Raw genomic sequence first — 54,292 nt, forward strand, 5'->3', positions numbered from 1 at the left:
TATGTGGTTGCCCAGGCGCGCAAGGTGCACCCCGAGGTGGCCACGGGCCAGTTTGCCGCCGATATGCAGGTGCATCTCATCAATGACGGCCCGGTGACCATCCCGCTGCGGATACCTCCTAGAGCGGATTGGCAGTCAAAAAAGATAGCATTCAGCGCTTGATGGATAAGCGCTATGGCCTTGTTTCCTTCTTGTTTTCGAGGGAAACCAAGGGCGACACCGGCAGCACCCGGAACCCTGCCGACGCCAGCGCCAGCCAGGTGGCAATGGCCAGCATGACGGCCGTGTAGGCATCCCACCCCTGGCGCTGCGCCCAGGTGGCGACGATGCCTGTGAACCACTGCATCAGCGCCACCCCCAGGAACATCGCCATGGTCTAGGCCGACAGTGCCCGGCCTGTGAGCGTGGGCGGATAGGAGGCCCGCACATCGGCGTACTGCAGCACGCCGTAGCCCGACAGCAGGCCCATCAGCAAAATCAGCACCACGCTGGCCCAAGCGTTCCCGTGCAGGAACGCCAGCACGATGAACAGGCTCGCCATGAGCAGCGAGGCATTGCCGATCCAGCGCCTGCGGCGGGCGATGCCCGGGTCCAGCCGACCGCCCAGACCCGGTGCGAAGAGGGCAATCAGCGAGAGCCCCAGCGCAACGTTGCCACTGTCTACCAGCGAGAGGTGGTAGCGGTCCATCAGCAGCGGTGCCAGCCACAGGCCGCGCAATGACAGAAACGCGGCGTAGCCCGACATGCCCAGCAGCAGGATGCCCCAGGTGTGCGGCACCGTGAGCAACTGGCCAAAGCCCAGCAGCGCCTGGCCCCAGGTTTCGCGCTGCGCCGGGGGCGGCACCAGCGGGGTGGGCTCGTGCACGCGCAGCCAGATCAGCAGCCACGACAGCGCGCTGAGCACCGCCAACACGGCATAACCCGTGCGCCAGCCGCCGCCGTGTTGCACCAGCCAGGCCAGCGGCGTGCCGGTGAACAGCAGGCCCAGGCCACCCACACCCATCGCCACGCCCGACAGGTAGGCAAACCGCTCTGCCGGAAAATGCCGCGCAATGAACAGCGTGCAGGCCAGAAACGCGGGCGAGCAGCCCACGCCGATCAGCAATTGCCCTGCCATCAGCCAGGGGTAGGCCGGCGCGGTGGCCGAGAGCGCCGACCCCGCAACCGCCAGCGGAAACGCCGTGAGTACCGTGCGCCGCAGGCCGTACAGGTCCAGCCCCACGCCCATCAGCAACTGGGCCACGCCGAAGGAAAGGCCAAACAGCCCCGCAAACGCGCCCAGCGACCCTGGCGAGAGCCCGAAGTCCGCCGTCAGTCCCTGGGCCACCATGGCCGTGGTGGTGCGAAAGGCCTGGCTCAGTGCAAACCCGCTGAGCAGCGCAAGCAGCATGGCCCACAGCGCACGCGGTGATGGCCGGCCGCTGCCCGCGGGCAAGGATGGAGGCGCCGACGAGGACGGCAGGGGATTGCCGCTCACTGCCGCCAGAAGAACAGAGCGGCCATGACCAGCCCGGTAGCCACAATGCCCCAGCGCAGCACGTTGGCAGGCAGCTTGCGCGCTACGCGTGCACCGCCGTACCCGCCAGCGGTGGCGGCCACCATCATCATCAGCGCCTGCGGCCACAGCACCACGCCACCCGCCGCATAGATGAGCACGGCAATGGCTGTGAGCAGAGCCGACACCCAGTTCTTGAGGCCGTTCATGGCGTTCAGGTTCGTCTGCCCCAGCAGGCCGAACAGCGCCAGCAGAAGGATGCCCAGCCCGCCGTTGAAGTAGCCGCCATAGGCGGCCACCGCCAGCACGCCCATCGTGGCCTTGGCGGTGGAGGGTTTGCCGCCCGCCAGCATCCGGCGCAGCTGAGGCCCGAATGCAAACAGCGCCGTGGCCGCCAGCAGCAGCCAGGGCACCACGCGGCGGAAGGTGGCGTCGGGCGTGACCAGCAGCAGCGCCGCACCCGCCGCGCCGCCGATGAGCGACAACACCACTAGCAGCCGCATGGAGAGCCCCGGCGGTGGGGCGGTGTCCTCCCGAAACCCCCACGCCCCAGCCATGTAGCCGGGCAGCAGCGCGACCGTGCCTGTGGCATTGGCCACCACGGGCGGCACGCCGGTGAAGACCAGGGCGGGAAGGGTCAGGAAGCTGCCGCCTCCGGCGACGGCGTTGAGGGCGCCGGCGACGAAGGCGGCGGTGAGCAGCAAAGGGGTGTCGAGCATGCACCGATGGTAGGGGGTGGCGCTGCCGCCATTGGCGACGGCGCGGATGCAACACTTTTGCTTGCGACCACGTCGATGGGTGCCGGTTGCCATTGCGGCCAAGGCCGCACAACGACCGGCGCTTTCAGCGCCTCAGTACAGATAGGCTGCGTTGGGCACGGCGGGTGTTACGCCATCCGTAGCGCTGCTGGTGCCCACGGCCAGGGTGCTGGCATCACCGGAAAGCGCTACGCCAGCGCCGAAGCTCGCGAGTGCTTGCGGTTGGGGGGGCTTGAGATAGGCGCGGTGGCCCCAAGTCGTGCCGTCGCGGCGGTAGACATTGACGGCTCCGGCTGAATATAAGGCCTGGTTGTTGGGGTTGCCATTGATGCCAGAGGCGTTGCTGGCATCGTTGAGGTCGCCCACGGCGAGCGTGCGGCCGTCCGCAGAAAGCGACAACATGACACTGTTTGTAAAGAACCCGCCGGCAGCCTTGACCGGCAGTGCGGGCTGCTGCGTCCAGGCGTCCCCCGCCGTGCGTGTGAATGTTCGCAGCTGAACGTCAGTACCTCCAGAGCGGTCCAAGACGGCCAGTGTGCTTCCGTCCCTGGACATTGCAAAGGGATTGTGCGAAGCCGGTAGCACACCGGCGGCTGGAACGCGCCACACCTGCGTGGGTGCACTCCAGGCACCGCCGAGATGGGTCAGGACCGAGACGTCCTTGTCGGTGTTCGCCGCAAGCACGGTTCCGTCGCTGGACAGGGCTACAACCGCCCCGAAGCGGGCCATGGTCGGGTCGGCGCTGCTGCCTGGCAGGTGCGCCTGCTCGGCCCAGCCGCCGTTGTTGCGGGCAAAGGTGTGAACGGCTCCCACGCCGCCCCCAAAAATGGTTTCGCCGGTGAAGGAGAGCCCACCCAACACGGCGGCAGACCCCGGGGTGAAGTTAGCGCCTTCTTCGGGCGCTCCTACCGCCAGCAGGTTCCCGTCGGCTGACAGAGCCACGCTGAAGCCAAAGTGTTGGGGGGTGCAGGGAAATATAGCCGTGCCCATGATGTCCAGGCGGCTACAGGTTTCGACTTTCGCAGGCGTGTTGCGGGACTTGATGTAGGCCTGCTGGCTCCAGGTGCTGCCGTTGTCCATGAAGATATACGCAGCCCCCGCGCCATACGCGTCGCGGTTGGCCGCATCGCCGTTGATGCCGCGTGCATTGCTTCTTTCTTCCGGCGCACCCACGGCCAGCGTGCGACCGTTGGCCGACAGCGCCAGGCTGGCGCCAAAGGCCATCTTTGCGGCGGGACTGCTGCCTTCCAGTCGCGCCCGCAGGCCCCAGGCAGGGGTTGGCATGCCAATACCTGGCATGCTGCGGCTGAAGATGTACACCGCGCCCGCCCCTGCCAGGTCACCTGAACTGCCCTCGCGGGGCGAACCGACGGCCAGCGTTGCACCGTCGGCCGACAGGGCAATTGCGTTCGTGTAGGCACCAAATCGCTTGGTCGGATCGCCGCCAGCAAGGTCGAAGCGTCCTATGGCCTGGGTGAGGTCGGGTGTTACCGCGGCAGTGAACGGGCCGCAGCCGCTCGCGTCGCAGGCGCGCAGCCGGTAACTCGCGTTCACCCGCTCGTGCAGCAGCCCCCCAATCTGTAGAGGGAAGCTGGTGGCGTTGTTGGCGTTGGCGCTGCCGAACAGCGATTCGGATTGGGGGCCTCCCGCGCCATCAGGGTCCTCGAACAGTTCGTAGCGCATCGCGCCCGGGGTGACGGCCCAACCGAAGTTGTAGGTCTTGGGGCCGTAGCTCGCCACGCTGAAGCCGGAAGGGGCCGAGAGTCCGGCGGACTCCGATTCGCCACTGCCACCCCCGCACGCCGCCAGAACGAGTGGCGCCGCCAGCAGCAATGCGCGATGCAGGGATGGGAGGCCCGAATTTGCCATGGGGGCAGGGTGTCGCTGGAAATTGGCCACAGAGAAGACTCCTGAAAGAAAGGGGAAGACAGGCCGGGCGCGCGGCGGTAGTTCCGGCAGGTCTGCGAGACGCGCACTGGAGGAGTCAATCGTCGCTTATCAAGACAACGCCGGGCCCCGGCAGATTCGAGCACTTTGTACCAAATGGTAAAAATTGCGCCGCTGCCCTCGGCAGTAGGGATGGCGTTCAGGAGGTCGCGTACGGGTCGGCAAAGCCCAGCTCCTGCAGGATGTCGGTTTCGTACGACTCCATCTCCAGGGCATCCGCCTCGCTCGTCTCGTGGTCCCACCCCTGCGCATGCAGCGTGCCGTGCACCAGCATGTGGGCGTAGTGCTCTTCCAGGCTTTTGTTCTGCTCTTTGGCCTCGCGCTCGATCACGGGGGCGCACAGCACCAGGTCGGCAGTCACCACGGGTTCCTGCGTGTAGTCGAAGGTGAGCACGTTGGTGGCGTAGTCCTTCTTGCGGTACGCGTGGTTGAGCTGGCGGCCCTCGTCCTCACCCACGATGCGCACGGTGATCTCGGCGTTGATGGCCAGCGCGTGGCGGATCCAGCGCGTGACCTTGTGGCGCGGCAGCACGGCGCGGTGCGCCGCCGCGCCGTCAAATGCGCCGAATTGCAGCGACAGGGAGAGGTGATTCAAGGGCATTGGGGCCTCAGGCGCTTGATTGGAAAGCGCGGATAGCTATAGAAACAGGAGCAATGCTCAGCGGCGCGCAGCGGGCGCCGCACGGCGTGGCGCGTCGTATGCATCCACGATGCGCGCAACCAGCGGGTGGCGCACCACGTCGGCGGAGGTGAAGCGGGTGACGGAAATGCCCTTCACCCGCTTGAGCACGCGCTCGGCGTCGATCAGGCCGCTCATCGCGCCCTTGGGCAGGTCGATCTGGCTCACATCTCCCGTGACTACCGCCTTGGCTCCAAAGCCGATGCGGGTGAGGAACATCTTCATCTGCTCGGGCGTGGTGTTCTGTGCCTCGTCCAGGATCACGAAGGCATTGTTCAGCGTGCGGCCCCGCATGAAGGCCAGCGGCGCGATTTCGAGTGCGTTGCGCTCGAAGGCCTTCTGCACCTTGTCGTAGCCCATCAGTTCGTACAGCGCGTCGTACAGCGGGCGCAGGTAGGGGTCCACCTTCTGCGCCAGGTCGCCGGGCAGGAAGCCCAGGCGTTCGCCGGCCTCAACCGCCGGGCGGGTGAGCACGATGCGCTGCACGGCGCTGCGCTCCAGCGCATCCACGGCGCAGGCCACGGCCAGGTAGGTCTTGCCGGTGCCCGCGGGGCCGATGCCGAAGGTGATGTCGTGGCTGGCGATGTTTTCAAGGTACAGGTTCTGCGTGGGCGTGCGGCCGCGCAGGTCGGCCCGGCGGGTGTTGAGCACGATGGCGCCCTCGGGCGCCTCCACCAGAGCGGTATCACCCGCCAGCATGAGCTGCAGGTAGTCCTCGGTGATGGGGCGTTCCGCCATTTCGTACAGGGCCTGCAGCAGTTCCATGGCCTGCGTCGCCCTGGCCTTGGGGCCATCGACCTTGAACTGCTCATGGCGGTGCGCAATGCTCACCTGCAGGGCCACTTCGATGGTGCGCAGGTGCGCGTCGGCCGGCCCGCACAGGTGCGTGAGCCGGGTGTTGTTGTGGGGGGTGAAGGTGTGGCGCAGGATCACGCGGATAATTCCAGTCAGGCAACGGAAAAACAGCAAGAACGACGGCGCAGGGTGTCATGCCAGCGGCGTCAAAGGACATCAATGATAGGCAAATTGACCGGCACCCTGCTGGAGAAGAATCCCCCCGAGGTGCTGCTGGACTGCCACGGCGTGGGCTATGAGGTGAATGTGCCCATGAGCACGTTCTACAACCTGCCCGCCGTGGGCGAGCGGGTGAGCCTGCTCACCCAGTTCATTGTGCGCGAGGACGCGCAGCTGCTGTATGGCTTCGCCACGGCGCCGGAGCGCCAGGCATTTCGCGAGTTGATCAAGATTTCGGGCGTGGGGCCGCGCACCGCGCTGTCCATCCTGTCCGGCATGGGTGTGGCCGACCTGGCGCAGGCCATCACGCTGCAGGAAGCGGGCCGCCTGGTCAAGGTGCCGGGCATCGGCAAGAAGACGGCCGAGCGGCTGCTGCTGGAGCTCAAGGGCAAGCTGGGGGCCGACATGGGGGCCGTGCACGGTGGCGCCACCAGCGACGCGCAGGCGGATATCCTCCAGGCATTGCTGGCGTTAGGGTACAACGACAAGGAAGCCGCGGCGGCGCTCAAGGCGCTGCCGGCGGACGTAGGGGTAAGTGACGGGATCAAGCTGGCGCTGAAGGCGCTGGCCAAGTAACGGGTTCAACCGGAGGGATAACCGAGATGACGTATCGCGCTTCGTTCAAATTTGCCGGACTGCTGGTCGCGCTGGCCATGGCGGCTTGTGGCGGCGGCGGCGGGGGGGATTCACCTGCAGCGCCCCCGGTGCCGACCACCCCGGCCGGCCCGGAACAGCCTACCACCCCCACCGTTCCCGTCACGCCAACGCCGGTGAGCACCGACCGTATCGAGCCGCTCGACACGGGGCTTCCCAAATCCGCCAGCAGCGCCGGAGCCAAGGTCGCAGTGCGTAGCGGCACCGCCGTGCAGGCGACGTCCATCCGCCTCGGCCCGCTGGAAGGCGACACCCAGGCCCTCGTGAAGAAGGCTATGCAACCCGCGGGGCTCACCAAGGGTGATCCCCAGCAGATTGGTGTGGCCCGCCCGGTGGCAGCCACCGCCAAGGCGCGCGACCTGATGGGCCAGCTCAATTGGCAGCCGGTAGGTGCGGGCCTGCAGCGGGCCGCCATCAGTTTCACAGCAGAGGGCGCCCTCGGCGTCCGGCTGGGGCTGGTGGTGCGCCAACTGCCCGCTGGTACGGTGCTGCGTTTTTACGCCCAGGCCGGCGGTGATTCGGTGCAGGTTTCGGGCGCCGAAGTGCTGCGCAGCATCCAGCGCAACCTGGATGCCGGCGACACCGGCGATGCGGCACGCACCTATTGGAGTCCGGATTTTGGCGGGGCCGAGACCACGCTGGAGCTGGAGGTTCCCGTGGCCGCGCGGCTGGAGCAGGAACTGGACATCGCGGTGCCCATGCTCTCGCACTTCTTCGTGTCGCCCGACCAGGCCACGGCCGCAAGCTTTGCCAAGGTGGGTGAATCCGGCACCTGCAACATCGACGTATCTTGCAAGCCCGAACTCAGCGCCGAAAGCCGATCGGTGGCGCGCATGGTGTTTGTCGTCGAGGGCGGCAGTTTCCTGTGCACGGGCACCTTGCTCAACGACGCCCCGTCGAGCAAGAAGCCGCACTTCCTGTCGGCGCACCACTGCATTTCCACCCAGACGGTCGCATCGTCCCTCACCACCGACTGGTTCTACCGCTCGTCGGCCTGCAACAACGCTACCGCAAATCCCGGTACGCAAAAGGTCAGGGGCGGCGCAGAGCTGCTGTTTGCCGACTCGCAGACTGACACGTCCTTCATGCGCCTGAACAGCGCGCCGCCGCAGGGCGTTGTGTATGCGGGTTCGTACGTCGGATCCGTGAACACCTCCGCCGCCGTGGTGGGCATCCACCATCCCCGTGGCGACCTGCAAAAGACGAGCGCTGGCTCGGTGGCCCAGTTCAGCTATTGCAGCGGCGAACGGTGCTTCCCCGAAACGCAGCAGGACGGAAAGTTCTACGCGGTGGGATGGACGGAGGGCACGACAGAGGGCGGCAGCAGCGGCTCCGGCCTGTTCTTCACCATCGGCTCCAGGCGGTACCTGGTCGGCCAGCTCTACGGCGGATCGTCCAGTTGCGCGGCGCCCACGGGCCTTGACCACTACGGGCGCTTCGACCTGCCTTTCAAGCTGGCTCTCAAGACCTGGTTGATGCCCGGTTCCTGATGCCGGAGACGGCGAGAGCGCACACAAAAAGATGACCATCCAGACCGACGATTTCGCCCCTGCGCCCTCCAAACGCGTGATCTCCGCCGCGCCCGCATCGCCTCAGGAAGAAGCCATTGAACGCGCCCTGCGCCCCAAGCTCCTGCAGGAGTATGTGGGCCAGGCCAAGGCGCGCGAGCAGCTCGAGATCTTCATCGGCGCGGCGAAGAAGCGCGGCGAGGCGCTCGACCATGTCCTGCTGTTTGGCCCGCCGGGTCTGGGCAAGACCACCCTCAGCCACATCATCGCGGCCGAACTGGGCGTGAACCTGCGCCAGACCAGCGGCCCGGTGCTCGAAAAGCCCAAGGACTTGGCGGCGCTGCTCACCAACCTGGAGAAGAACGACGTTCTCTTCATCGACGAGATCCACCGCCTCTCGCCCGTGGTCGAGGAAATCCTCTACCCCGCGCTGGAGGACTACCAGATCGACATCATGATCGGCGAAGGGCCCGCGGCGCGCAGCATCAAGCTCGACCTGCAGCCCTTCACCCTGGTGGGCGCCACCACGCGCGCGGGCATGTTGACCAACCCGCTGCGCGACCGCTTCGGCATCGTGGCGCGGCTGGAGTTCTACACGTCCGAAGAGCTGGCGCGCATCGTCAAGCGCAGCGCTGGCTTGCTCAACGCGCCCATGGACGACGAAGGTGGTTTCGAGATCGCCCGCCGCTCGCGCGGCACGCCGCGCATCGCCAACCGGCTGCTGCGCCGCGTGCGCGACTATGCCGAGGTCAAGGGTGACGGCCGCATCACCAAAGGCATTGCCGACAAGGCGCTGGCCATGCTGGACGTGGACCCGCAGGGCTTTGACGTGATGGACCGCAAGCTGCTCGAAGCCGTGATCCACCGCTTTGACGGCGGTCCCGTGGGCCTGGACAACATCGCCGCCAGCATCGGCGAAGAGGCCGGCACCATCGAGGACGTGATCGAGCCCTATCTCATCCAGCAAGGTTTTTTGCAGCGTACGCCGCGCGGGCGCATCGCCACGCTGGCGGCATTCCGGCACCTGGGGGTGGCGCCGCCCAGCGCCGGGGCGCCGGGGTTGTTTGGCGCCTGAGAAGCCTCCTACCGACCTTCACGTCCGCCGCCGCCCAGGCCGCGCAGCACCGCCATGTCAACACCGCGCAAGCATCCCAAGAAGAGCGACCGACGCCGCCAGCTGCGCGCCGAGGTCCGGACGCGCGCTGCGCGGGGCTGGGCGGGGTCGGACGGACCCGTGACCGTGCCCGAGCAACAGTTCCTGCGGTCCTGCGCCGTGGCCTTGCTGGCGGGCACGGTCGCATTGCATGCGCTGGGCGCGCTCATCTATGGCCAGCTGTCCATCTTTGTGCTGGAAGGCTTTGCCGACCTGCGCGGCCGCGTCGCCGTGTGCGCGGCGGTGGCCGAGGCCGCACTGGTGGCAGGCCTGGCACTGCACCTGATCGACGGCCACAGGCGGGGCAGGACGACCGCCGCGTGGTCGCACCGCCTGCTGGTGTGGCGTGCCAGCGCCTACATCCTGTTCGCCGTGCTGGTGCCGGTGACCTTTGTGCTGTGGATGGTGGACAGGCCGCGCTTCTCCATGGACCTGCCTGCGCAGCGCTGGCCGGGGCTGGCCGCGCAATCGGAATGGCTGTTGGCGCCCTTGCCCTGGGCCTGGCATTGGCTGCTGCCGGTGGCCAGCGACCGCCTGCAGGCCTGGCTGGTGGCCGGTGCGGTGCTGGCCGGTTGCCTGGGTGTATGGTGCACGGCAGGCTCCACCAAGCGGTGGCGCACCGGGTACGCCTTCTATGGCCTGGCGCTGGTGCTGACCGGGTTCTGGGCCCTGGGAGGCGCCGTGTACCACTACACCGCCGGGCGGGGCTTGATTGCCGTGCAGGAAGCGGCCATGGCCGCCCTGCTGCAGGCGCGGCCTGGCTGGTACAACGCCGACACCCTGCTGTGGTTGCTGAGCGCCGGCTCGTTCACCCTCGCCGGTGTGCTGTTCATTGCGGGTGCGGCGTACATTCCGGCCGCAGCGCTGGCCCGCACGTGGTCGCATTAGCCACGACAGGAACAGAAGCAACAACGACCGGCGGGCTGTCAGGCGCCGTGGCCTCGAGCGCAGGCACCAGCAACGCCTTCAGCACCCCCGCCACGATGCACGCCTGCGCCACGTAGTAGGTGCCCAGCACCCACACCTGCGACCACGGCAGGGGCTGCACGAAGCGGTGGGTGGCCAGCAGGGAATCGCTGAGCATGAAGAACACCGCCCCCACCGCCACCAGCACCGACGCTCCATCGCGCAGCACGCTGGCCCGCCCGATGGCCTGCGCGGCCATCAGTGCAATCACCAGCACATAGGCTGCCACCGGCCCCCGCAGCGCGGCGGGCAACCCGCCCATCCACAGAAAGGCATACATCGCCACGCCGACACCGAGCGTGCCCGCCAGCGCGCCGCGGTGCGGAAACCACCGCTGGCCGTTCTTGAACAGCGCCACATAGAACAGATGGGCCACCAGGAAGCTCACCAGTCCGGGGATGAAAAAGCCCTCGAACATCAGAAACACATCGCCCGCCAGCGACCCCGCCAGCGCGGCACCCAGCAGTGCCAGGGTTTTTGATGCAAATCTGCCCCTGTCGCTTGACTGGTAAGCGCTGGCAGCTACCAAGACAATAGCAATCACCATGGTCAGCGGCTTGAACACCCAGTGCCACTGCACGAACCCCAGCGCGCTGGTGGCCGTGGCCAGCGCGCCGCTTTGCAGCACCAGGGCCATCAGCATGCCGATGCGCCCCTGCATCACCGCGCCCAGCGCCCACTGCGCGACCAACAGCGTGGCGAACCAGACGGCGTTCCTGGCCAGCGGCGCGCTGTCGGCCTGCCACAGAAAGGCCGCCACCCCCGTGAGCAGCAGCGCGAACTGCACCAGCGCGAACCACTGCACCGCGCGTGCCATCGGCGGGTGGTACAGCTGCATCTGCGCCATGCTGAATGCGGGCTTCGGAAAACGCTCTGCCACATCGGCGGGCCGCCAGCCCGGGGGCTTGAGCCACACCCGGAGCTTGTCGGCCCAGCTGCGCGCATGCCAGCTGTCATGCGCCAGGCCCGCGTACACCTGGGCATTGGCCCACAGCGGGTCCCAGCTCTTGAGCAGGCCGCGCGTGCCGTACACACAGGGCTCCTGCGCGTCTTCGTCTTTGAAGGTGCCGAACAGGCGGTCCCACACGATGAGGATGCCGCCGTAGTTCTTGTCGAGATAGGCGTCGTTCACCGCATGGTGCACGCGGTGGTTGCTGGGGCTGCAGAACCAGCGGTCGAACCAGCCCAGGCGCCCCACCTGCTCGGTGTGCACCCAGAACTGGTAGAGCAGGTCGATGAGCGCCACCACCGCAAACACCAGCGGCGGCACGCCCGCCAGCGCCATGGGCACATAGAAGATCCAGCCCAGCGCTGCGCCAGAGCTGGTCTGGCGCAGCGCGGTGGACAGGTTGTAGTCCTGGCTCTGGTGGTGCACGGCATGCGCCGCCCACAGCACCGCCGACTCGTGCCCCATGCGGTGCAGCCAGTAGTAGCACAGGTCGTAGAACACCAGCGCCAGCAGCCAGCCGGGCAGGCTGGTCCAGAACGCGTCGTTGCGCCACAGGGCCACGTGCTCGAACAGGGCGGTGTAGATGCCAATGCGCAGCAGCCGCGTGAACACGGCGCTCGTCTGGCTGAGCATCCCCAGGCTGATGCTGCTGACCGCGTCGGCCAGCCGGTAGGTATTGCGCCGGCGCCGGTAGCCCACCACCAGCTCGATGGCGATCAGCAGGAAGAAGACGGGGGTGGCGAGAACGATGATCTGGCTGGGGCTCACTGGATTCCCTCGGTGCTGCGCATTGCGGTGCGAGCTGGCTGGCGCGGCCCGGTGCGGCGCTCATGCCGCAGCATTCTTGCCCCAATCAGGTCAACGCGCCTCTGGCATCAACCCTGATGATGCGCTCGACCACGCCCGCGGCCAGGCCGCCGCGCACCCCGATCATGAAGTCGTGCAGGTTCACCGTGGGGTCGCAGTGCCCCGGGATGAGCCACAGCATGCGGCCCAGCGCGGGCAGGCGGGCCTTGGGGCCATCGGCGTGGAGCACGCCGTGTTCGTCGCCTCCATTGGAAAAGCGCAGCGCGCGGTCCGGGGGCAGCAGGGCCACGGTGGGCAGGCCGGAGTCGATGGCGTGGCTCTTGTGGCCCGCGTCGCACACCGCATGGGTGTCGCGCACCGATACCACCTGGGTCTTGATGAAAAGCGCGTGCTCGAACGGGGGCTGCGCGGGTTCGCGTTCGTTGCGCGCGTAGTCGGCGTCCATGAACAGGAAGGATCCCGCCTGAAGCTCGCCGAACACCCCGCTGGCCGCCTCGTGCACCAGCGTGCCGGTGCCCGAGCCCGTGACCAGCGGCACGGGCACGCCGGCGGCCTCGATCAGCTGGCGCGTGTGTTCCGCGGCGCGCACCACGGCGGCGATGGCCTCCCTGCGGCCCACCGTGCTGGCCAGGTGCTGGGCACGTCCGTGGTAGGCCTGCAGCCCCGCAAAACGCAGGCGGGGGCTGCGCGCCACGGCCAGTGCCAGCGGCACGGCGGCCTCGCCCGGCGGCACGCCGCAGCGGCCCTGGCCGACGTCGATCTCGACCAGCACGTCGATGCCCGCGTCGCTGCCGGATTGCGCCATCGCCTCGTTCAGGCGTTCGATGCCCTCCAGGTGATCCACCGCCAGGCCCAGGCGGCCCCCCCGTGCCGCCAGCAGGGCCGCCAGCCGTGCCACGCGGTGCAGCTTGGGCATGGCGATGACCTGGTTGGTGATGGTGATGTCGTCCACGCCGCCCGCCGCCAGGGCCTCGGCCTCGGCGACCTTCTGCACGCACGCCCCCTGGGCGCCCGCGCGCTGCAGCTGCAGCGCGAGTTCGGCGCTCTTGTGCAGCTTGGCATGGGGGCGCCAGCGCACCTGGTGCTTGCGCGCGAAGTCGGCCATCCGCTGGATGTTGCGGTCCATGGCGTCCAGGTCGATGACGAGGGAGGGGGTGTCGATCAGGTCCACCCGCAGGCCGACGGTGGCCTGGAGGGCGTCAGGAATGGGTTTCATCGCGCGCTGCGTTGTCCAGGTGCTGGGTGTCGGCCCAACCCACGAGGGTCAGGCCATCCGGGGTCCACAGCAGCCGGTTGATGGCCGCGTTGGAGAGTTGCCAGGTGCGCGGCGCCTGGATGTCCTGGCGGGTGGCCAGGCGGTACAGCACGTCCAGCACACCGCCGTGCGCCACCATCACCACCTGCTCGCCCACATGCTGCTGGGCCAGGGCCGTCACGGTGCGCTCGATGCGCTCGCGCAGCGCCACCAGCGATTCGCCGCCCTCGGGCGTGTAGTGCGGATCGCGCTTGCGCCAGCGCAGGGCATCTTCGGGCAGCTCGGCCTCGATCTGCGCGAAGGTGCGCCCCTGGAAATGCCCGAAACTGCGCTCGCGCAGGCCGGGCTCCGCCGTGAGGGGCGCACCGGTGGCGCGGGCCACGGCCTGGGCCGTGGCGTGGGCGCGCTGCAGGTCGCTGGTATAGATGGCGGCGATCGGCTCGCCCGCCAGGGCGCGGGCGACCTGGTCGGCCTGCCACAGGCCGGTGTCGTTGAGGGGGATGTCCAGGTGGCCCTGGATGCGGGTGTCCACATTCCAGGCGGTTTCGCCGTGGCGGATGGCGACGATGCGGGTGGCGTGCATGCAGGTGGCGGTGTGTGTGGGCGGGCGGGCGGAAAAGAAACAGTGTTTGGTGAGCGTTCTTCAGGGCGCGGGCGGCGCCAGCGGCAGCCGCACCTGGCGTACCCCGCCGGGCGGCTTGGGGAATCCGCTGAGCGCGGCATCGAACAGCACGCCATAGACGGCCGGGTCGCTCACCCACACGTCCTCGTGCACGGCGGAGGTCTCGTACACCACGGCCTGCGTGGCCGCGTCGCGCAGCACGATGCTGACCGCGCGGCGGTGCAGGGGCGTGGGTTCGCTGAACCGCCAGGCGCCCTGCATGCCCCAGCCCCGGCCGTACCAGCCGCCAAAACCCCAGGGATAGGGGCCGTAGGGGCCGTACGGACGGAAGGGGTCGTGGCGCGGCACGGCGTCGGCGTGGGCGCCGATCTGCACGAGCAGCCGGGGGGCGGTCTCGTCGCGCTGCAGGCCCGCGCGCGCCAGCGCCTGGTCAGCCAGGGTGGCGATCGGGTCGAACGACGGCGTCTGTTGCGATGGCAGGCGCTCGATGCGGTAGGTGGCGGGCGTGGGCAGGGCCGCCAGGGTGGAAAAGCTCTGCACCTGGCCCTCGACGATCCGGGGGGCGCTGCTGCAGCCCATCAGGACGGCCGCGGCCGCATGCAGGAACAGGGTGGAAATCCATCGGCGCGTCATGGTGAAGCCTCCTGGGCGGAAGGAAAAGGGATTCCCGTCAGAGTGCTGCGGCACCCGGGAGGTTCACGACAGCTGGACCACCTGCACACCCGGCAGCGAGGGCGACGGCGCCGAGAACTCCTCCTTGTCGAAGGCCTTGTCGCCGTCCTCGTTCGCCACGCCCGTGGCCTTGGCATTCTTGAAGTCGTACAGGCCGCCGTCGAGCAGGTGCGAGGGCACCACGTTCTGCAGGGCGTTGAACATGTTCTCCACGCGGCCGGGGAATTTTTTCTCCCACTCGCGCAGCATCTCGCCCACCTGCTTGCGCTGCAGGTTCTCCTGGCTGCCGCACAGGTTGCAGGGGATGATGGGGAAGTCGCGGTGCGCGGCCCAGCGGGCGGTGTCCTTCTCGGCCACGTAGGCCAGCGGGCGGATCACCACGTGCCTGCCATCGTCGCTCACCAGCTTGGGGGGCATGCTCTTCATCTTGCCGCCAAAGAACATGTTGAGCAGCAGGGTCTGCAGGATGTCGTCGCGGTGGTGGCCCAGCGCGATCTTGGTGCAGCCCAGCTCGTCGGCTACGCGGTACAGGATGCCCCGGCGCAGGCGGCTGCACAGGCTGCAGGTGGTCTTGCCCTCGGGGATCAGGCGCTTGACGATGCTGTACGTGTCCTCGTTCTCGATGTGAAACGGCACGCCGGTGCTCCGGAGGTACTCGGGCAGCACGTGCTCGGGAAAGCCGGGCTGCTTCTGGTCGAGGTTGACGGCCACCAGGTCGAAGTGGATGGGCGCCCGCGCCTTGAGCTTGAGCAGGATGTCGAGCAGGGCATAGCTGTCCTTGCCGCCGGACATGCAGACCATCACCTTGTCGCCTTCCTCGATCATGTTGAAGTCGACGATGGCCTTGCCGACCTCGCGGCACAGGCGCTTCTCGAGCTTGTGGGTTTCGCGCTCGATCTTCAGTCGTGCCGGAGCGCCGGCCTCTGGCACCGCGGGCGCGGCGGCCTCGGGCACGTCCGCCATGGCCCAGGTGGAATCCGGCCGGGTCTGGGCACCGGGGTGAGTTGCTGTCGTCATCGTCATCGTTGCTGCGCTCATGGGGTCACCTCACCACTGTCCTGTCTCTACGCGAATCGCCACTTCGCAGTCATCAAAAATCTCCAGCTTGGCGATCTTCACGCGCACGCCCAGCACGCCGGGCAGCTGCATGAGGCGGTGGGCCAGCTTGCCGATCAGGCTCTCGAGCAGGTTCACATGTTCGGCCCGGCATTCGTCGATGATGATCTGGCGCACCTTGCGGTAGTCCAGTACATGCAGGATGTCGTCGTCGCGCGGCGTGAGCGGCTGCACGCCCAGGCTCAGCTCGGCATCCACCTGGATGGGCTGCGGCGTCGTCTTCTCATGCGACAGGATGCCCAGGTTGGCGTCAAAGCGCAGTCCGGTGAGCGTGAGGATCTGGGTGCCTGCGGCGTTGTTCATGGATGGATGCTTTCTGCGTGAGCATGTGCTCACATCATGGAGAAGTCGCGCTCGAACTTCATCAGGTGCTGGCCGCCGTCGACCAGCAGCGTGGTGCCGGTGATCGAGCGGTTCTCCAGCGCGAATTTCACGGTCGCGGCCACGTCCTCGGCCGTGGACGATCGGCCCAGCGGGCTCAGCGCATGCAGCTGCTGGAACTTTTCCTGCGCCAGCATGTGGCTCGTGATCGTGAGGCCGGGCGCCACGCCGACCACGCGCACCCGCGGTGCCAGGGCCAGCGCCAGCATGGTGCCGGCGGCTTCGAGCGCCGCCTTGGACAGCGTGTAGCTCACGAAGTCGGGGTTCTGGTTCCAGAGCTTCTGGTCCAGCAGGTTGACCACGGCGCCCTGCGCGTCGGCCTCGCCCTTGGCAACGCGGTCGGCCACGTGCTGGTGCAGCGCCTGGGCCAGCAGCACGGGGGCGGCGGTGTTGCTGCGCAGGTGCTTTTCGAGCGCGGCAAAGCCAAAGGTGGCGGCGTTGTCATGCTCGAACAGCGAGGCGCTGTTGACCACCGCATCCACGCCGCCAAAGTGCGCCACCACGCGGGGCAGCAGGCCACGCACGGCGGCCTCGTCCTCGAAATCAGCATCAAAATGGGCGCTGGCGCTTGTCAGCTGTGCGCAAGCAGCTATGGTATCGATAGCATCCTGCTCGGATGAACGGTAGTGCACCGCCACCTGCCAGCCCCCCGCCGCCAGGGCCAGCGCAATGCTGCGGCCCAGGCGCTTGGCGGCGCCTGTGACCAGAACGGTGCGTGCGGGGGCGGGGTGAGACATGTGGGGTGGGAGACAATGCGGGCCGTGACCCAAAGACCCGACAGTTTAACGACCGCCCTGCACCAGCACATTGCCCAGGCCATTGCCGCCGAGGGTGGATGGCTGGGTTTTGACCGCTTCATGGCGCTGGCCCTGTACACCCCGGGCCTGGGCTATTACGCCAACGATTCCACCAAGTTCGGCGCCATGCCCGAGTCCGGCAGCGACTTCGTCACCGCACCTGAGATGACCCCGCTGTTCGGCCAGGCGCTGGCCGTGCAGGTGGGCGAGGCCCTGGCGCAGACTGGTACCTCCGAGGTGTGGGAGTTTGGCGCGGGCTCAGGCGCGCTGGCGCTGCAACTGCTGGATGCCCTGGGCGACCAGGTGCGGCGCTACACCATCGTCGATCTGTCGGGCAGCCTGCGGGCCCGCCAGCAGGCCAAGCTGGTGGCGCATGCCGACAAGCTGCGCTGGGTGGATGCACTGCCCGACCAATTCAGCGGCGTGGTGGTGGGCAACGAAGTGCTCGATGCCATGCCCGTGCAACTGCTCGCCCGCCACGGTGGCCAGCAGAATGGGGCGTGGCACGAGCGCGGCGTGGTGGTGCAGGCTGACGGCAGCTTTGCCTGGGCCGACGTCCCCACCGGCCTGCGCCCGCCCGTCGACATCGACGGCCCGCAGGATTACCTGACCGAGATCCACGCCCAGGGCGAGGGCTTCATCCGCACGCTGGCCGACCGGCTCACGCGCGGCGCGGCTTTCCTGCTGGACTACGGTTTTGGCGAGAGCGAGTACTACCACCCCCAGCGCCACATGGGCACCGTGATGTGCCACCAGGGCCACCAGGCCGATGGCGACCCGCTGGTGGAAGTGGGGCGCAAGGACATCACCGCCCATGTCAACTTCACCGCCATGGCCCTGGCCGCGCAGGAGGCCGGGTTGAACGTGCTGGGCTACACCACGCAGGCGCACTTCCTCATCAACTGCGGGTTGCTGCAAAAAATGGAGCAACTACCGCAAGCACAGCGGGCGATAGCGGCCAAATTGATCATGGAACATGAAATGGGCGAGCTGTTCAAGGTGCTGGCCCTCGGCGCGGGCGAGGCGTGGGAGCCCGTGGGGTTCGTGCACGGGGACCGGTCGCACCGGCTGTAGTCAGGCCGCGGCGGGCCCGCCGGGCAACACCTTGCCTGCCGCGTTTCCCACCACCACGCCATCACTGCGGTCCTTCAGGCCCACGCCCGTCAGGGCCAGGCGCCGGGCCTCCTGGCACAGCCACCACAGGCGGGCTGCGGCAGCCGACGGCGCCAGCCCTTCGGCCCGCACGTTGGAGATGCAATTGCGCTCGGCATCGCTGCGGCCCACCTGCGGGTGCCAGGTGAGGTAGATGCCCAGGCTGTCGGGCGAGCTCAGGCCCGGGCGTTCGCCGATCAGCACCGCCACCAGGCGTGCGCCCAGCAGCGCGCCCACCTCGTCCCCCAGCGCCACGCGGGCCTGGGTGGCGACGATCACCGGACCGATCTGCCAGCCCTGCGGCGCGGTGCGCACGATGGTTTCCACAAGGGGCACGGCGTTGCGTTCGACGGCCAGGGACGAGAGCCCGTCGGCCACGACCACAAGCAGGTCGCAGTGTGTGTGGCCATGCCCCAGACCGCGCAGCCGCTCCGCATCCGCATCGCCAAGCCGCCGGCCGAGGTCGGGCCGCAGCAGGTAGGTGGCGCGGTCGGGCGCGCCGCTGGCCACCTGCAGCGTGCTGCAGCCCAGGGCTGTGAGTTGCGCCGCCAACGCATCCGCGTCGAGTTGCAGGTGCACGGCATCGCGCGCCTGGGCGTGGGCCAGGCCAAAGCTGAGCAGCTCGCGCGTGGGGACGGCCGTGCCCGCGCGGCCCAGCGCCAGCCGCGCGGCGGTGTGGGCGCGCAGGTCATCCCAGGGGTCGGGCAGAGGGCCGGTGATAGGGGCCGGCTCGCTCATCTCCGCATCCCGATCTGCCGCAGCTGCGCAATGGCGGCCTGCTGCTGTGCGGCAGGCAGCAGCCGGCCCGCGCCATCGGCCAGGTGCATGTGCTGCAGCCAGGCCTCGAACTCGGGCGCGCGTTGCAGGCCCAGCACCTCGCGCAGGTACAGCGCGTCGTGGAACGAGGTGCTCTGGTAGTTGAGCATGATGTCGTCCGCCCCCGGCACGCCCATGATGAAGGCCACGCCCGCCACGCCCAGCAGCGTCATCAGCGTGTCCATGTCGTCCGAATCGACCTCGGCATGGTTGGTGTAGCAGACGTCGCAGCCCAGCGGCAGGCCCAGCAGCTTGCCGCAGAAATGGTCTTCGAGGCCGGCGCGGATGATCTGCTTGCCGTCGTACAGGTACTCCGGGCCGATGAAGCCGACCACCGTGTTGGTGAGCAGCGGCGAGAACGCGCGCGCCACGCCGTAGGCCCGGGCCTCGCAGGTCTGCTGGTCCACGCCGTGGTGGGCGTTGGCCGACAGCGCGCTGCCCTGGCCGGTCTCGAAATACATCACGTTGTCGCCCAGCGTGCCGCGCTTCAGGGACAGGGCGGCCTCGCGCGCCTCGTGCAACAAGGCCAGGTTCACGCCGAAGCCGGCGTTGGCTTTTTCGGTGCCGGCGATGGACTGGAACACCAGGTCCACCGGCGCGCCCTGCTCGATCATCTGCACCGTGTTCGTCACGTGCGTGAGCACACACGACTGCGTGGGGATCTGCAGCTTGGTGATGACTTCGTCCAGCATGTGCACCAGCCCCGTGAGGGCTGCAATGCTGTCCGTGGCCGGGTTGATGCCGATCACCGCGTCGCCCGCGCCGTACAGCAGGCCATCGACCATCGACGCCGCGATGCCGCGCAGGTCGTCCGTGGGGTGGTTGGGCTGCAGGCGCACGGCCAGGTGGCCGGGCAGACCGAGGGTGTTGCGAAAGCGCGTGACCACGCGGCACTTGCGCGCCACGGCGATCAGGTCCTGGTTGCGCATGAGCTTGCTCACGGCGGCCGCCATCTCGGGCGTCAGGCCCGGTGCCACGGCGGTCAGGGTGGCCGTGTCAGCTGCCAATAGCCAGTCGCGCAACCCGCCCACAGTGAGGTGGGCGATGGGCGCAAAAGCCGCCGCGTCGTGCGTGTCGATGATGAGGCGCGTGACCTCATCGACCTCGTAAGGCACCAGCGCCTCGTTCAGGAAGCGCGCCAGCGGCACGTCGGCCAGGCACATGCGCGCCGCCATGCGCTCCACCGCCGAGCCGGCCGCGATGCCAGCCAGTGTGTCGCCCGAGCGTGCGGGCGTGGCCTTGGCCATCACCTCGCGCAGGTCGCTGAACGACCAGTGCTGGCCGCTGACGGTGTGGTGGTAGGTCGCAGGCATCGGCAAGGATGGAAGTGGGCCCGGTGGCGATGATGGCATGTGCGTGCCGCAGAGCGCCATAGCGGGTGGGAGCCACAGGGCACGTTAGCTGTTTTGGTTGTTAACAACTGAGAAAACCTTCGTTCCCTGAATAAGCAACGCGGCCTAGAGTGCAGACCTCGGGGCACGCCTGTCCCCATTCCCCACGAGGCTCCCATGTCGGCTGTTCCGTCATTCCCGTCCCTTTCCGCCACCGATGGCGACGCGCCGCCGCAAGGTCTGGTGATCCGCCCCGTGGCGAGCGCAGCCGGCCCACTGGGCGCTGAGGTGCTGGGCCTGGACCTGTCGCGCCCGCTGGGCCGCGAGGACTTCGCGCGCATCCACCGCGCGCACCTGGACCACCATGTGCTGGTGTTCCGCGACCAGCGCATCACGCCGCAGCAGCACATCGACTTCAGCCGCCTGTTCGGGCCGCTGCAGATCCACGTGCTCAAGAACTTCCAGCTCGCGGGCCACCCCGAGATCCTGATCGTCTCCAACATCAAGGACGCTGCGGGCCAGCCCATCGGCCTGGGCGACGCGGGCCACTACTGGCATTCGGACCTGTCGTACAAGGACAAGCCCAGCCTGGGCTCGCTGCTGCACGCGCAGGAGCTGCCGGGCGAAGGCGGCGACACCCTGTTCGCCGACCAGCATGCCGCCTACGATGCGCTGCCCGAAGCGTTGAAGGCGCGCATCGCGCAGCTCCAGGCCGAGCACAGCTACCTGGCCAAGTACGAAGAACTGCGCGCCAGGAGCCCCTGGCGCCCGAAGCTCACCCAGGCGCAGATCGCCGAGGTGGCGCCCTCCATCCACCCCGTGGTGCGCACCCACCCCGAGACGGGCCGCAAGGCCCTGTTCGTGAGCGAGCACTTCACCACCCGCATCGTCGGCCTGCCCGAGGCCGAAAGCCAGGCCCTGCTGGCCGAGCTGTTCGCCGCCAGCGTGCGCCCCGAGTTCACCTACCGCCACCTGTGGCAGCCGCACGACCTGGTGTTCTGGGACAACCGGTCCGTCACGCACCTCGCTGCGGGCACGCCCGACAGCGAACGCCGCAAGCTGTACAGAACCACGATCGAGGGCGACCGGCCTTTCTGAGTTTGCTCTGTTTTTGATAGCTTTCATCGCTTGTTGGATAAGCGCTGGGGCCATATTTTGTTTGATTTTTGATTTGAAGGGCTTCCATGACCACCTCCACCCACCACCGTTTTGACCGCCGAAGCCTCGGCCGCAGGACCGCCGCGTGGCTCGCTGCCACGGGCCTGCTGCTGGCCGGCGGGTTGAGCGCCACTGCCCATGCCGCTGAAGGCCAGCTGCGCATCGCCCAGCAGTTCGGCATCGTCTACCTGCTGCTCAACGTGGCGCAGGAGAACAAGCTTATCGAGAAGCACGGCAAGGCCGCGGGCGTGGACATCAAGGTCGAGTTCCTGCAGCTGTCGGGCGGTTCGGCCGTCAACGATGCGCTGCTGTCGGGCAACATCGACATCGCCGGTGCCGGCGTGGGCCCGCTGTTCACGCTGTGGGACCGCACCAAGGGCCGCCAGAACGTCAAGGGCGTGGCCTCGCTGGGCAACTTTCCCTACTACCTGGTGAGCAACAACCCGGCCGTGAAGACTATTGCCGACTTCACCGACAAGGACCGCATCGCGCTGCCGGCCGTCGGTGTCTCGGTGCAGTCGCGCGTGCTGCAGATGGCCTCGGCCAAGCTCTGGGGCGACAAGGAGTTCAACCGCCTGGACAAGAACCAGGTGGCGCTGCCGCACCCTGACGCGGCGGCCGCCATCATCAAGGGCGGCACCGAGATCACCGGCCACTTCGGCAACCCGCCCTTCCAGGAGCAGGAGCTGGCCGGCAACCCGAAGGCGAAGATCGTCCTCAACTCGTACGACGTGCTGGGCGGCCCGGCATCGGCCACCGTGCTCTACGCCACCGAGAAATTCCGCGCCGAGAGCCCCAAGACTTACAAGGCCTTCGTCGATGCGCTCGACGAGGCCGCGAAGTTCGTCGCCGCCAACCCCGAGAAGGCGGCCGACATCTACCTCAAGGTGACTGGTGGCAACACCGACCGCGCGCTGCTGCTCAAGATCATCCAGAACCCCGAGGTGCAGTTCAAGGTGCGCCCCGACAACACGCTGGGCATGGGCCAGTTCCTGCACCGCGTGGGCGCCATCAAGAACCAGCCGACCGCGCTCAAGGACTATTTCTTCGAAGACGCGCACACGGCGTCGGGCAACTGAGAGAGTCTCGGGCATGAGCGAGCACACCCTCCGCATGGGCCCCTTCTCGCCGCCGCTGCAAAGCGAACGCAATGCGCTGGAGGACGAGGCGCAGGCACTGGCACTGGGCTGGGCCATGGGCGAGGGCCGTGCCTCCGCCGCGCCCACCCGCCCCAACGCCGCCTTGCTGCAGGTGCAGGGCGTGAGCATCGACTACCGCACGCGCGAGCGCGTGGTGCGTGCCACGCACCGCGTGGGCTTCGACGTGTTTGCGGGCGACCGCTTCGTGCTGCTCGGTGCCTCGGGCTGCGGCAAGTCCACCTTGCTCAAGTCCATCGCCGGCTTCATCGCGCCCAGCGAGGGGCAGATCCTGCTCGGCGGCCGCGCGGTCGCGCGGCCCGGGCCCGACCGGGTGGTGGTGTTCCAGGAGTTCGACCAGCTGCCGCCGTGGAAGACGGTGCGCGACAACGTGATGTTCCCGCTGCTGGCCTCGCGCAGCGTGGGCCGCAAGGAGGCGGCCGAGCGCGCGGCGCTGTACATCGACAAGGTGGGCCTGTCGAAATTCGCCGACGTGCACCCGCACCAGCTCTCGGGCGGCATGAAGCAGCGCGTGGCCATTGCGCGCGCGCTGGCCATGCAGCCCCAGGTGCTGCTGATGGACGAGCCTTTTGCCGCGCTCGACGCCCTCACGCGCCGGCGCATGCAGGAGGAATTGCTCTCGCTGTGGGACGAGTTCCGCTTCACGCTGATCTTCGTCACGCACTCCATCGAAGAGGCACTGGTGGTGGGCAACCGCATCGCCATCCTCTCGCCGCACCCGGGGCGGCTGCGCGCCGAGGTCAACAGCCACCAGTTTGGGCTGCACAGCCTGGGCGGCACCGAGTTCCAGGCCACGGCCCAGCGCATCCACCGCCTGCTGTTCGACGAACCCGCCGCCGGTGCCGTGCCGGGGTCGGTACAGGCCGATGCCGAAGCTCTGGCACCTGGCCGCCGTGGTGGCGTGCCGCTCATTCCCCCACAGCGGCCTGCGGGTTCGCTGCCCTTCCAGATTTCCGTATGAGTGCCTCCCTGCTGACCCCTCCCGTGCGCCCCGAGTTCGAGCGCAGCCTGGAGCCGCTGGGCGGTATCGCGCCCGTGTTGCCCCTGCCGCCGACGGCGCGCATCTGGCAGCAGGCCTTTGTGCGCAAGCTCGTGATCCTGGCGGTGCTGGCCGTGCTGTGGGAGGTGGTGGCGCGCTGGCAGGACAACGACCTGCTGCTGCCCACCTTCCTGCAGACCGCCAAGGCGCTGGTCGAAGGACTGGCGTCGGGCGAGCTGATCGGCAAGACGGCGATCTCGCTGTCGGTGCTGCTCAAGGGCTACCTCGCGGGCATCCTCGGGGCCTTCGTGCTCACCACGCTGGCCGTGTCCACCCAGTTCGGGCGCGACCTGCTGTCCACGCTGACCTCCATGTTCAACCCCTTGCCGGCCATCGCGCTGCTGCCGCTGGCGCTGCTGTGGTTCGGCCTGGGGCAGGGCAGCCTGGTCTTCGTGCTCATCCACTCGGTGCTGTGGCCGCTGGCGCTCAACACCTACGCGGGCTTCCAGTCCGTACCCGAGACCTTGCGCATGGCCGGCCGCAACTACGGCCTCACCGGCATCCGCTATGTGCTGCAGATCTTGGTGCCGGCCGCGCTGCCGTCCATCCTGTCGGGCCTGAAGATCGGCTGGGCTTTTGCCTGGCGCACGCTGATCGCGGCCGAGCTGGTGTTCGGCGCGTCGTCGGGCAAAGGCGGGCTGGGCTGGTACATCTTCCAGAACCGCAACGAGCTCTACACCGACAAGGTGTTCGGGGGCCTGGTGCTGGTGATCCTGATCGGCCTGGCGGTGGAGAGCCTGGGTTTCCACACGCTGGAACGGTTGACGGTGCGGCGCTGGGGCGTGCAGCGCTGAAGGGGTCGGCGCCAGCCCGGCGCTCGTGGCGCGGGATGCCGTGAGGGCACGCCGCATGCCTGCGCCGTGGGGGGGCGACCGGGCCTGCAGCCCTACACTGTGGGCATGATCCGCTGGCTTCTCGTCATCTTCCTGGCTCTGATGTTGCTGAGCTGGCTGTCGCCCCTGCTCAGGCGCATGGGGTTTGGCCGCCTGCCCGGCGACCTGCGCTTTCGCTGGCTGGGCCGGGACTGGGACGTGCCCTTGGCGTCGACGCTGCTCCTGAGCTTTGTGGTGAGCTTGCTCACGAAGTTGCTCTGACCCCCTGCGGCACGCGCACCGGGGCAGAATGTGCCGCCGCGCGTGGCGGCTTCAGTCGCCTGCCGCCTGGAGCGCCTGCAGGAACGACCTGCGCCACCAGTGCACGTCATGTTCGCGGATGCGGGCCATGAGCTTTTGGTGGCGTGCCTGGCGCTCGGCCAGCGGCATCTGCAGCGCCTGCTGGATGGTGTCGGCCATGCCCTGGGTGTCGTAGGGGTTCACCAGCAGCGCTTCCTTGAGCTGCTCGGCCGCTCCCGCGAAGCGGGACAGCACCAGCACCCCCGGGTCGTCCGGGTCTTGCGCCACCACGTATTCCTTGGCCACCAGGTTCATGCCGTCGCGCAGCGGCGTGACCAGGCCCACGGCGGCGGCGCGGCACAGGCCCGGTACCCGCTTGCGCGCCACCATGCGGTGGATGTAGCGCACCGGCATCCAGTCCAGCTCGCCATAGTCGCCGTTCACCGCGCCGCACAGCCCCTCCAGCTCCTGGCGCAGGTCGGCATAGGCATGCACGTCGTCGCGCGAGGGCGAGGCGATCATGATCATGGTGGCGCTGTTGCGGTTCTCGGGGTAGCGGTCGAGCAGCTCTCGGTAGGCGCGCACGCGGTGCGGTATGCCCTTGGAGTAGTCCAGCCGGTCGATGCCCAGCAGCAGGCGCCGGCGCGAGTACTCGTCGCGCATGTTCTCGTAGGTTTCCACCGCGTCGGGGGCCTGCGTGAGGCGCGTGAACTCGTCCACGTCGATGCCGATGGGAAAGGCCTTGACGTGCACCGTGGCGCCAAAGGCGCGCAGGCGCTGGGCATCCACCTCCTCGGCACTGCCTTCGTTGCGCACGTAGCGCGTGAAGTGCGACACGTCGGCTTCGCTCTGCAGGCCCACGAGGTCGTAGGCGAACAGCGAGCGCATCAGCCATTCGTGCTGCGGGATGGCCGCCATGATGAGCGGCGGCGGCATGGGGATGTGCAGGAAGAAGCCGATGCGCTGCCTGCAGCCCATGGCACGCAGCTCGGCGGCCAGCGGAATCAGGTGGTAGTCGTGCACCCAGATGATGTCGTCGTCGCGCAGCAGGGGCAGCAGCTTGCGCGCGAACATCTGGTTCACGCGCCGGTACCCCGCGATGTAGCGGGTGTTGAAGTCCGCCAGGTCCAGCCGGTAGTGGAACACCGGCCAGAGCACGCTGTTGCTGTAGCCGTGGTAGTACGTGTCATGGTCTTCGCGGCACAGGTCCACGGTGGCGAGCGTCACGGGGCCCGCCTGGCGGGTCTGGAGCTCGCCTTCGCCGGGCGTGCCCGCCTCCGCGATGTTGCCGCTCCAGCCAAACCACAGGCCGCCCGTGCGGTTGAGGGTGTCGCCCAGTGCCACGGCCAGACCTCCGGCTGCGGGTTTGCGGGGGTCTGCGATGCGGTTGGATACGACGACGAGGCGGCTCATCCCCCGATCATCGGCGGGGTTGGGGGGCGCCGCCTGTCGGACACGGCCTCAAATCACGCTGTCCCAGGGCGCGGACAGGCGCACGGCAGCGTTGATCACGCCCACCATCGAATAGGTCTGCGGGAAGTTGCCCCACATCTCGCGCGTTTCGGGGTGCGTGTCTTCGGACAGCAGGCCCAGCGGGTTGCGCGCGGCCAGCATGGTCTCGAAGATGGCGCGGGCCTCGGCCTTGCGGCCGATGCGCGCCAGCGCGTCGATGCGCCAGAAGGTGCAGATGTTGAAGGCGGTCTCGGGCTTGCCGAAATCGTCGGCCGCCTCGTAGCGGCGCATGTAGGGGCCGTCGCACAGGCTCTTTTCCATGGCCTCCACGGTGCTCACGAAGCGCGGGTCCCTGGGGTCGATGAGGCCGACCTCGGCCATCAGCAACACGCTGGCATCGAGTTCATGGCCGCCAAAACTCTCGGCGAACGCCTGGCGCGCTTCACACCAGGATTTGTCGAGGATCTCGGCGCGCATGCGGTCCGCATGCTGCTGCCAGTGGCTGGCGCGGTCGGCCAGTTGCAGGGTGGCGGCGATCTTGGCCAGCCGGTCGCAGGCCGCCCAGCTCATCAGCGCGGACGAGGTGTGCACCCGGGCGCGCGTGCGCAGCTCCCACATGCCCGCATCGGGCTGGCCATAGACGCGCACCGCGTTCTCGCCCACCTGTTCCAGCCGCGTGAACTCGGCCAGGCCCGCGCGGTGCAGCAGGCGGTGGTCGTGGAAGGCCTGGGCCGCGCCCAGCACGATGTTGCCGTACACGTCATGCTGGAAATGCTCGGCCGCCTGGTTGCCCACGCGCACGGGGCCCATGCCCCGGTAGCCCGCCAGCTGGGGCACGAGGCTTTCGGGCAGATCGTGCTCCAGGCCGATGCCGTACAGCGGCTGGATGTGGCCGTCGCCGCCTTCCACCACCACGTTGCTGAGCCAGCGCAGGTAGTCCTCCATGGTGCCGACCTCGGAGATGCTGTTGAGCGCGCGCACCACGAAGAACGCGTCGCGCAGCCAGCAGAAGCGGTAGTCCCAGTTGCGCCCGCTGTGGGCGGATTCGGGGATGCTGGTGGTCATGGCGGCCACGATGGCGCCGGTGTCCTCGTACAGCGAGAGCTTGAGCGTGATGGCCGCGCGGATCACCGCGTCCTGCCACTCCAGCGGCACGGCCAGGGCGCGGGTCCAGTTGCGCCAGTACGAGGTGGTTTCCTGCTCGAACAGGCGGGCGGTGTCGGCGATGCCCTCCACCAGCGTCTCGTCGGCTCCCAGCAGGAAGTTGTGCTCGCGCGTGAGCACGAAGGCCTGGCCCGACAGCACGTGCGAGACCGGCGCATCGGTGGACAGGCGCAGCGTCATGCCCTCGCCCACATAGCGGATGTGGTTGCTGCCGCGCGTGATCCGGGGTTCCGTCTGCCCCCAGTCGTAGCGCACCTTGAGCGCCACGCGGATGCGCGGCGCGCCCTGGATGGGGCGCACCCGGCGTACCAGCGTCATGGGCCGGAAGTAGCGCGAGCGGCTGTAGAAGCGCGGGGCGAAGTCGGTGATCTCGATGCCGTGGCCGGCCTTGTCGAACAGCTGCGTGCGCAAGATCGCGGTGTTGGGCTCGTACCACTGGTGGGCCGAGGCCAAGTCTTCCAGTTCGATGGCGAAGTGGCTGCCCTCATCGCCGGGCTGCAGCAGGGCGTTGAAGACCGGGTCGCCGTCGAACCGGGGCAGGCAGCACCACACCATGCGGGCGTGGTCGTCGATCAGCGCGCTGATGGCGCAGTTGCCAATCATGCCCAGGTTCAAGGAACCGGGCTGGGGTTCGGTGGCTGGCGTGTTCATCGTTCGCGCTCCCAGGTGGTGCGTGCAGAAGACAGCCAGCCGCGCAGCGCGGCGGATGTCATGCAGCGGTGTTGTGCCATGGTCGGCCCCTCGCCGACCTTGATGCCCCATCCCCCCAGCGCCTGCACGGCGGCAAAGCCGGCCTCGTCGGTGACGTCGTCGCCCACGAAGACCGGCGTGCGGCCCGCGAACGGCGGCTGGGTCATGAAGTCGACGATGGCCTGGCCCTTGTGGACTCCACGGGGCTTGACTTCAAAGACACATTTGCCGCGCAGCAGTTCCACGCCGTCCAGGTGCTGCATCGCGCGCACCAGGGTGTCGTGGCACAACGCTTCCAGCGGGGGGGCCAGGCGGTAGTGCAGGGCCACGCTGGCGCGCTTTGCCTCCACCAGCAGGCCGGGGTGCCGCGCCGCGAGGTTCCGCGCGGCCTGCAGGACGGGCGCCAGGTCCGGCGGCTCGATGGCGGGGTGGGAGGTGTCGCCCAGGCGGTATTGCGCCCCGTGTTCGCTGGCCAGCGGCAGGCGCAGCGGCGCGAGGAATCCATCGATGTCGGACTCGGGCCGCCCGGTCACGATGGCCAGCGCCCCCCCCAGATGGGCATGCAGGGACGCCAGTGTGGGAACCAGGCCGGAGGCTACGCGCACCGCCTCGGGGCGCGGTGCCAACTCGGTCAGCGTGCCGTCGAAATCGAGAAAAAGCGCATGGGCAGTTGTCAGTAACGGGAGCAGCTGCATGGGGCAGGACCTTAGCAGATGGCGCTAAACCGCCTCCCGTGGAAGGGGGCTTTGGCCGTGGTAATCGTGCGTAACTTCCTGCCACTGGCCGTGCGCGGGTTTGCGCCGGGCGAAGAGTTGCCGGCCGCGGCTTGAAATGCCACGCCTTGGCCGCACTGTGCAGAAGGAAGCGATCCCCTTACCCCTCCACCCACCACGTCCACCGCATGACCGACGCCCTGCACATCGTCTGCCCGCACTGCCACACCACCAACCGCGTGCAAGGTGCCGACCTGGCCAGCGCGCCCGACTGCGGCAAATGCCACCAGCCCCTGTTCGCGGGCGCGCCGCTTGCGCTCGACGCCGACACTTTTGATCGCCATGTGGGCCGAAGCCACATCCCGGTGCTGGTCGATTTCTGGGCGCCGTGGTGCGGGCCATGCCGGCAAATGGCCCCGGCGTTCGCGCAGGCCGCCCGCGAGCTGGAGCCGCGCGTGCGCCTGGCAAAGCTCGACACCGAAGAGCACCAGGCGATCGCGGCGCGCTATGCGATCCGCAGCATTCCGACCATGATCCTCTTCCAGCAGGGGCGCGAGGTGGCGCGCATCTCGGGGGCGCTCGGCGCGGCGGACATCGTGCGCTGGGTGCGGACGGCGGCGGGCTAAAAAAAGCCCACGCGTCAGCGAATTCCGAGCGCCCGGTCGAGCGACACCTTGCCCGCGCCGCGCCCCGCCAGGTACAGCAGCAACCCCGCCCATGACAGGTGCGTGGGCCAGGCATCGGGGTAGACAAACACCTGGATGACCAGCGTCATGCCGAGCAAGGCCAGTGCGGACAGGCGCGTGCACAGGCCCAGCACCAGAAGGACAGGGAACACATGTTCGGCCACGGTGGCCATCTGCGCAGCCAGCTCCGGCGCGATCAGGGGCAGCCGGTACTCCTCGCGGAAGAGCGCATGGGCGCTGTCGGAGAGGGTGAACCAGCCCTCGACCTTGGTGCGCGCCGATCGCCAGAAGATGCCCGCCACCGCCACCCGGTTGACCAGGGCCAGCAGGCCGTGCGGGGTGAGGCGGGCGGCGGCATCGGCCAGCCGTGCCAGCAGCACGCGGGGGCCCTTGGCGGGGGCGGTGGGGAAGTGGGTGGTTGTTGCCATGGGGGCTCCTCAGCCTGTGTGTGAAGGGGGCTGGACCAGGGCGCCCGCGTCCAGCAGGGCGCCCATCAGCGCGGCAAGATCGGTGGCGGGGTCGGTGGCCAGTGCGCAGGTGGCGGCAGCCTCCAGGGGCAGGCCCCCGGCACAGGCGTCCAGCAGGGCCATCCCCGCACGCGATAGGGGGCGCCATGCCACTTCGGCCCGGGGCCGGGTGAGCAGGCCGCCATCACCCACCCAGGCCAGGTGCGTGGGGATGTCCAGGCCATCGCGGTGCCTTTGCCATAGGGCGTAGGCGGGGTGTTCGTCGCACCAGGGCCAGCGCGCTGCGGGGTGCGGCCGCAGCCGCATGCCGGGCAGCGCACCGGGCGCTTGCCGGGCCCACCAGCCACGGTCCACGGCGGTGGCATCCGCCGCCAGGTGGCATTCGGTCCAGCAGCGGTCCAGGCGCGCCACCGCGGGCAGGTAGGGCAGCCCGGCGGCCGGTTCGAACCCGGCCAGAAAACCGCCAAACCCCGCGCCGTAGTCCATCAGCAGCCCGTCACGGGGCGGCCGCGCGCGGGCATACACCCCCGCTGCCGCGCGGAACCAGTCTTCGCCCACCAGCTGGCACACCGTGGGGTAGCTGGCCTGCAGGGCGTCGATGCAGCCCTTGAGCACGGTGTTGCGGTACACGGCAAAGCCGGGCTGGGCCTCCAGGGCCGCTGACCACGCGGTGGCCGGGGCACGGCCGGTGCCGAGCACGGCGGCCGAGAAACCGTCCTGAAATTCGGTCAGCTGCATGCGGCCTCCCCGGCGTGCGCGGCCATGAGTGCGTGGTGGACCTGGTCGCGCTCGCCCAGCAGTTCACTGAAGCCGGGCAGGTTGCCATCGCGCTCGATGAGGGTAGGGATGGGACCTGTGCGCTCGATCACGCGTTGGTACAGCGCCCACACGGCGGGGGCCACCGGGGCGTCGTGGCTGTCGATGAGCAAGGCGTTGCCATGCACCGGGTCGGCGTGGTGGCCCGCCAGGTGAATCTCGGCCACGGCGTGCAGAGGGAATGCGTCGAGGTAGGCCTGCGCGCGCCAGCCCAGGTTGTTCGCGCTGACATGGACGTTGTTCACGTCCAGCAGCAGGCCGCAGCCGGTGCGGCGCACCAGCTCGGCCAGGAATTCGGTTTCGGCCCAATCGTGGCCGTCGATGTGCAGGTAGTGCGTGGGATTCTCGATGGCGATGGGCCGCTGCAGCACGTCCTGCGTGCGGGCGATGTTGCCAGCGATGCGGTGCAGCGCCGCGTGCGTGCGGGGAAACGGCAGCAGGTCGGGCAGGTACTGCCCGCGCCAGCGGGACCACGCCAGGTGTTCGGACACCAGGACGGGTTCCACGCGCCGCGCCAGTGCGGCCAGGCGGGCCAGGTACGCTGTGTCGGGCGGTTCATCGGCAGCGAGCGACAGGGACACGCCATGCAGCGCCACGGGGTGGCGCGCGCGGATGGCTTCCAGCCAGGCCAGGCGCGGGCCGCCGTCGGCCAGGTAGTTCTCGGGGTGCACCTCCCACCACAGGCCGGGGGCGGTGCACCGCAGCGCCTCGTCGTAGTGCGGGGGCTTGAGGCCCAGGCCAGCGGTGGGAAGCGCCATGGCCTCAGGCCTTGGCGGGTGTCAGCGAACCCATGCCCTTGGGCGTCCTGATCGATGCGCAGGTGCCCGCGGGCACGAACTTCCAGGCGTTGCCCTGGTAGTCCATCTTCGAGGTGCCGGCGCAGGTGGTGCCGGGGCCGGCGGCGCAATCGTTCTTTCCGGCCATCGAGACGCCGTAGCACTTCTCCATGGCGGGCTTGGCGCCGTCCATCGGGGCGGTCTGGGCGATGGCGGCGCCAGAGGCCAGGGCGGCAAGGGCCAGGGCGCCGAGGCTGAGGGTGCGTGTGGTCATGGTGGGATCTCCAAGGGTTGAGGGTTGCATCCGACCGGGGCGCTGCACGAAGGTGGATTCCAGCTGCCCGATCTGCGTTGTAATTCGCGCAGTGCGGCGGGCCGGTTACGGTGCTGCGCAAAAAAATGCGGTGGCAGTGCAAGAAAATTTTTTGCGGTGCCTGTAACCCGTTGGCCCCGGCATACGAATTGCCTGCAGGGAGACGCCATGGAGATTGTGGAAGAGCGCCTGCGCGGTTTGCTGCTGCAGGGGCTGGATGCCGATGCAGCCGCTTACCAGCGCTTTCTGAAGGAGCTGAGCGCGCACCTGCGCGCCTTCCTGCGCCGCCGCCTGGCGCAGCGGCCCGATGAGGTGGAGGACCTGGTGCAGGAAACATTGCTGGCGGTGCACAACCAGCGCCACACCTACCGGCCCGAGATGCCGGTGACGGCCTGGGCGCATGCGATTGCGCGCTACAAGCTCATCGACTGGCTGCGTTCGCACGCCGTGAAGGAAGGGCGCAACGACCCGCTGGACGATGCCAGCGAGCTGTTTGCCAGCAGCGACAGCGAGGCCGCCGAAGCCCGGCGCGACCTGGGGCAGCTGCTGCGCACCTTGCCGGACAAGCAGCGCCTGCCGATCGAGTACGTGAAGCTGGAAGGTCTGTCGGTGATCGAGACGGCGCGCCTCACGGGGCTGTCGGAGTCGGCCGTCAAGGTCGGCGTGCACCGGGGGCTCAAGGCCCTGGCCGCCAGGATGAGGGATATGACTCACGCAAAACAGGGCTTGCGCAAATCGCCCGCCACGGCCGACGGGTCGTTGGCGCGTCCTGATTTGCGCAAGTCCCAGGAGGAATGGCATGAAAACCGATGAATTGATCCACCTGCTGGCCGCTGATGGCGGACCGGTGCGGACCACCGCGATAGAGCAACGGTTTGCCGTGGCCGCCGCCGTGGGCATTGCCGGTGCCGGGGTGCTGATGCTGGGCCTGTTCGGCCTGCGCCCGGACCTGCCGGCGACCCTGGCGCAGCCCATGTTCTGGGGCAAGCTGGTGTTTGCCGCTGCACTGGCCGCCGCCGGGCTGGCGCTGTTGCGCCGCATGGCCCGGCCGGGCATGGCGGTGCGGCCTGCGGCGCTGCTGCTGGCGGTGCCGCCGCTGCTGCTGTGGGCCCTGGCCCTGCTGGCCCTGTCACAGGTGACGGCGGCGGAGCGGGTGCCGCTCATCCTGGGCAGCACCTGGCGCACCTGTCCGTTCAATATCGCCGCGCTGTCGGTGCCTGCGCTGGCCGCGGGCTTCTGGGCCCTCAGGGGTGCCGCACCCACGCGCCTGGCCTGGACGGGCGCGGGTGCCGGCCTGCTCGCGGGCGCGCTGGGCGCGCTGGTGTATGCCCTGCATTGCCCCGAGATGGCCGCGCCGTTCCTGGCGGTCTGGTACCTGGCGGGCATGGCCATCCCGACGGCGCTGGGGGCCGTGCTGGGGCCGCGCCTGCTGCGCTGGTAGCCGCTATCGGCGCAGGCCCGGCGGCGGGCCGCCGCTCAGGCCGCCACCCGCCTGTTGTAGGCGCGAAAGACCGTGTCCAGCGTCCACCCCAGCGATTCATACAGCGCCTGCGCGGCGGTGTTGGTGTGCGCCGTGGTCAGGTCCATGCGCACCTTGCCGTGGGCGCGGGCCGTGGCCTCGGCGGCCACCAGCAGGCTGCGCCCGGCGCCCGCCTTGCGCGCCGTGGGGGCCACGAACAGGTCGTACAGCGTGTAGATGGGCGCCGCCTCCACCGAGCAGAACGTGGGGTACAGCTGGCAAAAGCCCACTGCCGCCCGGGACGCGTCCTGCGCCAGCAGGATCACCGACTCTGCGCGCTCCAGCCGCTCCGCAATGAATGCCCGTGCTCCGGCGAGGTCCGGCGCCTGCTCGTAGAACTGCCGGTAGGCATCAAACAGCGGGGCGATGGTGTCGGTATCGGCCGGGGTGGCCAGGCGGATGTGCACAGTGGTCATGGAGGCGTGGAGAGAGCCGCGGGGCGCGAAAATGCGCCCCCGGGGCTGGCAAGAGGCGCACCCCGGAGGGGGTGCGAGCGGACGCGGATTGTAGGCAGGGTTCTGCCCGCGCTGTTGCGGCGTTTTGCGCGGGGTCAGTCAGCCTCGCTGCGGGGGTGTTGCCACCGCGCCACCGCCGCCACCCGCGCCTGGTGGATCAGCGTGCCCACCTGCGGGCCGCTCAGGCCCTTGGCCGCCGCCTGCGCGGCAATGTCGCGCGTGGCCACCGACTGCACGGCACCCAGCACGGCCAGGAGCCGGGGGCGTTGCGGGTAGGCCGATTCCTCGAACCCCAGGCGCCCGCGCGCATCGCATTCGCAGGCCAGCAGGATGTCGGCAAAGCGCGCAGGCTTGCGAATGGCGTCGCAGCGCTCCAGCAACCGCACCAGGGCGGCGGCCGACAGCTCGTTGCTGCGGTGGATGTGGCCGTGCTCGCGGGCCACCACCTCGGCCGTCTCGCGGCAGTCCACGGGCACGCGCAGACGCTCGGCCACGTCCTTGAGCAGCGCGGCGCTGCGCTCCTCGTGCCCGATGTGGCGCGGCAGCACGTCGGCGGGCGTGGTGCCCTTGCCCAGGTCGTGCGCCAGGCAGGCAAAGCGCACCGTCAACGGGGATTGCAGGCGGGCGGCCATGTCCAGCACCATCATCAGGTGCACGCCCGTGTCCACCTCGGGGTGGTACTCCGCCCGCTGGGGCACGCCCCACAGGCGCGCCACTTCGGGCAGCAGCACCTGCAGCGCGCCGCACTCGCGCAGCACCTCGAACATGCGCGACGGCTTTTCTTCCATCAGCCCGCGCGCCAGCTCCTGCCACACGCGCTCGGCCACCAGGTGGTCCGCCTCGCCATGCTGCACCATCTCGCGCATCAGCTGCATCGTCTCGGGCGCCACCGTGAAGTCGGTGAACCGCGCCGCAAACCGCGCCACGCGCAGGATGCGCACCGGGTCTTCGCGAAAGGCATCCGTCACGTGGCGCAGCACCCGCGCCGCGATGTCTCTGGCTCCCAGATAGGGATCAAATAGGCCTGTGGCGCTTGTCCCATCGGCGCTGCTAGCTATCGCATTGATAGTAAGGTCGCGGCGCGACAGGTCTTCTTCCAGTGTCACGTCGGGCGAGCTTTGCACCACAAAACCCCGGTAGCCCCGCCCGCTCTTGCGTTCGGTACGGGCCAGCGCGTACTCCTCGCGCGTCTCGGGGTGCAGGAACACGGGGAAGTCGCGCCCCACGGGCAGATAGCCCAGCTTCAGCATCTGCTCGGGCGTGGCGCCCACCACCACCCAGTCGTGGTCGTTCACGGGCCGGCCCAGCAGCTTGTCGCGGACGGCGCCGCCCACCATGTAGATTTGCATCGGTGTAGTTTAGGCCGGGCCCCCGGCCGTATATTCCAGCCCACCATGCCCCTATCGTCCGACCTCACCATCGCCCAGCTCAACCCCGACGGCAGCGTGCCCGTGCCCACGGCGCCCGACGCGGCCGCCAACGCGGCCGCCGAGGCCCTGCAGCGCGAGGCGCAGCTCGAAGCCCTGAAAGCCAAGGTGGACGATCTGCAGGAGATCCTGGCCAAGCCGCTGAACGAAATCCTGGCCGACCGCGACAAGTTCAAGGAAGCGATGGCCGCGTGGGATGCCTTTGGCGCGATGTGGATGCTGTCGCAGCGCGCCATGAAGCGCGTGGCGCTGGACCTGGCCGCGCAGCAGGGGGTGAGCGACGAAGAGGTGGTGGCGCGTGCGCTGGCCTATGCCAACCAGGTGCTCAACGCGCAAGAGGAGGACCTGGGCGGCACCGTCGCCCAGGCGCAGTTGGCGCACATCGCGCGGCACAAGCCGTTTTTGCGCAAGCAGTTCCGGTAGCGGGGGCGGGCTGCCCGCGCCCGTTCAGCTGAACACCGGCCTGAAAAAACTCCGCTCGTAGCTCACGATGCAGCCCGTCTCCTCGGCGTAGCGGAACGCCGCCTGGCAGTCCGCGTCCTGCATCGACTGCTGGCGGTACACCTCGTACGCCGCAAGGCTGTCAAAGGTGAACAATGCCAGTGCGATGTTGTTCGCGCCCTCGCTGGGCATGAAATAACCGTGGTGTTTACCGCCGAACTTCTCGACCAGCGGGATCCACAGTTTTCCGTAGTGCTCGAACTCTTTGAGCTTGCTGGTGTTGAGCACGTAGCGCAGGTAGATGGTGACGGCCATGGCGCTGCTCAGCCTTGCGTGTGGCGCAGGCGGTAGGGCTCTTCGAAGTCCAGGAAGTCCTTCTCGGCCAGGGCCTCGTCGATCCAGTCCTTCACGCCGGGCAGGGCGCGCACGCGCTGCACGTAGTCGGCGATGTGGGGTGGCACGGGCAGGGCGTAGGTGTGCAGGCGCATGCACACGGGGGCGAAGTAGGCGTCGGCCACGGTGAATTGGCCGAACAGCATGGGGCCGCCGTGTTCCTGCAGCAGCGCGCTCCACATGTCCACCAGGCGCTGTACATCGGCGCGCACGCCGGCCTGGTCGCGCCAGATCAGGGCGCCGGTGTCGGCCAGGTTCGCCTCGATGTTCATGGGGCAGTGGCTGCGCAGGGCGGTGAAGCCGCTGTGCATCTCGGCGCAGATGCTGCGGGCGCGTGCACGGGCCTTGGCATCGGCGGGCCAGAGCTTTTGGGCGGGGTGGGTTTCGGCCACGTATTCGGCAATCGCCAGGGTGTCCCACACCACCAGGTTGCCGTCGACCAGCACGGGCACCTTGCCCGTGGGGTTCACGGCGCCGATGGCGCGCTTGAATTCTGAATTGGCTTCGAAGCTGTCGAAGCGCACGCGCACTTCCTCGAACACGATGCCCGCCTGCTTGAGCAGCACCCAGGGGCGCATGGACCAGGACGAGTAGTTCTTGTTGCCGATATAGAGCTTGAGCATGGGGCACCTGCCGATGGAAATCAGAGAAAAGAAAGCCAGCCCGCCATGCTAGCGGCAGTGGCGCGCGCCAGCGATGCGAAAACACGGCTCCAATGATGCGCGGCACGCATCACGGGCCGTGCGGGCCCTGTTGGCGGGTCAGACCGGCCAGACCACGCCGTTGTCGTTCAGGATGGCATCGAGCGGCAGGTCGAACGCTTCGGGCTCGAAGTCGTCCAGGTAGCCATGGGTGAAGCCCAGGCCCACGGTGAACGGCTTGGGCTGCAGCGTGGCCAGGGTGCGGTCGTAAAAGCCGCCGCCATAGCCCAGCCGGTAGCCGCCCGGCGCGTAGCCCACGCAGGGCACGAAGAGCAGGGTGGGCACGATGACCTCGGTGTCCTTGGGCTTGGGGATGCCGTAGGCGTCTTCCTCCATGGGGCAGCCGGGGTACCAGGCGTGGAAGGTGAGGGTCTTGTGCAGCTTGTTCACCACCGGCAGGCCGATGCGGCGCAGTTGGGGTTCATCGAGCAGCTCGCCGTCTTCCTTCCAGCGGTGCAGGGCGGGCAGGGGGTCGAATTCGCCCTTGATGGGCCAGTAGGCGCCGATCACGGTGTCGGGCCGGTTGACCAGCCAGATGCGCATCACCTGCTGTAACAGGTCGGCCCGCTGTAGGCGGTCGGGCAGGTTGAGGCGTTCTTCTATCAACGCGCGCCGAAGGGCTGCTTTGTCCATCAGATAATTCCCCCATGCAATTTCTCAGAGCGATTCTGACACCCCTTGTCGCGGCCAGCCTGCTGGCCGCCACCGCGCCCCTTGTCATGGCGCAAAACCGTGGTGACGATACCCTGCTCGAAATGCAGCAGGCCTTCCGCAAGGGAGACCGCAAGAAACTCGAGCAGCTCCTGCCCGCCGCACGCGGCCATGCGCTGGAGCCCTGGGCGGCCTATTGGGAGCTCAAGCTGCGCCTGGGCGAGGCGTCGCCATCGGAGATCCAGTCCTTCCTGCAGCGCTACGCGGGCAGCTACCAGGAAGACCGCCTGCGCAACGACTGGCTGCTGCTGCTGGGCCAGCGGCGCGACTGGGGCCAGTTCGCCGAGCAGCATCCCGGCTACCGCATGTCGGACGACCGCGAGGTGCGCTGCTACGCACTGCTGATCGACCAGATCAAGGGCACGGCCAGCCCCACGGTGGCCGAGGACGTGCGCAGCAACTGGTACGCCCAGCGCGATGGCGACGACGGCTGCACCCACGCCGCGCGGGAGCTGCATGGCTACAAGAAGCTGTCGGCCCTGGACATCTGGCGCAAGGCCCGCCTGGGCGTGGAGGCCAACCGCCCCCGCGTCGTGCGCACGGCGGTCGAGATCGTCTCGCCCGAATCGCTGCCGCAGGTCAAGGAGGTGCTCGACGCGCCCGCCAAGTACCTGCTCTCGCGCGCCACGGCCGCCGGCAAGGCCAGGCAGGAACTGGTGCTGCTCGCGCTCCTGAAGCTGGCCACCACCGACCCGGAAGGCGCTGCCCACCAGCTCGACAGCAAATGGGGCGTGCACCTTTCGTCCGAGGAGCGCAACTGGGCCTGGGCCGTGATCGGCAAGACCGCCGCGCAGAAGCTGGCCGGCAACGCCCACGGCTACTTCGCCAACGTGACGCGCGACAGCGACCTGAACGACGACCTGCTGGGCTGGAAGGTGCGGGCCGCGCTGCGCGCCGGCCAGTGGAAGACAGTGGGCAAGGCCGTGGACGCCATGGGCCCCGAGGCGCGCCAGGAAAGCACCTGGGTGTACTGGAAGGCGCGCTCGCTCCTGGCGGGCCGCGTGACCGACGCGGAGCGCGCCGAGGCGCGCCAGCTGCTAGAAGGTATTGCCAGCACGCGCGGTTTCTACGAGCAGCTGGCGCTGGAAGAACTGGGCCAGCGCATCACCGTGCCGCCCGCGCCCGCGCCGCTCACGCCGGAAGAAAAGGCGGCAGCCCGCGCCAACCCGGGCCTGAACCGCGCGCTGTACGCCATCCTGCTCGGCCTGCGCAGCGAGGGCGTGCGCGAGTGGAACTACACCACCAACCTGCACCAGAGCGGCGGCATGGCCGACCGCGAGCTGCTGGCCGCCGCCGACTTCGCGTGCCAGCGCGAGGTGTGGGACCGCTGCATCAACACCAGCGAGCGCACCAAGGCCGTCGTGGATACCACGCAGCGCTTTCCCACGCCGTTTCGCAGCGCCGTGGTGGAGCGCGCCACCGGCATCGGGCTGGACCCGGCCTACGTCTACGGCCTGATCCGCCAGGAAAGCCGCTTCATCATGGATGCGCGCTCCCACGTGGGCGCCTCGGGCCTGATGCAGGTGATGCCCGCCACGGCGCGCTGGACGGCCAAGAAGATCGGCCTCGCCAACTTCACGCCCGACCAGATCAACGACCGCGACACCAACATCACCATCGGCACGGCCTACCTCAAGCTCGCGCTGGACGATTTCGCGGGCTCCATGCCCATGGCGGCGGCTGCCTACAACGCCGGCCCGGGGCGCCCGCGCAGCTGGCGCAACGGCCCGGTGCTGGACGCCGCCATCTGGGCCGAAAACGTGCCCTTTGCCGAAACGCGCGACTACGTGAAGAAGGTGCTGTCCAACACCACCAACTACGCCGCCATGCTCACGGGCCAGCCCCAGTCGCTCAAGAGCCGCCTGGGCACCATCGGCCCGCGCGATGCGTCCGCGCCCGAGGTGAACAAGGACCTTCCCTGACACGGGGAGGGGGTGGCCGCCGCAGGGCGTTTGCTATAAAAAAATGAGCTGCCGGCGCTTTGGTGAAAGGCGGTGGAGCCCATTGGAATCAAAAACTACGGAGGGAAGCGAGATGAGAGATGCCAAAAAGATGGCGGCCCGTGCCGCCATGGCGGTGGCGGCGATGGCCATGGTCCTGGGCACCGGTGCCCAGGCGCAGCCGGTCTACAAATGGGTGGATGCCGAGGGCAAGACCCACTATGGCTCCCAGCCGCCGCCGTCCAAGCAGGATGCCGAGCCGCTGAAGCTGCAGGGAACCAACGGAACCGGTGGCGCCGGTGCGAGCGGCAAAGGGGGCGGCAAGCCCGGCAGCGTCCAGTACAACGCGGACGGCACCAAGAAGATTCCCAAGGACGTGCAGGAGTTTGCCGAGGGGGCCACGAAGGCCCTGGGCACGGTCGACAGCAAGCAGGTGCCGCTGAACTGCCAGGCCGCCGTGGGCAACATCCACGACCAGGCCGACTCCATGCTGGAAGTGGGGCAGAAGAATGTGCGCGATGGCTACATGGCCCAGGCCGACTTCGACAAGACGGCGCCCAAGATCCGCGAGGCGAAGGGCAAGTACAGCGTGTCGGACTGCCAGGGCGCGTCGGGCAACAAGAAGTCGTTCTACCAGTGCATGTCCAGCAGCTACAACCACGTGATGGGGTGCGACAAGCAGTACAAGCATTGAGCCTGCCGTGAGGCGCCGCGCGCCTTCCCGCAGGGGGGGCCCGCGCTGGCCGGGCGCCGCCGGGCCGCGTGCGGTGGCGCGGCCGCCTGCAGCCGCCCCCGCGCGGCTTACACGTTGTGCAGCACCTCGCCCTGGCGCAGCGCGGCGCCGGAGCGCACCAGGTCATCGGCCAGGCTGCGCAGCCATTCGGCCTGCGTCTGCTCCGCGAAGTGGCGCTCGCGCAGCATCCCGAAATAGGGCGTGGCCTCGGCCCAGGCCGTGAGGTCGGCCATGCTGATCTGCTGCCACTCCAGCAGCTTGTACTTGAGCAGCACCTTCGCGGCGTAGAGCGCGTGCTTGGCCGGGTTGCGCACGAAGCCGTCCAGGCGCCGGCGCGCGCCGTCGATGGCGCGGGGCGCATCGGCAAACACCGGCCCGTGGCCGGGGATCACCACCTGGGGCGAGAGTTTCTCGATCACGTCCAGCGTGGCGCCCACCTCGGCAAAGGCATCGTCGCCTTCCAGCTCGGGAAACACCACGCCAAAGCCGCTTTCCCAGAGCGCATCGGCCGAGATCAGCACGCGGCCCTGGGGCTCGAACAGCACCACCGAATGCGGGTCGTGCCCCGGGGCGGCATGCACCTGCCAGGGCTTGTCGCCCAGCAGCACGCAGGAGCCGGGCGTGAGCAGCGTGTCGGCCCGAAAGGGCGGGCATTCCTGGCCCGTGGGGGTGTAGCTCAGCGCATAGGCGTCCCATTGGCGCACATGGTCCGCCTGGCCGGGCGGGATGGCCGTGAGCACGCCCGGCCAGGCCTTTTGCAGCGCGGCGTTGCCGCCGCAGTGGTCGCTGTGCAGGTGGGTGTTGAGCACGCGGTCCAGCGGGCGGCCGGCCAGCGCGTCACGCACCAGGGCGACGGTCTGCTCGGCATGGCTGCAGTAGCCCGTGTCCACCAGCGCGGTGTCGTGGTGGCCGATGAAGAGAATGTTGTTGGCCGACAGCCAGCCGCGTTCGAGGACGGTGATTTCGGGGGGCAGGAGGTCGTGGGGCGCGGTGGTGGGCATGGGGGCGGGAATTCGATGGCGTCGGTGGCGGGCATGCGTGCCGCGCCGTGGGCTGCTGCCCAGCGTACCGCAGGTGGGGGCCGCCCGAAGCCCTCCAAAACCCGCAAACAGCTTCTCCGCCTCGTGGCCCCGCAGGCCCAGCCTGTATCAGAACGTCACACCCGCCACCAGGATCACGTTGGCGTATGGCGTGCACTCCCCCGTGCGCACCATCACGCGGGCCTGCTGGGTCAGGCGCTTGAAGTCGTCGTGGGGCACGGCCTGCGGCTCCACCGGGAGCTGGCACCAGCCGGGCAGATGGCCTGCGCCGCGCTCCACGGCCTCGGTGGCGATCACGGCCTTTTCCACCTGCATCTCCGACAGCACCACGCGCAGCACGTCGGCCACGGCCGGGATGCCCGGGGTGAGCGCCAGGTCGATGCGGCGGGGGCCGGGCGGGATGGGCAGGCCCACGTCGCCGATCACCATCATGTCGCCGTGGCCCAGGCTGGCGATGGCGTGGGAGAGTTCGGCATGCAGCAGGGTGGTGCGTTTCACAGGGCGATCCAGTCGGGAGGCAGGGGGCTGTGCGCCACGGCGGCGCGGGTGGGGATGGAGGGCTGGGCGCCCGGCTGCGTCACGCACAGCGCGGCGGCGCGGATGCCGTCGCGCACGCCGGCATCCAGGGGCTCGCCGCGCGCAAGCGCCACGGCCAGCGCGCCCAGGAAGGTGTCGCCCGCCGCCGTGGTGTCCACGGCCCGCACCACCCTGCCGGGGTGGTGGCGGCTGCCGGCAGCGTCGGCGGCCACGGCGCCTGCCGCGCCCAGCGTCACCACCACCTGGGCCGGGCCCTTGGCGCGCAGGGCTTGCGCGGCCTTGGCTGCTTCCACGGGCGTGGTCACGTTCTGGTCTGCCAGCGCCGTGGCTTCCAATTCGTTCACCACCAGCGTGTGCACCAGCGGCCACAGGGCTTCGGGCAGGGGCTGGATGGGCGAGGGGTTGAGCACCACAGGGCAACCAGCGGCATGCGCCATCTCGGCGGCGGCCAGCACCTGGGGCAGGGGCGTTTCAAACTGCAGCACCAGGCCGCCTGCGCCTTGCAGTGCGGTGCCCAGCGCGGCGGCATCCAGCACAAAGCGGCCATTGGCGCCCGGCACGACCACGATGCGGTTTTGCCCGCTGGCCTCCACGGTGATGGCGGCCACGCCGGTGGTGGTTTCTGTGTCGGTTTGCACGCCGCCGTGGTCGATGCCGTCGGCGTCAAGCCCCGCGCGCAGCGTGTGGCCGTAGCCATCGTCGCCCACGCGGCCAAACAAGGCCACCCGGGCGCCCTGGCGGGCGCAGGCCACGGCCTGGTTGCCGCCCTTGCCGCCGGGCACCAGGTGCAGGGCGTCGGCCAGCACGGTCTCGCCGGGGCCGGGGGCGTGTTGCACCTGCAGCACCAGGTCCATGTTCAGGCTGCCGACCACGGCGATGCGCGGCACGCGCGCGGCGGAGGCGCTCATGCGCGGGTCTCCAGGGCGGGCGGCGCGGTGGAGGCGCGCACGCGCAGCTCGGGCTGCAGCATCACCTTGCGCGCGTCCTGGCGCTTGCCGTCGATGCGTTCGAGCAGCATGTCCACCGCCAGCGCGCCGATGCGCTGCTTGGGCTGGGCCACGGTGGTCAGCGGCGGGCTGGTGAAGGCGGCCAGCTCGATGTCGTCGAAGCCCACGATGGACAGCGCCTCGGGCACGCGCAGGCCCCGTTCATGCGCGGCGCACAGCGCGCCCATGGCCATGAGGTCGTTGCAGACGAAGACGGCGGTGGGCGGCGTGTCCGCGCGCAGCAGGGCGTGCATGGCGTCGTAGCCGCCCTGGCTGGTGAAGTGGCCGTTGCACAGCATGGGCGCCTCGCCGCGGGCATCCGCAGCCGCGGACAGGGCGGCGCGCCAGCCCGCGATGCGCTGCTCGCTCGGCACCAGGCCCTCGGGGCCGCTGATGCACGCGATGCGGCGGTGCCCCAGGTCCAGCAGGTGCTGCGTGGCGAGCTGCCCGCCTTGCATGTGCGCGGTCTCGACGAGGTCGCAGGGCTGTTCGGCGATCTCGATCTCGCGGTCCACCAGCACGGTGGGGATGGACAGGCCCGCCAGCTGTGTGGGCAGGGTGGCGTCATGCCCGGTGGAGACGACGATGAGTCCGTCGATGCGCCGCTCGGCCAGCACCTGCAGGTAGGTGCCCTGGCGGTGCGCCTCGTCGTTGGTGTTGCACAGGATTAGGTTGTAGCCCGCGCCGAAGCAGCGGTCTTCCACGCTGTGCACGATCTCGGCGAAGTAGGGGTTGGAGCTGTTGGGGATCAGCATGCCCAGCGTGCGCGTGTTGTTGCTCTTGAGGCTGCGCGCGATGGCGCTGGGCACGTAGCCCAGCGCGCGGATGGCTTTTTCGACGCGCTCGCGCCCCTCGGGGCTCACGCGGCGCGTGCCGTTGACCACGTGCGACACCGTGGTGACCGACACGTCGGCGTGGCGCGCAACGTCCTTGATAGTGGCCATGGGAAGAAGAAAAAAATTGGGAGGAGAGGAAGTCGGTGGGCAAGGAGGGAGGGGTGTCAGGCGGCGGCGCGGCGCTGGCGCAGCGTGTCCACGATGACGGCCGCCACGATCACGAACCCCGTGATGATGCGCTTGCTGGGCTCGCTCGCGCCCACCTGGGCCAGGCCCGCCTCCAGCACCGCGATGATGAGCACGCCAAACGCGGTGTTCACCACCGAACCGCGCCCGCCCATGAGGCTGGTGCCGCCAATCACCACGGCGGCGATCACCTGCAGTTCCATGCCGGTGCCGGCGTTGGGGTCGGCGGCTTCGAGCCGGGCCGACTGCATCAGCCCCGCCAGCCCCGCGAGCAGGCCGGTCATGGCAAACACGATGATGCGGATGGGGCGCGGGTCCACGCCCGCCAGGCGCATGGCTTCCTCGTTGGTGCCGATGCCCACCACGCAGCGGCCGAACACGGTGCGCGACAGTACCAGCTGCGCCACCACCACCAGCAGCACCGCCAGCAGAAAGGCGAACGAGATGCCGCCGAAAAACGGCGCCGACAGCCACGAGATCGCATCGCCGACGTACTGCGTGCGCGAGTCGGTGACCACGTACGCGCTGCCGCGCACGGCTTCGAGCATGCCCAGCGACACGATGAACGAGGGCAGCCGCCAGGCCACCGAGATGGCGCCCGTGATGGTGCCGCACACCAGGCCGGTGGCCAGCGCCAGGGCTGCGGCGGCGGGCACCGTCCAGCCCCATTGCAGGATGGCGGCGGCCGAGGTGGCGGCGGCCAGCGCCATCACCGAGCCCACCGACAGGTCGATGCCCGCGATGATGAGCACGAAGGTCATGCCCACCGCCATCACGGCCAGGGCCGGGATCTCGTTGGCGATGGTGATGAAGGTCTCGGCGCTCCAGAAGTAGTCGGACAGCGACGAGAACAGCGCCACCATGCCCGCCAGCACGGCCAGCAGGCCCAGGTAGGTGCCCAGCTGGCTGCGCCAGACGGAGGAGGCGGAAGGTGCCGCCGCGGGGGCGGCAGAGTGTGCGGGGGCGTTCATGCGGTGACAGGAGAAGGGGTGGAAGGGGTGGTGCCGGTACGGCCGCCGGGCTCGGAAAACGCGGCCGCCAGCAGCGATTGCTCGGACCACTCGCCGCGCTCGAACACGGCCACCAGGCGGCCCGCGCTCATCACGCCGATGCGGTCGGCCATGGCCATGAGTTCGCGCAGGTCGGACGACACCATGAGCAGCGCGCGGCCTTCCGAGGCCATGCGATCGAGTTCGCCATACAGCTCGGCGCGCGCGCCCACGTCCACGCCGCGCGTGGGTTCGTCGAGGAGCAGCACGCGGCCCTGGCGGTGCAGCCAGCGGGCGAACACCACCTTTTGCTGGTTGCCGCCCGACAGCTGCCCCACGGGTTGCTCGGGGCTGCGGCAGCGGATGCCCAGCGTGCGCACAAAGCCCTGCACCAGCCGGCTTTCGAGCCCGCGCAGCAGCCAGCCGCCGCGCGAGACGGCCGACAGGTCGGACAGCGTGGCGTTGATGCGGATGGGCTGCGCCAGCAGCAGGCCCTGCGATTTGCGGTCTTCGGTGACCAGGCCCACGCCGGCGGCGATGGCCTGCAGGGGGGATGCGAAGCCACGCGCAATGGTGCGTGGTGTGGCGAGGGGCGCCTTGGCCGCCTGGTTTGCTATGTTTTGTGTAGCTGCTTGCGCTTGTTCATCAAGCACTGGGGGCTGTTTTTGCTCAAATTCCGGGTGCAGCGTGATGCTGCCCCGGTCTGCCCGGTCGGCGCCAAACAGCAACCGGACCAGCTCGGTGCGGCCGGAGCCGACCAGCCCGGCAATGCCCAAGATCTCGCCCGCGCGCAGTTCCAGGCTCACGTCCTGCACGGCGGTGCCCCGGCCCAGGCCCCGGGCGCCCATCACCACCGGGCCGGCGGGGCGGCGCGGGCGGTGGTCCAGGTCGCTCACCACGCGGCCCACCATGCGCTGCACCAAGTCGTCCTCGCTCATCCCGGCCATGGGGCGCGCGTCCACCAGGCGGCCGTCGCGCAGCACGGCCACGCGGTCGGCGATGCGCCGCAGCTCTTCGAGCCGGTGCGACACGTAGATGATGGCCACGCCGCGCGCGGTGAGGTGCGCGATCTGCTCGAACAGGTAGTTGGTCTCGCGCGGCGTGAGCATGGCCGTGGGCTCGTCGAGCACCAGGATGCGCGTGTCGTCCTGCAGGTTGCGCGCGATCTCCACCATCTGCTGCTGGCCGATGCCCAGCTGCGACACCGGCGTGGCGGGGTCGATGCCGCGCAGGCCAATCTTGTCCAGCTGCGCGCGCGCGGCCGTGTGCAGCGCATCGCGCCGCAGCCAGCCCAGGCGGTGCGGCAGGCGGCCCATCAGCAGATTCTCGGCCACTGTGAGCGTGGGCACCAGGCCCAGCTCCTGCATCACCATGCGCACGCCCTGGCGTTCGGCGTCGCGGCGGGAGCCGGGGGTGTAGGTCTGCCCCGCCAGGCGCATGCCGCCCCGCGTGGGCGACTCCAGCCCGCAGATGATCTTGGAGAGCGTGCTCTTGCCCGCGCCGTTCTCGCCCGTCAGCGCCAGCACCTCGCCCGCGTTCAGCGCCAGCGTCACGCCGTCCAGCACCGTGGCCGTGTAGTCCTTGCCCACGGCGTCGATCGTGAGCAGGGGAGTGGCCAGGGCGGGGGCGGCGGTCGTGCGGGGCATGGCGGGCGAAGCGGGTGCGGCTGGGGTCGGGGTGCGTCTTACTTGCTGCCCTTGGTCACGAGCACCACGTCGGTCTTCACCAGGGCGGGCAGCTGCGCCTGGGGTGTCTTGGCGGCCAGGGCCTTCTGCGCCAGCTCGATGCCGAACACGGCCTGCTTGGCGGCGTACTGGTCGGCGGTGGCCAGCACGCGGCCGTCGGCCAGCATGGGCTTGATGGCGCCGATGTTGTCGTAGCCCACCACCTGCACCTTGCCGGTCTTGCCGGCGGCCTTCACGGCGGCCACGGCGCCCAGGGCCATGCTGTCGTTGCCGGCCAGCAGCGCCACCAGGTCGGGGTGCTCGCGCATCATGCCGGCGGCCACGGTGTTGCCCTTTTCAATTTCCCAGTTGCCGGACTGCACGCCCACCACGGTGATGTTGGCGGCCTTCATCGCGTCCTGGTAGCCCAGCGTGCGCTGCTGCGCATTGAAGGTGGTGGACACGCCTTCGATGATGCCCACCTTGTCGCCGGCCTTCAGTGTCTTGGCCAGGTGGTCGCCCACCAGCTTGGCGCCCGCGCGGTTGTCGGGGCCCACGAAGGGCACGGTGATGTTCTTTTCCTTCAGCGCGTCGGCATCGAGCTGGTTGTCGATGTTGACCACCAGGATGCCCTTGTCGATGGCGGATTTGACCACGGGCACCAGCGCCTTGGAGTCGGCCGGGGCCAGCACGATGGCGCTGACCTTCTGCGCCACGGCCTGCTCGATCATCTTGATCTGCGCGGCGGTGTCGGTCTCGTTCTTGATGCCGTTGGCCACCAGCGTGTATTCGCTGGCGTGCGCCTTCTGGTGCGCCTTGGCGCCGTCTTCCATGGTGCGGAAGAACTCGTTGGCCAGCGACTTCATGACCAGGGCGATCTTGGGCTTGTCCTGCGCGAGCGCAGGGCTGGCCAGCAGGCTGCCCACAACGGCAAGGGCGGCGGCGGTCTGAACGGAACGGCGGGTGAACTGCATGGTGTCTCCTGTTGGAATGGGGCTTCAAGCGCCAGCGGCGCCCACAAAAAACGCTTCGGGCGACCCGCCAAAGCGATGCCGCGGCGCGAATCATATCTAAAGCAAACGTTTGCGCAAACGTTTGCTGGTTGGTGAAAACCCTGAAATAGCACGCAATGGCCTGCCGGGGGAGAAAGCCGGGAACGGCTCTGCCGTCGTGCCGCCCTGCGCGGAGCCCGGCCCTGGCTTCGCGGGGCTTGGAGGGGGTGGATGGGAGGAGGGGCCCCGCAGAGAAGAGCAAGGGCCGGGCCGTGGCGCCAGGGCGTGGAAACCTGCGCGCTGCCTTGCCAGAAACACCGCGCAAGGCCCGCCCCGCCGCGCCGGTGTTGTGCCCCCTTTCCCTGGCGCGAAGCGCGTGAGGAGAAGGGGGAAAGGAAGGAGAAGAGGAAAGGGGGCGGAGCCGCTCAGGCGGCGGTTCTCAATTCCCGCCGCAGGATCTTGCCCACGTTGCTCTTGGGCAGCTCGTCGCGGAACTCGATGTACTTGGGCCGCTTGTAGCCGGTGAGGTTCTCCTGGCAGTAGCGGGCCACGTCTTCCTCGCTGAGCGTGGGGTCGTTCTTGATGATGAACACCTTGATCGCCTCGCCCTGCTTTTCGTCGGGGATGCCGATGGCCGCGCATTCCACCACGCCGGGGCACAGGCTGATGACCTGCTCCAGTTCGTTGGGGAACACGTTGAAGCCGCTCACCAGGATCATGTCCTTCTTGCGGTCGATGATGCGCGTGTAGCCCTCGCTGTCCATGATGCCGATGTCGCCCGTGCGCATGAATCCATCGGGCGTGAAGGCCTTGGCGTTCTCCTCGGGCTGGTTGTAGTAGCCCGTCATCACGTTCGGGCCGCGGATGCAGATCTCGCCCGGGTCGCCCTGGGGCACGCTGTGGCCGGCGTCGTCCTTGATGGCGATGTCGATGCCCGGCAGCGGCAGGCCGATGGTGCCGCTGAAGGTGGTGTTGTTCACCGGGTTGTTGGTGCCGATGGCGCAGGTCTCGCTCATGCCCCAGCCTTCGATCATGGTGCTGCCCGTGACCTTTTGCCACTGCTTGGCCGTGCCTTCGCTGGCGGCCATGCCGCCGGCCTGCGACACGCACAGGTGCGAGAAGTCGAGCGTGCGGAACTGCGGGTTCTGCAGCAGCGCGTTGAACAAGGTGTTCACGGCGGGCAGCATGTGGAAGGGGCGCTTCTTGAGCTCGGCCACGAACTTGGGAATGTCGCGCGGGTTGGGGATCAGCGTGAGGCTGGAGCCCTGGCGGATGGCCAGCAGGCACAGCGTGAGCGCGAAGATGTGGTACAGCGGCAGCGCGGCGATGGAGTTGGCCTTGCTGATGTCGCCCACCTTCGACAGCGCGGGCGTGAACCAGGCCTCGGCCTGCAGCGTGGCGGCCACGATGTTGCGGTGGGTGAGCACCGCGCCCTTGGACAGGCCCGTGGTGCCGCCCGTGTACTGCAGGAAGGCGATGGAGTCGAGCGTGGCCTGGCTCGGGGCCAGGGACTTGTGCTCGCCCAGCGACAGCGCCTTCTTGAAGGTGACGAGCTTGCGGCCGCCGGTCAGGGGCAGCTCGTAGGCCGGCACCATCTTGGCCAGGTGGCGCACCGCGAAGGTGATCCAGGCGCCGAACGCGGCGCCCAGCAGGTCGCCCATCGAGGTCATCACCACGTGCTGGATGGCGGTGCGGTCCACCACCTCAGCCAGCGTGTGCGCGAAGTTCTCCAGGATCACGATGGCCGTGGCGCCCGAGTCCTTGAGCTGGTGCTCCAGCTCGCGCGCCGTGTACAGCGGGTTCACGTTCACGCAGGTGTAGCCCGCGCGCAGCACGGCCGCCATGGTCACGCCGAACTGCGGGATGTTGGGCAGCATGATGGCCACGCGCGCGCCGGGGGCCAGGCCCAGGCTCTGCAGGTAGGCGCCCAGCGCGGCCGAGCGGCGCTCCAGTTCGCCATAGGTCATCCACCGGTCCATGCAGACCGAGAAGGGGCTCTTTGCGTGCTTGCGGAAGGATTCCTCCAGCAGGTGGGCCACGGAGCGGTATTGCTCGGGCTGCACATCGTGCGGTACGCCCGGGGGGTAGCTCTTGAGCCAGATCTTTTCCATGCGCTTGTTTCCTTGTGCTCGCCAGTGAAAGGGTGGGCACAGATTGTGGAAGCGCGGGCGTGCAGTCAGCTACCGGGCTTGTCCTAGGGTGCGCGCCAGTTGGGTCTCGCAGGTGACAGGATCGGCATCGAACAGCTGCGCCATCAGCGCGCCTTCGCGCTCCTGGATGGTGGCCAGGAACTGCTCGACCCCGCCGCGCTGGCGCGCGAGCTGGCCAAAGGTGTCGAAGCCCGCCTCCAGGAACCGCTGCAGCGCGCCCATGCCGGCCGCCTGGGCGGGCGCGCGCATCATGCGCAGCATCATGCGCAGGCCGGGGGTGCGGGTCAGGCGGGCGAGGTCGGTGCCCATGGCCAGCACGCGCTGCAGTTGCTGCTGGCGCGCATGGCGCTGCCCCACGGCGCGCCAGGCGGCGGTGTAGCGGGCGGCGTCCGGCATGCCGCCCCCGCCGGAGGCGTCGAGCCAGGCGCGGCCCATCTCCTGGTCGAGCCCCTCGGTCTGCGCATGCAGCACGGCCAGCGCCACGGCGGTGGCCACCACGGGCTGGGGGAACATGGTCTGCAGCGTGCCCGCGATGCGGCCGAACTGCAGGTCGCGCTCGGTGTAGTCGGTGTCGCTGTACAGCTCCTCGAGGAAGAACCGGGCCGCGGGGCCGAACGAGGGCGAGCCCATGAGGTCGGCATAGGTGCCCCTGAAGCGCCGTGCCTGCAGGGTCTTGACCTGGCCCACCGCCGCGCCCAGTGCGGCATCGCCGGTGCGGTGCAGGCGCAGGGCCGTGACGTCGGCGATGCAGTCGCGGATGGTCTGGGCGGCATCCATGGGGCGGGGTCCTTTCTACGTGCGGGGGGCGCCAGGGCAGGGCCCAGACCGCACAATGCGGCTGGTCAATTACAACATCTGCCCATCACCACCATGATCGCGCGCTGGCAACGAATCCTGCTCCTGTTCATCCTGCTGACCATGGCCGCCTGGCTGGTGTGGCAGTGGCCGCATTCGCCCTTGCGTGCCGTGCTGGGGGCGTTGCTGCCCCTGGGGATATACCTCGCGGTGATGGCGGTGGAGTTTGTGCTGATGCACCTCACCAACCGCCAGGACGCCGCGCCCCGTGCGCGCCTCTCCCAGGTGCTGGCCGCCTGGTGGGCCGAGGTGTGGGTGGCATTGATGGTCTTTGGCTGGCGCCAGCCGTTTCGCCACCAGTCATTGCCCGACTGGCTGCCTGCGCAGCCGACCGGAAAGCGCGGCGTGGTGCTGGTGCACGGCTTCATGTGCAACCGGGGCCTGTGGTTGCCGTGGTTCGCGCCATTGCAAGCCCGGGGCCATGCCCATGTGGCGGTGAACCTGGAGCCGGTGATGGGCTCGATTGACGAGTACGCCGACATCATCGAAGAGGCCGTGCGCAAGGTGACGGCGGCCACGGGCCAGGCGCCGGTGTTGCTGTGCCACAGCATGGGCGGGCTGGCGGTGCGGGCCTGGCTGCGCGCGCACCAGGCGGACGGGCGGGTGCACCGGGTGCTGACGCTGGGCACGCCGCACGGCGGCACGTGGCTCGGGCGCTTCAGCCGGGCGGTGAATGGGCGGCAGATGAGCCTGGCGGGGGACTGGGTGGTGGCGCTGCAGCGGGCCGAGCCGGCGGGGCGGGCGGCGTTGTTCACGTGCTGGTATTCGAACTGCGACAACATCGTGTTCCCGGCGAGCACCGCGGCGTTGCCAGGGGCGGACAACCGGTTGGTGGAGGGCGTCGCGCATGTGCAGATGGCGTTTGACCCTGGGGTGATGGAGGCTTGTCTGGAGGAGATAGGTCGAGGGTGATTCTGTGAGTTTTTTTGACTGCTGGCGCTTTTCTATAAAGCGTTGGTAGCTATCAATTTTGTAGTTTTTGTTAGGTGTGCTGATTTGGCCGTATGCCTTTGCTGAGGGCGGGAGCCGGGTTGTCGCCCCGGCAGGTGAGTAACTTTCTTTTGCTTCGCCAAAAGAAAGTCACCAAAGAAAAGGCGACCCCCAGTCTGCGACCCCTGCGCTTTGCTCCGGGGCAAACCTGCGTCGTGTCGGTTGCGGGGTGCGCCGTGGAACTCGCTTTGCGCTGCGCGCGCCGCTCAGACAGCCACGGCGAGTCAGAGCACGAAGCATGGGCGCTGCGACGCCCATGCCACCCCGCAACCGCCCCGCCGCAGGCGCAGCCAGCAGGGGGTGGACAGCAGAACATCCAAACAACCGAACAGCCGGACATCCATTCGGGCCATCGCTGCGCTCGGCCCAGTTTGCGCAGCGCGTGGCGCTTGCGCCCGCGAGAGGGGGCCCAGCGAAGCAATGGCCCGTGTGGATGTCCGTTTTTGGGTTCCCTTCTGCGCGTGCCGAGAAGCGCAGGGCAGGGGGTGCGTGCGTGTGCCGAAGGACACACGCACTTCGTGTACTGACTTGCCGCAGTTGTTTGAACGGAGCGCGTAGCGCGCAGTGAGTTCTGCGGCGCACCCCCTGTCCGAGCATCGCAGGTTGCCCGTAGCGTAGCGAAGGGACGCGCGCAGTAGGGTCGCCCTTTCTTTGGTGACTTTCTTTCGGCGACGCGAAAGAAAGTTACTCGCATGCCGGGCGACTCCCGGCCTCCGCCCTCAACCCAGGCACAGAGACCGATACATCCACAACCTCCGACAGCCTCGGCCAAGTATTGCTGGGTGCAAAAGGGGTGCTATCAAAGACGTAGCTGTCAATGCATGATTCACTAGCGCTAGCAGCCAATATCACCAAAAATCAAGCCGCCACAGCCTCCCGCTCATCCGCCGCAAACTCCGGCAACCCCCGCAGCCGCTCATAGATCGGCGCAAAGTCCGCCGCCGTCATCTCGAACAGCTGCTCGAAACTGTCGATCACGAAATACGTCTGCTGGTACGTATCGATCTTGTAGCGCGTGCGCATGGTGCGCTCCAGTTGCAGCGCAATGCGCTGTGGCTCCGGGCTCTGCACGGAATACGCCAGTTCGCCCGAAGAACTCAGAATCCCCGCGCCGTACGCCCGCAACTGCCCCGCCTCGCGGATCAACCCGAACTCGATCGTGTACCAGTACAGGCGGCTCAGCATCTCGCACGACCCCAGCCCCTGCGCCTTCAGCCCGCCCTGGCCATAGCGCTGCACATAGTCCGCGAACACCGGGTTGAACAGCAGCGGCACGTGGCCGAACAGGTCATGAAAAATGTCTGGCTCGACGATGTACTCGAACTCCTCGGGCTTGCGGATCCAGTCCGTCACCGGGAACTTGCGGTTGGCCAGCAAGGTGAAAAACGGCACCTCGGGGATCAGCCCGGGCACGCCCACCAGCTCCCAGCCTGTGGCCTTGTAGAGGCGCTCGTTCACCTCTTCGAAGCGCGGAATGCGGTCGCTGGCGCCCAGTGAGGGCAGGGCGTCGATGAACGCCTGGCTCGCCAGGCCGGGCAGCAGGGCGCGCTGGCGCTCGTACAGGCGGCGGTAGGTGTCGTGGTCGGCGTCGGTGTAGCTCGCGTAGTCCTGCGGGCAGGTGTAGTCCGCGTTGGCACGCGAGTAGTCGCCACGCGGTGGGCGGGTGGATTGGCCATAGACGACAGGGGCTTGTCCCATTTTTTTCTCCTTTGCCGCCATGGTCGGCGCACCGCGACGGGGGTGCGCACCAGCCCACGCGGCTGCTAATCGATCTTGATCTTTGCGGCCCGGATCAGAAACTCGTACTTGCTGTTTTCCGAGCGCACAAACTGCGCAAACCCGTCGAGCGTCAGCTCTTCGGGCGTGATGCCCATCTTCTTGAACTTCTCCTTGCCCGCAGGCGAATGCATCGCGGCAGAGAACGCGTTGGCGTAGCGGCGCGCGTCCGCATCGGGCAGCGAGGCGGGCGCGAACAGGCCGAACCAGGTCGACACGTTGAAGCCCTGCACGCTGTCGTTGATGCTGGGCACGTTCGGCAGCGCCTCATTGCGGCTCAACGTGGTTACACCCAGCGCCAGCAGCTTGCCCGACTGGATCTGCGGCAACGCCGAGGCCAGGTTGTCAAACACCATCAGCACCTGGCCGGATTCCAGCGCGGCCAGCGCGGGCTTGGAGCCCTGGAAGGGCGTGTGGCCCATCTTGGTGTTGGTGAGCGACTTGAACATCTCGGCCGAGATGTGGCCGATGCTGCCGTTGCCGCCCGATCCGTACTTGGCCTGGTCCGGGTTCTTCTTGAGGTACTGCACCAGCTCCGGCGTGGTCTTGATCCCCAGCTTGGTGGCCTGCGCCGCGCTGACCACCAGCACGTTGGGCGTGCGGGCTACCAGCGCGATGGGCTTGAAGTCCTTGAGCGCGTTGTAAGGGAAGTTCTTGTACAGCCAGGGATTGACGGCGTGGGTGGCCACGGCGCCCATCAGCACCTGGTTGCTGGTCTTGGGTGATTTGGCGACCTGGTCCGCACCGGTACTACCACCCGCCCCCGGTTTGTTCTCCACGGTAATGGAGCCAAGCTGGGCTGCAGCACCCTCGGCCACGATGCGGGCCGAGGTGTCCAGCGGACCACCAGCGGGGTAGGGAACCACGATGGTGAGCGGGGCAGAGGGGCTTTGGGCCATGGCAAAGGTGGCCACACAGGTCAGGCCAACACTGAACAGGGTGCTACGGAGCGACATCGGGATCCTTATGAGTTCCGGGGAGCGCGCAGTATAGGCACCTGTTCAGGGTTAACCCTGGATGTCTGATGTCTTAGGTGTTCAGCACGCCACGGCGGATCTGGTCGCGCTCCAGCGATTCGAACAGCGCCTTGAAGTTGCCTTCGCCAAAACCGTCGCGGTAGTCGCCTTCGCGCTGGATGAATTCGAAGAACACCGGGCCCAGCATGGGGGTGGAGAAAATCTGCAGCAGCAGGCGGGGCGTGCCGTCGGCCGTGGTGCCGTCCAGCAAGATGCCGCGCGACTGCAGTTCGGGCACAGGCTGGCCGTGGCCGGGCAGGCGGGTGTCCAGCATTTCGTAATAGACCTCGTTGGGCGCGGTGGCCAGCTGCACGCCGGCCATGCCCAGCTTGTCCACCAC

55 protein-coding genes and 1 pseudogene (2 of these 56 running past the window's edge) are annotated in these 54,292 nt (G+C 68.6%); 18 read left to right on the plus strand and 38 right to left on the minus strand.

What is annotated here, in order from left to right; genetic code table 11:
- Positions 1 to 162, plus strand: partial view of a D-aminoacyl-tRNA deacylase gene (gene dtd / locus AC07PV_RS11355; RefSeq protein ID WP_494630282.1) — the end only. Its footprint begins 321 nt before the window's first position; the window shows 162 of its 483 coding nt (coding positions 322–483); its start codon lies beyond the left edge, outside the window; it ends in the stop codon at positions 160 to 162.
- Positions 163 to 172: 10 nt separating this feature from the next.
- On the opposite strand, the pseudogene AC07PV_RS11360 reads toward dtd, so the two are convergent.
- The 5 genes and pseudogenes from AC07PV_RS11360 to AC07PV_RS11380 form a co-directional block, all read right to left on the minus strand.
- Positions 173 to 1,390: pseudogene (locus AC07PV_RS11360) on the minus strand (MFS transporter).
- Between the two features lie 83 nt (positions 1,391 to 1,473).
- Complete coding sequence (locus tag AC07PV_RS11365; RefSeq protein ID WP_494630284.1) at positions 1,474 to 2,214, minus strand: sulfite exporter TauE/SafE family protein; 741 nt, start codon at positions 2,212 to 2,214, stop codon at positions 1,474 to 1,476.
- Between the two features lie 132 nt (positions 2,215 to 2,346).
- Positions 2,347 to 4,152, minus strand: coding sequence for a WD40 repeat domain-containing protein (locus AC07PV_RS11370; protein ID WP_494630286.1), 1,806 nt, complete (start codon positions 4,150 to 4,152; stop codon positions 2,347 to 2,349).
- Positions 4,153 to 4,339: 187 nt separating this feature from the next.
- Entirely contained in the window at positions 4,340 to 4,801 is a 462-nt protein-coding gene (gene ybeY, locus AC07PV_RS11375) for an rRNA maturation RNase YbeY (RefSeq protein WP_494630287.1), read from the minus strand.
- Positions 4,802 to 4,858: 57 nt separating this feature from the next.
- Positions 4,859 to 5,812 carry a PhoH family protein gene (locus AC07PV_RS11380; protein ID WP_218293107.1) on the minus strand — a complete coding sequence of 318 codons (954 nt, stop codon included), beginning with the start codon at positions 5,810 to 5,812 and terminating at the stop codon, positions 4,859 to 4,861.
- A gap of 81 nt (positions 5,813 to 5,893) precedes the next feature.
- Between AC07PV_RS11380 and ruvA the strand changes: the two genes are divergently transcribed.
- The 4 genes from ruvA to AC07PV_RS11400 are packed head-to-tail and all read left to right on the plus strand — an operon-like array spanning position 5,894 to position 10,096.
- Complete coding sequence (gene ruvA / locus AC07PV_RS11385; protein WP_218340557.1) at positions 5,894 to 6,469, plus strand: Holliday junction branch migration protein RuvA; 576 nt, start codon at positions 5,894 to 5,896, stop codon at positions 6,467 to 6,469.
- A 26-nt stretch (positions 6,470 to 6,495) separates the two neighbouring features.
- Positions 6,496 to 8,037 carry a trypsin-like peptidase domain-containing protein gene (locus AC07PV_RS11390; protein ID WP_218293109.1) on the plus strand — a complete coding sequence of 514 codons (1,542 nt, stop codon included), beginning with the start codon at positions 6,496 to 6,498 and terminating at the stop codon, positions 8,035 to 8,037.
- A 31-nt stretch (positions 8,038 to 8,068) separates the two neighbouring features.
- The gene (gene ruvB / locus AC07PV_RS11395) at positions 8,069 to 9,130 is read left to right on the plus strand and encodes a Holliday junction branch migration DNA helicase RuvB (protein WP_218293110.1); all 1,062 of its coding nucleotides are present in this window, start codon (positions 8,069 to 8,071) and stop codon (positions 9,128 to 9,130) included.
- A 54-nt stretch (positions 9,131 to 9,184) separates the two neighbouring features.
- On the plus strand, positions 9,185 to 10,096 hold the full coding sequence (locus AC07PV_RS11400; RefSeq protein ID WP_494602159.1) for a hypothetical protein: 912 nt from the start codon (positions 9,185 to 9,187) through the stop codon (positions 10,094 to 10,096).
- Here AC07PV_RS11400 and AC07PV_RS11405 read toward each other — a convergent pair.
- The 7 genes from AC07PV_RS11405 to AC07PV_RS11435 all read right to left on the minus strand — a co-directional run bounded on the left by AC07PV_RS11405 (position 10,038) and on the right by AC07PV_RS11435 (position 16,713).
- On the minus strand, positions 10,038 to 11,891 hold the full coding sequence (locus AC07PV_RS11405) for a lysoplasmalogenase family protein (protein WP_494630288.1): 1,854 nt from the start codon (positions 11,889 to 11,891) through the stop codon (positions 10,038 to 10,040). The two genes, AC07PV_RS11400 and AC07PV_RS11405, sit on opposite strands and share 59 nt — an antisense overlap.
- An 85-nt stretch (positions 11,892 to 11,976) precedes the next feature.
- Complete coding sequence (locus AC07PV_RS11410; protein ID WP_494630289.1) at positions 11,977 to 13,146, minus strand: DSD1 family PLP-dependent enzyme; 1,170 nt, start codon at positions 13,144 to 13,146, stop codon at positions 11,977 to 11,979.
- Positions 13,130 to 13,768 carry a histidine phosphatase family protein gene (locus AC07PV_RS11415; RefSeq protein ID WP_218340554.1) on the minus strand — a complete coding sequence of 213 codons (639 nt, stop codon included), beginning with the start codon at positions 13,766 to 13,768 and terminating at the stop codon, positions 13,130 to 13,132. The genes AC07PV_RS11410 and AC07PV_RS11415 overlap by 17 nt, the downstream gene beginning before the upstream one ends.
- A gap of 60 nt (positions 13,769 to 13,828) precedes the next feature.
- A complete protein-coding gene (locus AC07PV_RS11420) occupies positions 13,829 to 14,440 on the minus strand; it encodes a DUF4136 domain-containing protein (RefSeq protein ID WP_494602155.1) in 612 nt (203 codons plus the stop codon).
- Positions 14,441 to 14,503: 63 nt separating this feature from the next.
- Complete coding sequence (gene ttcA, locus AC07PV_RS11425; protein ID WP_218340614.1) at positions 14,504 to 15,442, minus strand: tRNA 2-thiocytidine(32) synthetase TtcA; 939 nt, start codon at positions 15,440 to 15,442, stop codon at positions 14,504 to 14,506.
- Positions 15,443 to 15,526: 84 nt separating this feature from the next.
- Positions 15,527 to 15,898 carry a dihydroneopterin aldolase gene (locus AC07PV_RS11430; protein ID WP_218293118.1) on the minus strand — a complete coding sequence of 124 codons (372 nt, stop codon included), beginning with the start codon at positions 15,896 to 15,898 and terminating at the stop codon, positions 15,527 to 15,529.
- 29 nt (positions 15,899 to 15,927) lie between these two features.
- The gene (locus tag AC07PV_RS11435) at positions 15,928 to 16,713 is read right to left on the minus strand and encodes an SDR family oxidoreductase (protein WP_494630290.1); all 786 of its coding nucleotides are present in this window, start codon (positions 16,711 to 16,713) and stop codon (positions 15,928 to 15,930) included.
- 15 nt (positions 16,714 to 16,728) lie between these two features.
- On the opposite strand from AC07PV_RS11435, the gene AC07PV_RS11440 reads away from it, so the two are divergent.
- Positions 16,729 to 17,847, plus strand: coding sequence for a class I SAM-dependent methyltransferase (locus tag AC07PV_RS11440; protein WP_492246342.1), 1,119 nt, complete (start codon positions 16,729 to 16,731; stop codon positions 17,845 to 17,847).
- On the opposite strand, the gene eutC is transcribed toward AC07PV_RS11440, so the two are convergent.
- On the minus strand, positions 17,848 to 18,663 hold the full coding sequence (gene eutC, locus AC07PV_RS11445) for an ethanolamine ammonia-lyase subunit EutC (protein WP_494630291.1): 816 nt from the start codon (positions 18,661 to 18,663) through the stop codon (positions 17,848 to 17,850).
- Positions 18,660 to 20,054, minus strand: a complete 1,395-nt coding sequence (locus tag AC07PV_RS11450) for an ethanolamine ammonia-lyase subunit EutB (protein ID WP_494630292.1) — start codon at positions 20,052 to 20,054, stop codon at positions 18,660 to 18,662. The genes eutC and AC07PV_RS11450 overlap by 4 nt, the downstream gene beginning before the upstream one ends.
- Before the next feature lie 195 nt (positions 20,055 to 20,249).
- Here AC07PV_RS11450 and AC07PV_RS11455 point away from each other — a divergent pair, with 195 nt between their 5' ends.
- The 5 genes from AC07PV_RS11455 to AC07PV_RS11475 all read left to right on the plus strand — a co-directional run bounded on the left by AC07PV_RS11455 (position 20,250) and on the right by AC07PV_RS11475 (position 24,520).
- Complete coding sequence (locus tag AC07PV_RS11455) at positions 20,250 to 21,170, plus strand: TauD/TfdA dioxygenase family protein (protein WP_494630294.1); 921 nt, start codon at positions 20,250 to 20,252, stop codon at positions 21,168 to 21,170.
- A gap of 86 nt (positions 21,171 to 21,256) precedes the next feature.
- On the plus strand, positions 21,257 to 22,309 hold the full coding sequence (locus AC07PV_RS11460) for an ABC transporter substrate-binding protein (protein WP_494630295.1): 1,053 nt from the start codon (positions 21,257 to 21,259) through the stop codon (positions 22,307 to 22,309).
- 13 nt (positions 22,310 to 22,322) lie between these two features.
- A complete protein-coding gene (locus tag AC07PV_RS11465) occupies positions 22,323 to 23,348 on the plus strand; it encodes an ABC transporter ATP-binding protein (RefSeq protein ID WP_494630296.1) in 1,026 nt (341 codons plus the stop codon).
- Positions 23,345 to 24,220, plus strand: coding sequence for an ABC transporter permease (locus AC07PV_RS11470; protein ID WP_494630298.1), 876 nt, complete (start codon positions 23,345 to 23,347; stop codon positions 24,218 to 24,220). Before AC07PV_RS11465 ends, AC07PV_RS11470 begins: the two co-directional genes overlap by 4 nt.
- Before the next feature lie 105 nt (positions 24,221 to 24,325).
- A complete protein-coding gene (locus AC07PV_RS11475) occupies positions 24,326 to 24,520 on the plus strand; it encodes a DUF2905 domain-containing protein (RefSeq protein WP_056164478.1) in 195 nt (64 codons plus the stop codon).
- Between the two features lie 51 nt (positions 24,521 to 24,571).
- Here the strand turns inward: AC07PV_RS11475 and otsA are convergent, their stop codons facing one another.
- Genes otsA through otsB form a run of 3 tightly spaced genes read right to left on the minus strand, consistent with a single transcriptional unit; the run spans position 24,572 to position 28,539 of the window.
- Complete coding sequence (gene otsA, locus AC07PV_RS11480; protein WP_218293127.1) at positions 24,572 to 25,951, minus strand: alpha,alpha-trehalose-phosphate synthase (UDP-forming); 1,380 nt, start codon at positions 25,949 to 25,951, stop codon at positions 24,572 to 24,574.
- A 48-nt stretch (positions 25,952 to 25,999) separates the two neighbouring features.
- Complete coding sequence (locus AC07PV_RS11485; protein WP_494630299.1) at positions 26,000 to 27,805, minus strand: glycoside hydrolase family 15 protein; 1,806 nt, start codon at positions 27,803 to 27,805, stop codon at positions 26,000 to 26,002.
- Entirely contained in the window at positions 27,802 to 28,539 is a 738-nt protein-coding gene (otsB, locus tag AC07PV_RS11490; RefSeq protein WP_218293129.1) for a trehalose-phosphatase, read from the minus strand. Before otsB ends, AC07PV_RS11485 begins: the two co-directional genes overlap by 4 nt.
- A gap of 206 nt (positions 28,540 to 28,745) precedes the next feature.
- Between otsB and trxC the strand changes: the two genes are divergently transcribed.
- A complete protein-coding gene (gene trxC / locus AC07PV_RS11495; protein WP_218293130.1) occupies positions 28,746 to 29,183 on the plus strand; it encodes a thioredoxin TrxC in 438 nt (145 codons plus the stop codon).
- A gap of 14 nt (positions 29,184 to 29,197) precedes the next feature.
- Here the strand turns inward: trxC and AC07PV_RS11500 are convergent, their stop codons facing one another.
- The 4 genes from AC07PV_RS11500 to AC07PV_RS11515 are packed head-to-tail and all read right to left on the minus strand — an operon-like array spanning position 29,198 to position 31,576.
- A complete protein-coding gene (locus AC07PV_RS11500) occupies positions 29,198 to 29,671 on the minus strand; it encodes a DoxX family protein (RefSeq protein ID WP_369641324.1) in 474 nt (157 codons plus the stop codon).
- A gap of 9 nt (positions 29,672 to 29,680) precedes the next feature.
- Positions 29,681 to 30,448: an HvfC/BufC N-terminal domain-containing protein gene (locus AC07PV_RS11505; protein WP_494630300.1), complete on the minus strand. Its 768-nt coding sequence runs from the start codon at positions 30,446 to 30,448 to the stop codon at positions 29,681 to 29,683.
- Positions 30,439 to 31,284 carry an MNIO family bufferin maturase gene (bufB, locus tag AC07PV_RS11510; protein WP_494602142.1) on the minus strand — a complete coding sequence of 282 codons (846 nt, stop codon included), beginning with the start codon at positions 31,282 to 31,284 and terminating at the stop codon, positions 30,439 to 30,441. Before bufB ends, AC07PV_RS11505 begins: the two co-directional genes overlap by 10 nt.
- A gap of 4 nt (positions 31,285 to 31,288) precedes the next feature.
- A complete protein-coding gene (locus AC07PV_RS11515; protein WP_492246353.1) occupies positions 31,289 to 31,576 on the minus strand; it encodes a BufA1 family periplasmic bufferin-type metallophore in 288 nt (95 codons plus the stop codon).
- Positions 31,577 to 31,783: 207 nt separating this feature from the next.
- Here AC07PV_RS11515 and AC07PV_RS11520 point away from each other — a divergent pair, with 207 nt between their 5' ends.
- Positions 31,784 to 32,428, plus strand: coding sequence for a sigma-70 family RNA polymerase sigma factor (locus AC07PV_RS11520; RefSeq protein WP_218293135.1), 645 nt, complete (start codon positions 31,784 to 31,786; stop codon positions 32,426 to 32,428).
- Entirely contained in the window at positions 32,415 to 33,056 is a 642-nt protein-coding gene (locus tag AC07PV_RS11525; protein WP_218293136.1) for an NrsF family protein, read from the plus strand. The genes AC07PV_RS11520 and AC07PV_RS11525 overlap by 14 nt, the downstream gene beginning before the upstream one ends.
- A gap of 35 nt (positions 33,057 to 33,091) precedes the next feature.
- On the opposite strand, the gene AC07PV_RS11530 is transcribed toward AC07PV_RS11525, so the two are convergent.
- Both AC07PV_RS11530 and AC07PV_RS11535 read right to left on the minus strand, forming a co-directional pair.
- Entirely contained in the window at positions 33,092 to 33,550 is a 459-nt protein-coding gene (locus AC07PV_RS11530; RefSeq protein ID WP_218293137.1) for a GNAT family N-acetyltransferase, read from the minus strand.
- 134 nt (positions 33,551 to 33,684) lie between these two features.
- Entirely contained in the window at positions 33,685 to 34,938 is a 1,254-nt protein-coding gene (locus AC07PV_RS11535) for a multifunctional CCA addition/repair protein (protein WP_218293138.1), read from the minus strand.
- Between the two features lie 45 nt (positions 34,939 to 34,983).
- Between AC07PV_RS11535 and AC07PV_RS11540 the strand changes: the two genes are divergently transcribed.
- Entirely contained in the window at positions 34,984 to 35,439 is a 456-nt protein-coding gene (locus AC07PV_RS11540; protein ID WP_492246355.1) for a hypothetical protein, read from the plus strand.
- Between the two features lie 24 nt (positions 35,440 to 35,463).
- Here AC07PV_RS11540 and AC07PV_RS11545 read toward each other — a convergent pair whose 3' ends face one another.
- From AC07PV_RS11545 to AC07PV_RS11555, 3 genes are all read right to left on the minus strand, one after another.
- Positions 35,464 to 35,772, minus strand: coding sequence for an NIPSNAP family protein (locus AC07PV_RS11545; RefSeq protein WP_492246356.1), 309 nt, complete (start codon positions 35,770 to 35,772; stop codon positions 35,464 to 35,466).
- An 8-nt stretch (positions 35,773 to 35,780) separates the two neighbouring features.
- Entirely contained in the window at positions 35,781 to 36,473 is a 693-nt protein-coding gene (locus AC07PV_RS11550) for a glutathione S-transferase family protein (RefSeq protein WP_494630301.1), read from the minus strand.
- 138 nt (positions 36,474 to 36,611) lie between these two features.
- A complete protein-coding gene (locus AC07PV_RS11555; protein WP_218293142.1) occupies positions 36,612 to 37,184 on the minus strand; it encodes a 5-formyltetrahydrofolate cyclo-ligase in 573 nt (190 codons plus the stop codon).
- A gap of 14 nt (positions 37,185 to 37,198) precedes the next feature.
- Here AC07PV_RS11555 and AC07PV_RS11560 point away from each other — a divergent pair, with 14 nt between their 5' ends.
- Both AC07PV_RS11560 and AC07PV_RS11565 read left to right on the plus strand, forming a co-directional pair.
- Entirely contained in the window at positions 37,199 to 39,184 is a 1,986-nt protein-coding gene (locus tag AC07PV_RS11560; protein WP_494630302.1) for a lytic transglycosylase domain-containing protein, read from the plus strand.
- 112 nt (positions 39,185 to 39,296) lie between these two features.
- Positions 39,297 to 39,896, plus strand: coding sequence for a DUF4124 domain-containing protein (locus AC07PV_RS11565; protein ID WP_370627815.1), 600 nt, complete (start codon positions 39,297 to 39,299; stop codon positions 39,894 to 39,896).
- Positions 39,897 to 40,003: 107 nt separating this feature from the next.
- Here AC07PV_RS11565 and AC07PV_RS11570 read toward each other — a convergent pair whose 3' ends face one another.
- The 9 genes from AC07PV_RS11570 to AC07PV_RS11610 all read right to left on the minus strand — a co-directional run bounded on the left by AC07PV_RS11570 (position 40,004) and on the right by AC07PV_RS11610 (position 50,092).
- Entirely contained in the window at positions 40,004 to 40,936 is a 933-nt protein-coding gene (locus tag AC07PV_RS11570; protein ID WP_369641330.1) for an MBL fold metallo-hydrolase, read from the minus strand.
- Between the two features lie 147 nt (positions 40,937 to 41,083).
- Entirely contained in the window at positions 41,084 to 41,473 is a 390-nt protein-coding gene (rbsD, locus tag AC07PV_RS11575; RefSeq protein WP_494602130.1) for a D-ribose pyranase, read from the minus strand.
- Positions 41,470 to 42,420 (minus strand): ribokinase, encoded by a 951-nt coding sequence (gene rbsK, locus AC07PV_RS11580; RefSeq protein WP_494602128.1) that lies wholly within the window; start codon positions 42,418 to 42,420, stop codon positions 41,470 to 41,472. Before rbsK ends, rbsD begins: the two co-directional genes overlap by 4 nt.
- The gene (locus tag AC07PV_RS11585; protein ID WP_218293149.1) at positions 42,417 to 43,442 is read right to left on the minus strand and encodes a LacI family DNA-binding transcriptional regulator; all 1,026 of its coding nucleotides are present in this window, start codon (positions 43,440 to 43,442) and stop codon (positions 42,417 to 42,419) included. Before AC07PV_RS11585 ends, rbsK begins: the two co-directional genes overlap by 4 nt.
- Positions 43,443 to 43,498: 56 nt before the next feature.
- A complete protein-coding gene (locus AC07PV_RS11590) occupies positions 43,499 to 44,491 on the minus strand; it encodes an ABC transporter permease (RefSeq protein ID WP_369641333.1) in 993 nt (330 codons plus the stop codon).
- Positions 44,488 to 46,155, minus strand: coding sequence for a sugar ABC transporter ATP-binding protein (locus AC07PV_RS11595; RefSeq protein WP_494602125.1), 1,668 nt, complete (start codon positions 46,153 to 46,155; stop codon positions 44,488 to 44,490). The genes AC07PV_RS11590 and AC07PV_RS11595 overlap by 4 nt, the downstream gene beginning before the upstream one ends.
- 38 nt (positions 46,156 to 46,193) lie before the next feature.
- Positions 46,194 to 47,147, minus strand: coding sequence for a sugar ABC transporter substrate-binding protein (locus AC07PV_RS11600; protein ID WP_494630305.1), 954 nt, complete (start codon positions 47,145 to 47,147; stop codon positions 46,194 to 46,196).
- Positions 47,148 to 47,590: 443 nt separating this feature from the next.
- Entirely contained in the window at positions 47,591 to 49,276 is a 1,686-nt protein-coding gene (locus tag AC07PV_RS11605) for an AMP-binding protein (RefSeq protein WP_218340527.1), read from the minus strand.
- A 69-nt stretch (positions 49,277 to 49,345) separates the two neighbouring features.
- Entirely contained in the window at positions 49,346 to 50,092 is a 747-nt protein-coding gene (locus AC07PV_RS11610) for an FFLEELY motif protein (protein WP_218293154.1), read from the minus strand.
- Between the two features lie 93 nt (positions 50,093 to 50,185).
- Here AC07PV_RS11610 and AC07PV_RS11615 point away from each other — a divergent pair, with 93 nt between their 5' ends.
- A complete protein-coding gene (locus tag AC07PV_RS11615; protein WP_494630307.1) occupies positions 50,186 to 51,082 on the plus strand; it encodes an esterase/lipase family protein in 897 nt (298 codons plus the stop codon).
- 936 nt (positions 51,083 to 52,018) lie between these two features.
- Here AC07PV_RS11615 and phhA read toward each other — a convergent pair.
- The 3 genes from phhA to hppD all read right to left on the minus strand — a co-directional run.
- Complete coding sequence (phhA, locus tag AC07PV_RS11620) at positions 52,019 to 52,858, minus strand: phenylalanine 4-monooxygenase (protein ID WP_494630309.1); 840 nt, start codon at positions 52,856 to 52,858, stop codon at positions 52,019 to 52,021.
- A 65-nt stretch (positions 52,859 to 52,923) separates the two neighbouring features.
- Positions 52,924 to 53,892, minus strand: a complete 969-nt coding sequence (locus AC07PV_RS11625) for a Bug family tripartite tricarboxylate transporter substrate binding protein (protein WP_121422215.1) — start codon at positions 53,890 to 53,892, stop codon at positions 52,924 to 52,926.
- Between the two features lie 73 nt (positions 53,893 to 53,965).
- On the minus strand, positions 53,966 to 54,292 hold the end of the coding sequence (gene hppD / locus AC07PV_RS11630; RefSeq protein WP_494630310.1) for a 4-hydroxyphenylpyruvate dioxygenase. It continues 786 nt past the right edge of the window; only the last 327 of its 1,113 coding nucleotides appear in the window; its start codon lies beyond the right edge, outside the window; the stop codon is at positions 53,966 to 53,968.

The sequence above is a fragment of the Acidovorax sp. GW821-FHT09A11 genome, assembly GCF_059418365.1.

What these genes read in the sequence shown, in the direction of transcription:
- AC07PV_RS11365 (WP_494630284.1), bottom strand. Translation starts at nt 2,214, where the DNA reads ATGCTCGACACCCCTTTGCTGCTCACCGCCGCCTTCGTCGCCGGCGCC.
- ybeY (WP_494630287.1), bottom strand. Translation starts at nt 4,801, where the DNA reads ATGCCCTTGAATCACCTCTCCCTGTCGCTGCAATTCGGCGCATTTGAC.
- ruvA (WP_218340557.1), top strand. Translation starts at nt 5,894, where the DNA reads ATGATAGGCAAATTGACCGGCACCCTGCTGGAGAAGAATCCCCCCGAG.
- AC07PV_RS11390 (WP_218293109.1), top strand. Translation starts at nt 6,496, where the DNA reads ATGACGTATCGCGCTTCGTTCAAATTTGCCGGACTGCTGGTCGCGCTG.
- ruvB (WP_218293110.1), top strand. Translation starts at nt 8,069, where the DNA reads ATGACCATCCAGACCGACGATTTCGCCCCTGCGCCCTCCAAACGCGTG.
- AC07PV_RS11400 (WP_494602159.1), top strand. Translation starts at nt 9,185, where the DNA reads ATGTCAACACCGCGCAAGCATCCCAAGAAGAGCGACCGACGCCGCCAG.
- AC07PV_RS11410 (WP_494630289.1), bottom strand. Translation starts at nt 13,146, where the DNA reads ATGAAACCCATTCCTGACGCCCTCCAGGCCACCGTCGGCCTGCGGGTG.
- AC07PV_RS11415 (WP_218340554.1), bottom strand. Translation starts at nt 13,768, where the DNA reads ATGCACGCCACCCGCATCGTCGCCATCCGCCACGGCGAAACCGCCTGG.
- AC07PV_RS11420 (WP_494602155.1), bottom strand. Translation starts at nt 14,440, where the DNA reads ATGACGCGCCGATGGATTTCCACCCTGTTCCTGCATGCGGCCGCGGCC.
- ttcA (WP_218340614.1), bottom strand. Translation starts at nt 15,442, where the DNA reads ATGGCGGACGTGCCCGAGGCCGCCGCGCCCGCGGTGCCAGAGGCCGGC.
- AC07PV_RS11430 (WP_218293118.1), bottom strand. Translation starts at nt 15,898, where the DNA reads ATGAACAACGCCGCAGGCACCCAGATCCTCACGCTCACCGGACTGCGC.
- AC07PV_RS11435 (WP_494630290.1), bottom strand. Translation starts at nt 16,713, where the DNA reads ATGTCTCACCCCGCCCCCGCACGCACCGTTCTGGTCACAGGCGCCGCC.
- AC07PV_RS11440 (WP_492246342.1), top strand. Translation starts at nt 16,729, where the DNA reads ATGCGGGCCGTGACCCAAAGACCCGACAGTTTAACGACCGCCCTGCAC.
- eutC (WP_494630291.1), bottom strand. Translation starts at nt 18,663, where the DNA reads ATGAGCGAGCCGGCCCCTATCACCGGCCCTCTGCCCGACCCCTGGGAT.
- AC07PV_RS11450 (WP_494630292.1), bottom strand. Translation starts at nt 20,054, where the DNA reads ATGCCTGCGACCTACCACCACACCGTCAGCGGCCAGCACTGGTCGTTC.
- AC07PV_RS11455 (WP_494630294.1), top strand. Translation starts at nt 20,250, where the DNA reads ATGTCGGCTGTTCCGTCATTCCCGTCCCTTTCCGCCACCGATGGCGAC.
- AC07PV_RS11460 (WP_494630295.1), top strand. Translation starts at nt 21,257, where the DNA reads ATGACCACCTCCACCCACCACCGTTTTGACCGCCGAAGCCTCGGCCGC.
- AC07PV_RS11465 (WP_494630296.1), top strand. Translation starts at nt 22,323, where the DNA reads ATGAGCGAGCACACCCTCCGCATGGGCCCCTTCTCGCCGCCGCTGCAA.
- AC07PV_RS11470 (WP_494630298.1), top strand. Translation starts at nt 23,345, where the DNA reads ATGAGTGCCTCCCTGCTGACCCCTCCCGTGCGCCCCGAGTTCGAGCGC.
- AC07PV_RS11475 (WP_056164478.1), top strand. Translation starts at nt 24,326, where the DNA reads ATGATCCGCTGGCTTCTCGTCATCTTCCTGGCTCTGATGTTGCTGAGC.
- otsA (WP_218293127.1), bottom strand. Translation starts at nt 25,951, where the DNA reads ATGAGCCGCCTCGTCGTCGTATCCAACCGCATCGCAGACCCCCGCAAA.
- AC07PV_RS11485 (WP_494630299.1), bottom strand. Translation starts at nt 27,805, where the DNA reads ATGAACACGCCAGCCACCGAACCCCAGCCCGGTTCCTTGAACCTGGGC.
- otsB (WP_218293129.1), bottom strand. Translation starts at nt 28,539, where the DNA reads ATGCAGCTGCTCCCGTTACTGACAACTGCCCATGCGCTTTTTCTCGAT.
- trxC (WP_218293130.1), top strand. Translation starts at nt 28,746, where the DNA reads ATGACCGACGCCCTGCACATCGTCTGCCCGCACTGCCACACCACCAAC.
- AC07PV_RS11500 (WP_369641324.1), bottom strand. Translation starts at nt 29,671, where the DNA reads ATGGCAACAACCACCCACTTCCCCACCGCCCCCGCCAAGGGCCCCCGC.
- AC07PV_RS11505 (WP_494630300.1), bottom strand. Translation starts at nt 30,448, where the DNA reads ATGCAGCTGACCGAATTTCAGGACGGTTTCTCGGCCGCCGTGCTCGGC.
- bufB (WP_494602142.1), bottom strand. Translation starts at nt 31,284, where the DNA reads ATGGCGCTTCCCACCGCTGGCCTGGGCCTCAAGCCCCCGCACTACGAC.
- AC07PV_RS11515 (WP_492246353.1), bottom strand. Translation starts at nt 31,576, where the DNA reads ATGACCACACGCACCCTCAGCCTCGGCGCCCTGGCCCTTGCCGCCCTG.
- AC07PV_RS11520 (WP_218293135.1), top strand. Translation starts at nt 31,784, where the DNA reads ATGGAGATTGTGGAAGAGCGCCTGCGCGGTTTGCTGCTGCAGGGGCTG.
- AC07PV_RS11525 (WP_218293136.1), top strand. Translation starts at nt 32,415, where the DNA reads ATGAAAACCGATGAATTGATCCACCTGCTGGCCGCTGATGGCGGACCG.
- AC07PV_RS11530 (WP_218293137.1), bottom strand. Translation starts at nt 33,550, where the DNA reads ATGACCACTGTGCACATCCGCCTGGCCACCCCGGCCGATACCGACACC.
- AC07PV_RS11535 (WP_218293138.1), bottom strand. Translation starts at nt 34,938, where the DNA reads ATGCAAATCTACATGGTGGGCGGCGCCGTCCGCGACAAGCTGCTGGGC.
- AC07PV_RS11540 (WP_492246355.1), top strand. Translation starts at nt 34,984, where the DNA reads ATGCCCCTATCGTCCGACCTCACCATCGCCCAGCTCAACCCCGACGGC.
- AC07PV_RS11545 (WP_492246356.1), bottom strand. Translation starts at nt 35,772, where the DNA reads ATGGCCGTCACCATCTACCTGCGCTACGTGCTCAACACCAGCAAGCTC.
- AC07PV_RS11550 (WP_494630301.1), bottom strand. Translation starts at nt 36,473, where the DNA reads ATGCTCAAGCTCTATATCGGCAACAAGAACTACTCGTCCTGGTCCATG.
- AC07PV_RS11555 (WP_218293142.1), bottom strand. Translation starts at nt 37,184, where the DNA reads ATGGACAAAGCAGCCCTTCGGCGCGCGTTGATAGAAGAACGCCTCAAC.
- AC07PV_RS11560 (WP_494630302.1), top strand. Translation starts at nt 37,199, where the DNA reads ATGCAATTTCTCAGAGCGATTCTGACACCCCTTGTCGCGGCCAGCCTG.
- AC07PV_RS11565 (WP_370627815.1), top strand. Translation starts at nt 39,297, where the DNA reads ATGAGAGATGCCAAAAAGATGGCGGCCCGTGCCGCCATGGCGGTGGCG.
- AC07PV_RS11570 (WP_369641330.1), bottom strand. Translation starts at nt 40,936, where the DNA reads ATGCCCACCACCGCGCCCCACGACCTCCTGCCCCCCGAAATCACCGTC.
- rbsK (WP_494602128.1), bottom strand. Translation starts at nt 42,420, where the DNA reads ATGAGCGCCTCCGCCGCGCGCGTGCCGCGCATCGCCGTGGTCGGCAGC.
- AC07PV_RS11585 (WP_218293149.1), bottom strand. Translation starts at nt 43,442, where the DNA reads ATGGCCACTATCAAGGACGTTGCGCGCCACGCCGACGTGTCGGTCACC.
- AC07PV_RS11590 (WP_369641333.1), bottom strand. Translation starts at nt 44,491, where the DNA reads ATGAACGCCCCCGCACACTCTGCCGCCCCCGCGGCGGCACCTTCCGCC.
- AC07PV_RS11595 (WP_494602125.1), bottom strand. Translation starts at nt 46,155, where the DNA reads ATGCCCCGCACGACCGCCGCCCCCGCCCTGGCCACTCCCCTGCTCACG.
- AC07PV_RS11600 (WP_494630305.1), bottom strand. Translation starts at nt 47,147, where the DNA reads ATGCAGTTCACCCGCCGTTCCGTTCAGACCGCCGCCGCCCTTGCCGTT.
- AC07PV_RS11605 (WP_218340527.1), bottom strand. Translation starts at nt 49,276, where the DNA reads ATGGAAAAGATCTGGCTCAAGAGCTACCCCCCGGGCGTACCGCACGAT.
- AC07PV_RS11610 (WP_218293154.1), bottom strand. Translation starts at nt 50,092, where the DNA reads ATGGATGCCGCCCAGACCATCCGCGACTGCATCGCCGACGTCACGGCC.
- AC07PV_RS11615 (WP_494630307.1), top strand. Translation starts at nt 50,186, where the DNA reads ATGATCGCGCGCTGGCAACGAATCCTGCTCCTGTTCATCCTGCTGACC.
- phhA (WP_494630309.1), bottom strand. Translation starts at nt 52,858, where the DNA reads ATGGGACAAGCCCCTGTCGTCTATGGCCAATCCACCCGCCCACCGCGT.
- AC07PV_RS11625 (WP_121422215.1), bottom strand. Translation starts at nt 53,892, where the DNA reads ATGTCGCTCCGTAGCACCCTGTTCAGTGTTGGCCTGACCTGTGTGGCC.